51 protein-coding genes (2 of these 51 running past the window's edge) are annotated in these 52,157 nt (G+C 43.1%); 12 read left to right on the top strand and 39 right to left on the bottom strand.

The features are described 5' to 3' along the window. Window positions 1-1,046: the 3' portion of an endonuclease/exonuclease/phosphatase family protein gene (locus FXV78_RS07050; protein WP_004844799.1), read on the top strand. The gene continues 46 nt to the left of window position 1, outside the view; 1,046 of the gene's 1,092 nt are visible here — the last part of the coding sequence; its start codon lies off the left edge, out of view; its stop codon occupies window positions 1,044-1,046. Window positions 1,047-1,091: 45 nt separating this feature from the next. Here FXV78_RS07050 and FXV78_RS07045 read toward each other — a convergent pair whose 3' ends face one another. The 9 genes from FXV78_RS07045 to FXV78_RS07000 form a co-directional block, all read right to left on the bottom strand. Next, the gene (locus FXV78_RS07045) at window positions 1,092-2,315 is read right to left on the bottom strand and encodes an NAD(P)-dependent oxidoreductase (RefSeq protein WP_004844800.1); all 1,224 of its coding nucleotides are present in this window, start codon (window positions 2,313-2,315) and stop codon (window positions 1,092-1,094) included. Between the two features lie 148 nt (window positions 2,316-2,463). Continuing rightward, window positions 2,464-3,582 (bottom strand): carboxynorspermidine decarboxylase, encoded by a 1,119-nt coding sequence (nspC, locus tag FXV78_RS07040; protein WP_004844802.1) that lies wholly within the window; start codon window positions 3,580-3,582, stop codon window positions 2,464-2,466. Between the two features lie 16 nt (window positions 3,583-3,598). Further along, the gene (locus tag FXV78_RS07035) at window positions 3,599-4,801 is read right to left on the bottom strand and encodes a saccharopine dehydrogenase family protein (protein ID WP_009245674.1); all 1,203 of its coding nucleotides are present in this window, start codon (window positions 4,799-4,801) and stop codon (window positions 3,599-3,601) included. A gap of 34 nt (window positions 4,802-4,835) precedes the next feature. Beyond that, the gene (speB, locus tag FXV78_RS07030) at window positions 4,836-5,693 is read right to left on the bottom strand and encodes an agmatinase (RefSeq protein WP_004844804.1); all 858 of its coding nucleotides are present in this window, start codon (window positions 5,691-5,693) and stop codon (window positions 4,836-4,838) included. Then, the gene (speE, locus tag FXV78_RS07025) at window positions 5,683-6,534 is read right to left on the bottom strand and encodes a polyamine aminopropyltransferase (protein WP_004844805.1); all 852 of its coding nucleotides are present in this window, start codon (window positions 6,532-6,534) and stop codon (window positions 5,683-5,685) included. Before speE ends, speB begins: the two co-directional genes overlap by 11 nt. A 14-nt stretch (window positions 6,535-6,548) precedes the next feature. Next, entirely contained in the window at window positions 6,549-7,997 is a 1,449-nt protein-coding gene (locus FXV78_RS07020; protein ID WP_004844806.1) for an aminotransferase class I/II-fold pyridoxal phosphate-dependent enzyme, read from the bottom strand. 580 nt (window positions 7,998-8,577) lie between these two features. Then, complete coding sequence (locus FXV78_RS07015; protein ID WP_004844807.1) at window positions 8,578-8,919, bottom strand: hypothetical protein; 342 nt, start codon at window positions 8,917-8,919, stop codon at window positions 8,578-8,580. A 362-nt stretch (window positions 8,920-9,281) separates the two neighbouring features. After that, window positions 9,282-9,506 (bottom strand): DUF1700 domain-containing protein, encoded by a 225-nt coding sequence (locus FXV78_RS07005; protein WP_004844809.1) that lies wholly within the window; start codon window positions 9,504-9,506, stop codon window positions 9,282-9,284. Next, on the bottom strand, window positions 9,503-9,817 hold the full coding sequence (locus tag FXV78_RS07000; protein WP_004844810.1) for a PadR family transcriptional regulator: 315 nt from the start codon (window positions 9,815-9,817) through the stop codon (window positions 9,503-9,505). Before FXV78_RS07000 ends, FXV78_RS07005 begins: the two co-directional genes overlap by 4 nt. Window positions 9,818-10,120: 303 nt before the next feature. Here FXV78_RS07000 and FXV78_RS06995 point away from each other — a divergent pair, with 303 nt between their 5' ends. Beyond that, window positions 10,121-10,456, top strand: coding sequence for a hypothetical protein (locus FXV78_RS06995; RefSeq protein ID WP_004844812.1), 336 nt, complete (start codon window positions 10,121-10,123; stop codon window positions 10,454-10,456). 195 nt (window positions 10,457-10,651) lie between these two features. Here the strand turns inward: FXV78_RS06995 and FXV78_RS06990 are convergent, their stop codons facing one another. The 5 genes from FXV78_RS06990 to FXV78_RS06970 form a co-directional block, all read right to left on the bottom strand. Further along, entirely contained in the window at window positions 10,652-12,025 is a 1,374-nt protein-coding gene (locus FXV78_RS06990; RefSeq protein WP_004844813.1) for an NAD(P)/FAD-dependent oxidoreductase, read from the bottom strand. An 87-nt stretch (window positions 12,026-12,112) separates the two neighbouring features. Then, window positions 12,113-13,771, bottom strand: a complete 1,659-nt coding sequence (locus tag FXV78_RS06985) for an amino acid ABC transporter ATP-binding/permease protein (protein ID WP_004844814.1) — start codon at window positions 13,769-13,771, stop codon at window positions 12,113-12,115. After that, the gene (locus FXV78_RS06980) at window positions 13,768-15,501 is read right to left on the bottom strand and encodes an ABC transporter ATP-binding protein/permease (RefSeq protein WP_004844815.1); all 1,734 of its coding nucleotides are present in this window, start codon (window positions 15,499-15,501) and stop codon (window positions 13,768-13,770) included. Before FXV78_RS06980 ends, FXV78_RS06985 begins: the two co-directional genes overlap by 4 nt. Then, window positions 15,494-15,871, bottom strand: a complete 378-nt coding sequence (locus tag FXV78_RS06975; protein ID WP_004844816.1) for a nitrous oxide-stimulated promoter family protein — start codon at window positions 15,869-15,871, stop codon at window positions 15,494-15,496. Before FXV78_RS06975 ends, FXV78_RS06980 begins: the two co-directional genes overlap by 8 nt. After that, window positions 15,872-16,258, bottom strand: a complete 387-nt coding sequence (locus tag FXV78_RS06970; RefSeq protein WP_009245678.1) for a YbaN family protein — start codon at window positions 16,256-16,258, stop codon at window positions 15,872-15,874. Window positions 16,259-16,473: 215 nt separating this feature from the next. Here FXV78_RS06970 and FXV78_RS06965 point away from each other — a divergent pair, with 215 nt between their 5' ends. Continuing rightward, on the top strand, window positions 16,474-17,394 hold the full coding sequence (locus tag FXV78_RS06965; RefSeq protein ID WP_004844818.1) for a CPBP family intramembrane glutamic endopeptidase: 921 nt from the start codon (window positions 16,474-16,476) through the stop codon (window positions 17,392-17,394). Here the strand turns inward: FXV78_RS06965 and recQ are convergent. Both recQ and FXV78_RS06955 read right to left on the bottom strand, forming a co-directional pair. Beyond that, window positions 17,381-19,642 (bottom strand): DNA helicase RecQ, encoded by a 2,262-nt coding sequence (gene recQ, locus FXV78_RS06960; protein ID WP_039960217.1) that lies wholly within the window; start codon window positions 19,640-19,642, stop codon window positions 17,381-17,383. The genes FXV78_RS06965 and recQ overlap by 14 nt on opposite strands. A 19-nt stretch (window positions 19,643-19,661) precedes the next feature. Next, window positions 19,662-20,330 (bottom strand): YkgJ family cysteine cluster protein, encoded by a 669-nt coding sequence (locus FXV78_RS06955; RefSeq protein ID WP_004844820.1) that lies wholly within the window; start codon window positions 20,328-20,330, stop codon window positions 19,662-19,664. 180 nt (window positions 20,331-20,510) lie between these two features. Here FXV78_RS06955 and FXV78_RS06950 point away from each other — a divergent pair, with 180 nt between their 5' ends. From FXV78_RS06950 to FXV78_RS06935, 4 genes are all read left to right on the top strand, one after another. Continuing rightward, the gene (locus FXV78_RS06950) at window positions 20,511-22,640 is read left to right on the top strand and encodes a hypothetical protein (RefSeq protein ID WP_004844822.1); all 2,130 of its coding nucleotides are present in this window, start codon (window positions 20,511-20,513) and stop codon (window positions 22,638-22,640) included. A gap of 61 nt (window positions 22,641-22,701) precedes the next feature. Then, window positions 22,702-23,076 (top strand): DUF2500 domain-containing protein, encoded by a 375-nt coding sequence (locus FXV78_RS06945; protein WP_004844823.1) that lies wholly within the window; start codon window positions 22,702-22,704, stop codon window positions 23,074-23,076. Between the two features lie 86 nt (window positions 23,077-23,162). Further along, window positions 23,163-24,074, top strand: coding sequence for a helix-turn-helix transcriptional regulator (locus tag FXV78_RS06940; protein WP_004844824.1), 912 nt, complete (start codon window positions 23,163-23,165; stop codon window positions 24,072-24,074). Window positions 24,075-24,150: 76 nt separating this feature from the next. Further along, the gene (locus tag FXV78_RS06935; RefSeq protein WP_004844825.1) at window positions 24,151-25,749 is read left to right on the top strand and encodes an ABC transporter ATP-binding protein; all 1,599 of its coding nucleotides are present in this window, start codon (window positions 24,151-24,153) and stop codon (window positions 25,747-25,749) included. A gap of 419 nt (window positions 25,750-26,168) precedes the next feature. Here FXV78_RS06935 and FXV78_RS06925 read toward each other — a convergent pair whose 3' ends face one another. The 8 genes from FXV78_RS06925 to FXV78_RS06890 all read right to left on the bottom strand — a co-directional run bounded on the left by FXV78_RS06925 (window position 26,169) and on the right by FXV78_RS06890 (window position 33,241). Beyond that, complete coding sequence (locus FXV78_RS06925) at window positions 26,169-26,393, bottom strand: hypothetical protein (protein ID WP_009245685.1); 225 nt, start codon at window positions 26,391-26,393, stop codon at window positions 26,169-26,171. 144 nt (window positions 26,394-26,537) lie between these two features. Further along, the gene (locus tag FXV78_RS06920) at window positions 26,538-27,263 is read right to left on the bottom strand and encodes a PD-(D/E)XK nuclease family transposase (RefSeq protein ID WP_004842722.1); all 726 of its coding nucleotides are present in this window, start codon (window positions 27,261-27,263) and stop codon (window positions 26,538-26,540) included. A 289-nt stretch (window positions 27,264-27,552) separates the two neighbouring features. After that, the gene (locus FXV78_RS06915; RefSeq protein WP_004842724.1) at window positions 27,553-28,485 is read right to left on the bottom strand and encodes a D-ribose ABC transporter substrate-binding protein; all 933 of its coding nucleotides are present in this window, start codon (window positions 28,483-28,485) and stop codon (window positions 27,553-27,555) included. Window positions 28,486-28,501: 16 nt separating this feature from the next. After that, complete coding sequence (locus tag FXV78_RS06910) at window positions 28,502-29,443, bottom strand: ABC transporter permease (protein WP_319016651.1); 942 nt, start codon at window positions 29,441-29,443, stop codon at window positions 28,502-28,504. Further along, window positions 29,430-30,920 (bottom strand): sugar ABC transporter ATP-binding protein, encoded by a 1,491-nt coding sequence (locus FXV78_RS06905; RefSeq protein WP_039959652.1) that lies wholly within the window; start codon window positions 30,918-30,920, stop codon window positions 29,430-29,432. The genes FXV78_RS06910 and FXV78_RS06905 overlap by 14 nt, the downstream gene beginning before the upstream one ends. Window positions 30,921-30,936: 16 nt before the next feature. After that, window positions 30,937-31,350, bottom strand: coding sequence for a D-ribose pyranase (rbsD, locus tag FXV78_RS06900; protein WP_004842727.1), 414 nt, complete (start codon window positions 31,348-31,350; stop codon window positions 30,937-30,939). After that, window positions 31,347-32,249 (bottom strand): ribokinase, encoded by a 903-nt coding sequence (gene rbsK, locus FXV78_RS06895; RefSeq protein ID WP_004842729.1) that lies wholly within the window; start codon window positions 32,247-32,249, stop codon window positions 31,347-31,349. Before rbsK ends, rbsD begins: the two co-directional genes overlap by 4 nt. Further along, window positions 32,246-33,241, bottom strand: coding sequence for a LacI family DNA-binding transcriptional regulator (locus FXV78_RS06890; RefSeq protein WP_024853571.1), 996 nt, complete (start codon window positions 33,239-33,241; stop codon window positions 32,246-32,248). The genes rbsK and FXV78_RS06890 overlap by 4 nt, the downstream gene beginning before the upstream one ends. A 267-nt stretch (window positions 33,242-33,508) precedes the next feature. On the opposite strand from FXV78_RS06890, the gene FXV78_RS06885 reads away from it, so the two are divergent. From FXV78_RS06885 to FXV78_RS06870, 4 genes are all read left to right on the top strand, one after another. Beyond that, complete coding sequence (locus FXV78_RS06885; RefSeq protein WP_004842733.1) at window positions 33,509-33,907, top strand: RrF2 family transcriptional regulator; 399 nt, start codon at window positions 33,509-33,511, stop codon at window positions 33,905-33,907. A 62-nt stretch (window positions 33,908-33,969) separates the two neighbouring features. Then, window positions 33,970-35,853 (top strand): anaerobic carbon-monoxide dehydrogenase catalytic subunit, encoded by a 1,884-nt coding sequence (cooS, locus tag FXV78_RS06880; RefSeq protein WP_039959655.1) that lies wholly within the window; start codon window positions 33,970-33,972, stop codon window positions 35,851-35,853. Between the two features lie 11 nt (window positions 35,854-35,864). After that, entirely contained in the window at window positions 35,865-36,317 is a 453-nt protein-coding gene (locus FXV78_RS06875; RefSeq protein WP_172624245.1) for a 4Fe-4S dicluster domain-containing protein, read from the top strand. Further along, window positions 36,314-37,543, top strand: a complete 1,230-nt coding sequence (locus tag FXV78_RS06870; RefSeq protein ID WP_004842737.1) for an NAD(P)/FAD-dependent oxidoreductase — start codon at window positions 36,314-36,316, stop codon at window positions 37,541-37,543. Before FXV78_RS06875 ends, FXV78_RS06870 begins: the two co-directional genes overlap by 4 nt. 70 nt (window positions 37,544-37,613) lie before the next feature. Here FXV78_RS06870 and FXV78_RS06865 read toward each other — a convergent pair whose 3' ends face one another. The 15 genes from FXV78_RS06865 to FXV78_RS06795 all read right to left on the bottom strand — a co-directional run bounded on the left by FXV78_RS06865 (window position 37,614) and on the right by FXV78_RS06795 (window position 51,784). Continuing rightward, window positions 37,614-37,970 carry a cation:dicarboxylate symporter family transporter gene (locus FXV78_RS06865; RefSeq protein ID WP_004842740.1) on the bottom strand — a complete coding sequence of 119 codons (357 nt, stop codon included), beginning with the start codon at window positions 37,968-37,970 and terminating at the stop codon, window positions 37,614-37,616. A gap of 51 nt (window positions 37,971-38,021) precedes the next feature. Further along, window positions 38,022-39,326, bottom strand: coding sequence for an O-acetylhomoserine aminocarboxypropyltransferase/cysteine synthase family protein (locus FXV78_RS06860; protein ID WP_004842741.1), 1,305 nt, complete (start codon window positions 39,324-39,326; stop codon window positions 38,022-38,024). A 109-nt stretch (window positions 39,327-39,435) separates the two neighbouring features. Continuing rightward, a complete protein-coding gene (pdxT, locus tag FXV78_RS06855; RefSeq protein WP_004842743.1) occupies window positions 39,436-40,032 on the bottom strand; it encodes a pyridoxal 5'-phosphate synthase glutaminase subunit PdxT in 597 nt (198 codons plus the stop codon). Window position 40,033: 1 nt separating this feature from the next. Continuing rightward, a complete protein-coding gene (gene pdxS, locus FXV78_RS06850; protein ID WP_004842745.1) occupies window positions 40,034-40,909 on the bottom strand; it encodes a pyridoxal 5'-phosphate synthase lyase subunit PdxS in 876 nt (291 codons plus the stop codon). 125 nt (window positions 40,910-41,034) lie between these two features. Beyond that, window positions 41,035-41,907, bottom strand: coding sequence for an Rpn family recombination-promoting nuclease/putative transposase (locus tag FXV78_RS06845; RefSeq protein ID WP_004842746.1), 873 nt, complete (start codon window positions 41,905-41,907; stop codon window positions 41,035-41,037). Window positions 41,908-42,493: 586 nt separating this feature from the next. Then, on the bottom strand, window positions 42,494-42,910 hold the full coding sequence (gene atpC, locus FXV78_RS06840) for an ATP synthase F1 subunit epsilon (RefSeq protein WP_004842748.1): 417 nt from the start codon (window positions 42,908-42,910) through the stop codon (window positions 42,494-42,496). 11 nt (window positions 42,911-42,921) lie between these two features. Further along, window positions 42,922-44,316 carry a F0F1 ATP synthase subunit beta gene (atpD, locus tag FXV78_RS06835; RefSeq protein ID WP_004842750.1) on the bottom strand — a complete coding sequence of 465 codons (1,395 nt, stop codon included), beginning with the start codon at window positions 44,314-44,316 and terminating at the stop codon, window positions 42,922-42,924. Window positions 44,317-44,325: 9 nt separating this feature from the next. Next, on the bottom strand, window positions 44,326-45,219 hold the full coding sequence (gene atpG / locus FXV78_RS06830) for an ATP synthase F1 subunit gamma (RefSeq protein ID WP_004842751.1): 894 nt from the start codon (window positions 45,217-45,219) through the stop codon (window positions 44,326-44,328). 1 nt (window position 45,220) lies between these two features. After that, window positions 45,221-46,729: a F0F1 ATP synthase subunit alpha gene (gene atpA / locus FXV78_RS06825; RefSeq protein ID WP_009245699.1), complete on the bottom strand. Its 1,509-nt coding sequence runs from the start codon at window positions 46,727-46,729 to the stop codon at window positions 45,221-45,223. 5 nt (window positions 46,730-46,734) lie between these two features. Beyond that, window positions 46,735-47,271, bottom strand: coding sequence for an ATP synthase F1 subunit delta (gene atpH / locus FXV78_RS06820; RefSeq protein WP_009245700.1), 537 nt, complete (start codon window positions 47,269-47,271; stop codon window positions 46,735-46,737). Further along, complete coding sequence (gene atpF, locus FXV78_RS06815) at window positions 47,249-47,746, bottom strand: F0F1 ATP synthase subunit B (RefSeq protein ID WP_009245701.1); 498 nt, start codon at window positions 47,744-47,746, stop codon at window positions 47,249-47,251. The genes atpH and atpF overlap by 23 nt, the downstream gene beginning before the upstream one ends. A 35-nt stretch (window positions 47,747-47,781) precedes the next feature. Further along, window positions 47,782-48,006 (bottom strand): ATP synthase F0 subunit C, encoded by a 225-nt coding sequence (atpE, locus tag FXV78_RS06810; protein WP_004842758.1) that lies wholly within the window; start codon window positions 48,004-48,006, stop codon window positions 47,782-47,784. 47 nt (window positions 48,007-48,053) lie between these two features. After that, entirely contained in the window at window positions 48,054-48,710 is a 657-nt protein-coding gene (locus FXV78_RS06805; protein ID WP_004842759.1) for a F0F1 ATP synthase subunit A, read from the bottom strand. 532 nt (window positions 48,711-49,242) lie between these two features. Continuing rightward, on the bottom strand, window positions 49,243-50,142 hold the full coding sequence (locus FXV78_RS06800) for a DUF2238 domain-containing protein (protein WP_004842765.1): 900 nt from the start codon (window positions 50,140-50,142) through the stop codon (window positions 49,243-49,245). Between the two features lie 142 nt (window positions 50,143-50,284). Continuing rightward, window positions 50,285-51,784, bottom strand: coding sequence for an ATP-binding protein (locus FXV78_RS06795; RefSeq protein WP_004842767.1), 1,500 nt, complete (start codon window positions 51,782-51,784; stop codon window positions 50,285-50,287). A gap of 330 nt (window positions 51,785-52,114) precedes the next feature. Between FXV78_RS06795 and FXV78_RS06790 the strand changes: the two genes are divergently transcribed. Then, window positions 52,115-52,157, top strand: the beginning of a protein-coding gene (locus FXV78_RS06790; protein WP_004842770.1) for a M48 family metallopeptidase. 506 nt of this gene lie beyond the right edge of the window; 43 of the gene's 549 nt are visible here — the first part of the coding sequence; it begins with the start codon at window positions 52,115-52,117; its stop codon lies off the right edge, out of view.

Below are 52,157 nucleotides of genomic sequence, written 5' to 3'. Positions count from 1 at the left end.
TCGGAACTCTGATACTGATCGTAGTCGGCTATGTTGTTTATGTATTTTCCAGTTACTATCGTCTGGAAGACAAGCAAAAACTGACGATCACCGGAAAATCTACAGAAAAGGCAAAAACCAAAAAAAGTTACCGCATCACATCTGGAAATATCGGTTTCGGCGCATACAGTGACGACTATTCTTTCTTTATGGACGGTGGAAAAGAAAGCCGTGCCCGTTCCAAAGATGCCGTCATTGAAAACGTCAGCAGCTATGCAGAAGCTGTAGCTCAATTAAACCCGGATTTTATGCTGTTCCAGGAAGTGGATATTGACGGAACAAGAAGTTATCATGTGGATGAACGCAAATTATTGCTTTCACAGACACTTTCAACCGATAACACCTCACGAAACTACACATTTGCTCAGAACTATGACAGCCCTTATCTGTTCTATCCGATTCTGGAACCACACGGAAAGAACAAATCCGGTATGCTTACAGTTTCTAACATGAAGATCACGGAATCCATCAGACGCTCTTTACCGATCGAAGATGGATTTATGAAACTGCTGGATCTGGATCGCTGTTATAGCGTCAACCGGATTCCGACAGAAAACGGAAAGGAACTTGTCCTGTACAATCTGCATCTTTCCGCTTATACATCTGATCCGAGCACCGCGGACAATCAGCTGCGGATGCTGTTTGAGGATATGAAAGAAGAATATGACGCTGGAAATTATATTGTTGCGGGCGGTGATTTCAACAAAGATCTGCTTGGAAATTCTGCTGAGATTTTTGGTCACAAGGAATTAGAAGACAACTGGGCAAAGCCGATATCCGAAGAACTGATTCCTGATTTCATGCAGTTGATCGCACCGTTTGATGAGAAAAATCCGGTACCATCCTGCCGAAATGCAGATCAGCCTTACAGCGAATCTGATTTTGTTGTAACAGTAGATGGTTTTCTGGTATCTGATAATGTGACTGTAGAAGATGCACTGGTTCTGGATACCGGTTTTAAATGGAGTGATCATAATCCGGTTTATATGGATTTTATTTTAGAGTAAAAAAAGTACAGGCTGATGTTTTGCAAAGAACACCAGCCTGTATTTCTATTCATAATGTGTTTTTACATACTCATCCATCGCATCTGCGATCATTTTCGAATACTTCACCGCCTCTACCACGGTCTTTGCACCGGTCACTACATCTCCGGATGCGAAAATCCCCGGCATGGTGGTCTCTCCATTTGCATCTGTCTTGAGCAATCCCCGATCATCTACCTGCAGCTCTTTATCCCGGTTCACGATCCGATCCTGCGGTCCCTGAGAAATCGAAATAATGATACTGTCAGCCGGAACAAGCCTGGCAGTCTCTTCTTTTTTCACCAGTTTTCCATCTTCGGTCCATTCCACATCACAGATAATGGCTCCTTCATCCCGGATTTCAATGGCCGTCTGCAGATATTCGAACTCTACTCCGTCCAGTTTTGCATACTCCACCTCTTTTGGGGATGCCGCCGGAATTTCTGTGATGGAATAGACGGTTACATGCCGGGAGCCTTTACGAATTGCCGTTCTTGCCACATCCATTGCCGCATTCCCCGCACCGATGACAAGTACCCGTTCTCCCAGATCATAGACATCCGGATTGTTCAGATAATTGATTCCGTAGTGCACATTTCCAAATGTTTCTCCCGGTATATGCAGCTGATACGGTCTCCAGGTTCCTGTTCCGATAAATACGGCATGATATCCGTCTCTTAAAAGATCTTCCACACCTGTGGAACCACCCAGCGCAAAATTGGGCCTAAATAAGATACCCAGCTCTTTCATTTTTACATAATAGCGGTCTAAAATGGACTTTGGCAGACGAAATTCAGGAATTCCATAACGCATGATTCCTCCGATCTTCTCTTTTACCTCAAAAATCGTCACTTTATATCCTCTGCACGCCATCAAAATAGCGATTGTGATTCCTGCCGGACCCGCGCCGACAACTGCGATCCGTTTGCCGTTTTTCGGAAGCTGCTCCAGCTTCATCCGGTCAAAGCAGGTATCTGAAATATAATTTTCAATCGAAGAAATATGCACCGGTTCTCCTTTTATGCCTTTCACACAATGCCCTTCACACTGTTTTTCGTGGTCACAGACCAGAGAACAGATGACAGACAGCGGATTGTTGGCAAACACCATTTCTGCCGCCTCCGGCATCTCTCCTTGCAGCAGCATCTGGATCATCACAGGAATCGGGGTATGGATCGGACACCCTTCCTGACATCTCGGTTTTTTACAGTTTAAACATCTTTTTGCTTCATCAATGACATGCAGTCCCATTGTTATTACAACTCCTTATTTTACGATCTGTTATCCGGATAGATGATTTGTATTTTTATGCACAATAACAATTTATCACACAAAAAAAGAAAGTCAACAATCGTTATTTTGTTGACTTTCCTGTTATTTTATTCACTTATTGAAGATCTTATAATCTGCATTTAAAATCTTCATATCCGAACGATTTCACGATCTCACATTCTCCACTTTCGCGTTCCCACACAATATCCGGAAGACGCATTCCATTGAATGTATTATTTTTTACAGTCGTATAGATCGCCATATCTCCAAATGTGAGTCTGTCTCCTACTTTCAGCGGCTGATCAAAAGAATAACTTCCGATCACATCTCCTGCCAGACAGGTCGGACCGCCAAGCAGATACGTATATTCTTTTTCCTTCGCCTCTCCAGAATCAAACAGAGGCGGGCGATACGGCATCTCGATCACATCCGGCATATGACACGCTGCAGAGACATCCAGTACCGCAATATCATTATGTACAATATCTTCCACTGTTGTGATCAAATGGCCCGCATTTAACGCCACCGCTTCTCCCGGTTCCAGATAGACCTGTACATTGTAGGTGTCCTGAATCCTGCGCACACAGGAGATCAGAAGCTCTCTGTCATAATCCGCTCTTGTAATATGATGACCGCCGCCAAAATTCACCCATTTTAACTGTTTCATCCACTTGCCGAACTTTTCTTCCACTGCTTTCAACGTGATTTCCAGAGCATCTGCATTCTGCTCACAGAGTGTGTGAAAATGCAGTCCCTCTACGTAAGATGGCAGTGTTTCCGGAAATTCGGATACCAGAATCCCAAGACGGGAGCCCGGTGCACAAGGATCATAAATCGCATGCTCTCCCTGCGTGGAACATTCCGGATTTACACGGATCCCCACACTTTTTCCGGCTTTTGCAGCACGTTCTCCGAAACACTCAAGCTGTGAAAACGAATTAAACACGAGATGTTCGCAGCTTTCCAGCACCTCTTCAAATTCATCTTCCCGATATGCCGGAGAAAAAATATGATTTTCTTTGCCCATACATTCTTTCCCGAGCTTTGCTTCATACAAGCCGCTGGCAGTCGTTCCATCCAGATACTCTCCGATGAGAGGATAACAGGAATACATAGAAAATGCTTTCTGTGCCAGCAGGATCTTACATCCGCTCTGCTGTCGGATTTCCTGTAAAATCTGCAGATTCTTTTTCATTTCTGACTCCATGATGACATAGCATGGAGTCCTTAATTCTTCTCTTTTCATTTCTGATGTCCGTTTCTTAATCTACCATCTGAGGGTTTTCTACCACTTTCCATGGAAGTCCAAACTCATTGAGGGCATCCATAAACGGATCCGGATCAAACTCTTCGATATTGTAAACACCGTCTTTGTCCCATGTCTTTGTCATGAGCATCATAGCACCGATCATTGCCGGAACGCCTGTAGTATAGGCAACGGCCTGTGATCCCACTTCTTTATAGCACTCTTCATGATCGCATACATTGTAAATATAGATCGTCTTCTCTTTTCCGTCTTTCTTTCCTGTAAAAATACATCCAATATTTGTCTTTCCTTTTGTTCTCGGTCCAAGAGATGCCGGATCCGGAAGAACAGCTTTCAAAAACTGAAGCGGTACGATTTCTTTTCCTTCGTACATAATCGGCTCAATGGATGTCATTCCTACATTTTCCAGACATTTCAGATGTGTCAGATAGCTCTGTCCAAATGTCATAAAGAAACGGATTCTTTTGATTCCCGGAATATTCAGTGCCAGAGATTCGATTTCTTCATGGTGCAAAAGATACATATCTTTCATTCCCACTTCCGGAAAATCGTATTCTCTCTTGATCTCCATCGGCTCTGTCTCTACCCAGTGTCCGTCTTCCCAGTAAGAACCTTTTGCAGAAACCTCGCGGATGTTGATCTCCGGATTGAAGTTCGTTGCAAACGGATAGCCGTGATCTCCTCCATTGCAGTCCAGAATATCGATATAATTAATCTCGTCAAAATAATGTTTCAGCGCATATGCAGAAAATACTCCTGTTACTCCGGGATCAAATCCACTTCCCAACAACGCTGTAATTCCTGCTTTTTCAAATTTCTCACGGTATGCCCACTGCCATTTATATTCGAATTTTGCAGTATCTTCCGGCTCATAATTTGCAGTGTCTACATAATCCACTCCTGTCGCAAGGCAGGCATCCATAATTGTAAGATCCTGATATGGAAGTGCCAGATTCAGTACTACGTCCGGTTTTTCCCTTTCGATCAGTGCAATCAGTTCTTCTGGGTTATCTGCATCCACCTGTGCAGTTGTAATCGTTCCGTTGTAGGAAGCCTGCAGTTTTTCTTTCAATGCCTCACATTTTGAAACCGTACGGCTGGCAATACAGATCGCATCAAACACTTTACTGTTCTGACAACATTTGTGTACAGCTACACTTGCAACTCCGCCACATCCAACAATCAATACTTTTCCCATTTTTTTATCTCCTTCTTTCTTGTTTTTTCTTCTATTAAACTTGCAGTGCAAGTAAAAATTCTCTGATAATCTTTCCGGCTACTGCTGTGGAAACTCCACTTGGATCATAAACCGGGCTCAGTTCATTCACATCACATCCGACCACGTTGACTCCCTGTGCTGTCTGGATCACAGCATTCATCAGTTCCACAAATGTGACACCGCCCGCCTCCGGAGTTCCTGTTCCCGGAAATACAGACGGATCCAGCACATCCAGATCAAGTGTGATGTATACCGGTTTTCCCTGCAGTTTCTCAATTACTTCTGCCAGTCCGTCAAGATTGAACTTATGCATCTTCACATGCCCTTCTCTTGCCCAGCGAAACTCTTCTCTGTCACCGGATCGGATTCCAAACTGATAGATCCTGTCATCTCCCAAAAGCTCCCAACATCTTCTCAGTACACAGGCATGAGAATATTGAACGCCCAGATAATCTTCTCTTAAATCTGCATGTGCATCAAAGTGGATGATATGCAGATCCGGATATTTCTCTGCTGCTGCACGGACACTTCCCAGTGTCACCAGATGCTCTCCGCCGATCATAAACGGGATTTTCCCGCTGCTTAAAATAATCTCGGTACAATCCTGAATCTCAGCCAGCACTTTTTCCGTATCTCCGATCGGCAGCTCCAGATCTCCACTGTCAAAAATCTTATAATCTGTCAGATCTTTTCCCTGATACGGACTGTAAGTTTCCAGTCCATAAGACTCATTGCGAATTGCCTGACTTCCAAATCTTGCCCCCGGACGGTAGGAAGTCGTGGAATCAAAAGGTGCACCGAACAACACGATCTCTGATTCATTATACTCCGCATCACATCCGATGAACGTCATTACATTTTTATTCAACATCTTTTACAAGCTCCTCCACATACGCCGGTAATGCAAAGACTCCGTGGTGCACTCTCGGCAGATAATATTTTGTATGAATCCCCCGCAGATTCCAGGAAACTCCATCCAGGTCATTGAGCGGATGGTATTTCTTAGACGCAAATCCGAACAGCCAGTGTCCTGACGGATAGGACGGAATATGGGCCTGATAAATCTTACTGATCGGGAAGGATTCTATAATTCTCTTGTGCATTCTCTGACACTGAAATGCCTCTTCTGTATAAAACGGACTTTCATGCTGGTTGATCATGATCCCGTCTTCATGCAGGGCATTGTAACAATTGCCGTAAAATTCCTTTGTAAACAATCCCTCCGCAGGACCAAACGGATTTGGAGAATCAATCAGGATCAGATCATACACATTGGATCTAGAACGCACAAACCGCAGTCCATCTTCATTATAGATTGTCACGCGATCGTCATCCAGGCTGCTTGCAATCTGCGGAAAATATTTCCGACAGACTTCAACCAGAAGAGGATCTACTTCTACGACGTCTATCTTCTGAATGGTATTATATTTTGCAAGCTCCCGCACACATCCGCCGTCACCTCCGCCGATGACCAGCACATTCTCTACCTTCGGATGTACTGCCATAGGAACATGCGCCATCATCTCATGGTAGATAAATTCATCTTTTTCTGTCAGCATCAGATCTCCGTCCGCTACGAGAATCTTACCAAATTCTTTTGATTCGAGAACATCGATTCGCTGAAACTCGCTCTGCGCACTGAACAGCTGCTTGTCCACACGGATGGACAGTTTCACATTGTCCGTGTGTTCATCTGAAAACCACATTTCCATCACTTTTATCCCCCTTATATCAGAACATTTAAATATTCGATTGCCGCATCTTCAGGTCCCGTCATGGAACACCCCTTTTCTTTGGCATAGAGAATATACTCGATTACATCTTTTGTGATCTTCTCTCCCGGTGCCAGAATCGGAATTCCAGGCGGATAACACATTACGAACTCACTGCAGATTCTGCCTTCTGACTCCCGGATCGGCACTGCCTCTTTTTCCGCATAGAAAGAATCCTGCGGACTCATGATGACCTCTGGTTCAATATATTCCTGGCTGAGCATACCCGTCTTGTCTTTCTGATATCTGCGCTTTACTTCTGCCAGTGCACTTACCAGACGCTCAATCTCCTGGATCCGGTCTCCGATAGACAGATATGCCAGAATATTCCCGATATCTCCAAATTCGATCTGAATATCATACTCATCCCGCAGAATATCATAGACCTCGATTCCCGCAAGACCAATTTCCAGCGTATGGATGGACAGCTTCGTTGTATCAAAATCATAAATACTGTCTCCATTGATCAGCTCTTTTGAAAATGCATAATATCCTCCGATCCGATTGATCTCTTCTCTTGCATAATCCGCCAGCGCCGCCACTCTTGCAAAAGATTCCTTGCCGCGCAACACCAGATTTCTTCTGGAAATATCCAGACTGGACAGTAAAAGATAGGAACCGCTGGTGGTCTGCGTCAGGTTGATGATCTGTCTCACATAACCCGCATGCATAGACGGACCTACAAGCAAAAAGGAACTCTGTGTGAGACTTCCGCCTGATTTGTGCATACTCACAGATGCCATATCTGCCCCTGCCTCCATTGCTGAAACCGGAAGATTCTCTCCAAAATAAAAATGTGTTCCATGGGCTTCATCTACCAGAACCTTCATGCCGTGAGCGTGTGCTTTTTTTACGATAGAACGTAAATCAGAACAAATTCCGTAATACGTCGGATTGTTCACAAATACAGCTACCGCATCCGGATGCTTCTGAATCGCCAGTTCTACCTGAGACACTTTCATACCAAGTGAAATTCCCAGACTGTGCTCCACATCCGGATTGACATAGATCGGAATCGCTCCGCATAACACCAATGCGTTGATCACACTGCGGTGTACATTTCTCGGTAATATGATCTTATCCCCCTTCTTACAGCAGGAAAGTACCATTGCCTGCACCGAGGATGTCGTTCCCCCTACCATCAGAAATGCATGACTTGCATGAAATGCCTCTGCTGCCAGCTGTTCTGCATCTTTGATAACAGAAACCGGATGACACAGATTGTCCAGCGGTTTCATGGAATTGACATCAATACTGACACAGCGTTCTCCCAGTAATTCCACCAGTTCTTTATTTCCTCTTCCGTGCTTATGTCCCGGAACATCAAACGGTACGATCCGCATCCGCCGGAACCGCTCTAATGCTTCATAGATCGGAGCATTCTCCTGTGATAAATTCTTCATCTTTCTTTCACCTCGCCCTTTTTTGTCAATTCCCCTTTACTTCTGAATGTTTGTGATATAAAAAAAGCGCAGAAAAACGTACGTTACATCTACATTCTTTCTTGCGCTTGCTATGCTTCTTTATATAATGCCAATCTCCTGCTTAAGTACAGGAGCTTTGTCTTTTCTTCTAAGTATAAGCACTACAGATATAAAGGTTTTCGAGTCTATATAGCAAATATTTTACTTTTAATACTCTTATTGACCGTTTCACAAGTTGATGTGCTGTTTACGCACCGGTTATAAAGTAACCAACTTATAAAATTTAAGCTTTTAACTTAATCAATAATGCAGCTTCTGCTGCGTTAAATATTTGCATGGAACTCTCAATATCCGTTCGTTCTCCATACGAATCTATTATACGTGCATAGGTTTCGAATTGCAAGAACTTTTTCCTGAGATTTCTTTCAATCAGATGAGCGCCTGTTACTGTTCACACCAATCCCCGCCTATCCATGCGCAATCGTCGTGCTTGCGCACAAACTAAATGAAGGAGATGCATTTAACATCTCCTCTTCTCTGTGATAAAACAATCTCTCTTTTATAAGTTTCCCCGCATACGATAGGTTCTTTGACTCTGTATCGTATGATGTTCTCTGCACTTCCCGCTTCGAATCTCGTGTTTTTCATGATGCTTTCCAAGCCCATTTTGAAGCAGTGTCTTATTCTCTGACTTCAGCACTTCCTGCGGATATTCTCTTGCATCATCAACTGCAAACCAAAAGCGCATCCTCTGTGCTGCAAACCAGCTCGACAACCGCGGGGTATTTAATTTTTCCTCTGCTGAATGTTCATTGTTATAAATCTGATACTCTGAACATACCCAGACAAATATCACTGTCGTAATTGCCAAAATACATGTTCCAATCAATGCTTCCGTCATAACCGTACACTCCTTCCTCTTACTTTATAGTATAATTGTAGCTCTTTTTAATTCAAAATTCAATGTTTTCAGATATATTTATCTTTTAAATTTTATTTTTCTCGCTTTACAAACAAAATAACTAATTGTAATTATAACCATCATTACTGTTATTACAATCAAAATATCGGGACGTACCCAAAATGTAATCTTTCCCGCAAGAAATACACTTGTCGGACCGTCCGATCCTCCTGTAATACTGACCGTCTCATTGGCGATCTCTGTATGGATTTCGGCAAATTCCGACTTTATACGATATTCCTGATACATCAGATATCCGGACAGAGTTCCCGATAAAAGGGTCAAAATAATTAAAACAGAACCTATCCAGCCAATTTTGAACTCTCTTTTAACTGCATTTTCCCGCAAAATTTCTTCTGCGATTTTTTTGTCTCTCCCTGATGCGCAACCGCCTCTTCTTCCGAAACTCCGTTTTCGATCATATCCGAAATTATTTCTTCATAATATGCAAGATACTTCTCCCGTTCATCCTTTTTTAATTTTCTCAGACTGTATCGAAGATTCTTGATAAACTGTTCCTTCTTCATTTCTCATCCTCCTCTGCAATATAATCCAATATTTTTAACAACTGTGCTCTGTCTTTGTCAAAATTTTTCAGATACTGTCTTCCCTCTTCTGTTAGATGAAAATATTTCCGCAATCGATTATTGTACTGTGTGGTATAGGATTTTACTTTTCCACCCATCTCCAATCTTCGCAAAATAGGATACAAAGTGGATTCTGAAATTTCAATCAGATCAGAAACATCTTTTATAATCTGGTATCCGTAGGAATCTTCCTTTCTCAATACTGCTAAAACACATAATTCCAACAATCCTTTTCTTAACTGTGCATCCATAAAACACCTCCCTATACATGATACTATATATTGCATAGTATATAATGTCAATGCCCCGATTTTGATTAACCTCTACATTAACAAAGTACCTTCCTTTTTGATGCAAATCACCTTGACTTCATCGAAGCATTTGCTATAATTTGCTTATAGAATTCCTCTGCTGATGGGGGAAATAACTATGGGAAAACGAACATTATCTGTAAAGAATCTGATGAAACTTCTCTGGAAGATGGAAGATGCATTATTTATCTCAGTACCCGCGGGGAGAATGCAGAGGAAGTTCCAAAAGAACTGGTAATATTTTTGAAATTTGTAAAGGCAGACCTGAAAGAAAGTCAGGAAGATTTCCACGATATCTATGTTAAGCAGTTGCAGAATTCTATCCGACATATTAAGGAAAGCCGTGAAATGGAGGAACGTTTCATGATTTTAGAAGAGATGTTGAGAGATGAGCGTGCGGCCGGACGCAGAGAAGAGCGTCAATCTATATTACGCAGTTTTTTAGAAGATTTTGGATCTATACCACCAGAACTTGAAAAGAAACTCTTTGAGGAATCAGATGCAACTGTTCTGAAAAACTGGTTAAAAATTGCAGCTACATCAAAAAGTATCGAAGAATTTATACAAAAAATCCAGTAATTCTTTACTGGACTGTCAAGTTATCTTATGCTTTTGGGTATTATAGCGGGACATCCCCCATATTCAAAAGCATGTCACAACGCAATCTATGCCTGATCAGGCAGTACTTATCAAAAAAGATGCAGAGGAATTCTATTGTTTTTTAACAACAAAGTGTACAAGCACTCTTTTCGGAATGCCCGTACACTTTTCTTTTTACAACCCTTTTGTAATCTCTCTCGCTACATACACACCACTCGCTGATGCATGGGACAGAGAATGTGTCACTCCACTTCCGTCACCGATCACGTACAGACCTTTGTACATGGTCTCCAGATGTTCATCCAGTTCTACTTCCATATTATAGAACTTGACTTCCACACCGTAAAGCAAAGTATCATCATTGGCTGTACCCGGAGCGATCTTATCCAGTGCGTAGATCATCTCGATAATTCCATCCAGGATTCGTTTCGGAAGCACAAGGCTTAAGTCTCCCGGCTCTGCCGCAAGTGTCGGTCTGACAAATCCATCCTCAATTCTGTCATGGGTGCTTCGTCTTCCACGGATCAGGTCACCGAATCTCTGCACGATCACACCGCCGCCCAGCATATTGGACAGTCTGGCAATACTCTCTCCGTATCCGTTGCTGTCTTTAAACGGCTCTGAGAAATGCTTTGCCACAAGCAGTGCAAAGTTTGTATTTTCTGTCTGCTTTTCTGTATCTTCGTAGCTGTGTCCGTTTACAGTTACGATTCCGTTTGTATTTTCATTTACTACGATTCCGTATGGATTCATGCAGAATGTACGGACTTTATCCTCAAATTTTTCTGTACGGTATACAATCTTGCTTTCATACAGTTCATCTGTCAAATGGGAGAACACTGCTGCCGGCAGTTCTACGCGGACACCAAGATCTACACGGTTGGATTTTGTCGGGATCTTCATGTCGCGACAGACTTCTTCCATCCATTTACTTCCGCTTCTTCCTACTGAAACAATACACTTCTCGCATTCATCACGGTCTTCTCCATGTGTCACGATATAGCCGTTTTCTGTCTTCTCCAGCTTGTCCACATAGTAATTGAAACGGAATTCTACTTTATCTTTTAATTCTGCGTACAGATTTTCCAGGACTACATAGTTGATATCTGTTCCCAGATGACGGACAGATGCTTCCAACAACTTTAATTTATTCTGCAGACACAGCTTTTTGAACTTGCTTCCTGCAGTGGAATACATCTTGGTTCCTTTTCCACCGTATTCCACATTGATCTCATCCACATAGCGCATCAGATCAATGGCAGTGTCTTTTCCGATATACTCGTACAATGTTCCGCCAAAATCGTTTGTAATATTATATTTTCCATCCGAAAAAGCTCCGGCGCCTCCAAATCCATTCATGATGGCACAGGTCTTGCAGTTGATACAGCTTTTTACCTTCACTCCGTCAATCGGACATTTTCTTTTCTCCAGAGGATTTCCCGCTTCCAGAACCGCAATTTTCAGCTGCGGTGCATCTTTCACCAGCTCATATGCCGCAAAGATTCCTCCCGGACCTGCTCCAATAATGATCACGTCATACTGACTCATATGTTTCTCCTTTCGTTACGGTCATTTTACTCTCACTGTTTCTATTATAGCCAACCATCACGAAAAAAGAAACTGTTTTCCGGATTCTTATGAAATCCTTCCGTTTTCCATCTGATATACCTTTTCCGCCACAGCCATGGTCGATTCTCTGTGGGATACTAAAATAACAGTCTTGTCTTTCCCCATTTTTTTCAGAGATCTTAAGATAATACTTTCATTCAGAGAATCCAGATTGCTGGTCGGCTCATCCAGAAGCAAAAGCGGTGCATCGTGCAGAAATGCTCTTGCCACGCCGATCCTCTGTTTTTCTCCTCCGGAAAGGGTATCTCCCAACTCTCCGACCAGCGTATCGTATCCATTTGGAAGGCTTTCTATAAATTCATGCAGAGATGCTTTTTTTGCTGCCTCTACGATTTCTTCTCTGGAAGCCCCCGGCTTTGCGATCGCAATGTTGTTGGCGATTGAATCGTGGAACAGACACGTCTCCTGTGTCACATAGCTTTCCATATCACGCAGCTCGTTTGTATTGATACCGGACAGTTTTCTGTCTCCCATTCGGATCACTCCGCTGTGTACATCATAAAAACGCATCAGCAGCTTTAACAGCGTTGATTTTCCGGAACCGCTTCTTCCATGGATTCCAATCCGGCTGCCTTTCGAAATCGAGATCGAATAGTCTTTTAAAATCTGTTCTTCTTCATAAGCAAAATCAATGTTTTCACAATTGATATCTGCAAATTCTGCGGTTGCCTGACCGGATACTTCTTCAATCTGCGGTTCTTCTTCCAAAAGGGATAACACACGCTCTCCACTTGCCAGTGTCTGCATCAGATTGTTTGACAGACTGGACAGAGCAACAACCGGTCCAAAAGAGCTCATCATCAGGATCGTACAGAGCAGTACTGCGTCAAATCCGATCTCCCCCTGCTGATGCAGCCATGTTGTAAGGAACAGCATTCCAAAAGAGAAAATCAGGATCAGGACATTTGTTCCTCCCCTTTGTGTTCCTTCCAGTTTCTTCATTTCTTTCTGTTTCGCATCCAGTTCCACACTTTTGCGTTCCATCTGCTCTTCCCGTTTTTCTCCGCATCCATACTGGATCGTCTCATCCAGACCGCGAAGACTGTTCAGAACGAAGCTGTTCAGATCCCCGAAACGGGTACGAAATTCCATTCCTTTTTCTGAACCTCGTCTGGAATTCCACATGGGCATCAGAACTCCAATTGCAAGATATCCCACAAGGGCGAACAGACCGATCAGCACATGATATCGGAGAAAGAAAATTTCCATGATCAGGGATGTCAGGAATGCGATTGCGATCGGCGAAATCGTATGCGCATAAAATACTTCCAGAAGCTCAATATCTGTTGTGATGATCGAGATCAGGTTTCCTTTGTCTCTTCCGTCCAGTTTTGCAGGACAGAGCTCTCTCAAAACCGCAAATACTTTGTGACGGATCAGTGCCAGCAGCTTAAACGCAATATAATGATTGCATGCCTGCTCTCCATAGTGCAGAATTCCACGCAGTACTGCGATCACTGCAAGGCAGACAAACAATGTCGTCAGAGAAGCTCCCTGCCATATTCCCATAATCTGCAGGATTCCAACTCCTGCCAGTACGGTGAGAAAGATCGCACAAAGATATCCTGTAACACCTAGCAGAATCGCCGCTGCCATAACGTGCATCAGGGGACGGATCAGTCCGATCAGTTTTCCCATAATCTGTATTCCACTTCTTCGCTTCATGCTCTTCCCTCCCTTACCTGACACAATTCCTGCTGTTTCTGATACATATTTGCATAGCTTCCTGCTTTTTTCATAAGTTCTCCATGTGTGCCGCTCTCTGTAATCTGACCGTTTTCCAACATATAAATCTGATCAGATGCCACCACATTTGCAAGCCGGTGAGAGATGAACAGAATCGTTTTCGTCTTTGCCAGCTCCCGGATCACTTCCATGATCTGATCCTCACTTTCCACATCAATATTGGATGCCGCCTCATCAAAAATATACATCGGCGTATCATGAAGAAGTGCTCTGGCGATGGCAAGACGCTGTCTTTGTCCGCCGGAAAAATTACTTCCCTGTTCTTCCAGCATCGTATTCAATCCATTTTGTGCCTGCAAAAACTCATACAGATTTACCTGCCTGAGCGCTGCTTCCATCTGTTCTCTCGACACAGATGGATCCGCCATTTTCAGGTTTTCTTCTACCGTTCCCTTGAACAGATAACTGTTATGTCTCACCAAGGTGATCTTATCCATCAGACTGGACTCTTTAATCTCCTGAATCGGTACATTATTGATCTGGATCTGTCCCGAAAATGTACGATTCTTCCCTGTCAAAAGTGCCGCAATGGTACTTTTTCCACAACCGGACAGACCCACCAGAGAGACAAATTTTCCGGATGGTATGGTCAGCGAAATATCCCGTAATACCTTTCGCTCCGGCTCATAGGAAAATTCCACATGCTGCAGTGTGACGTCCATCTGTTCGCCCTCAATCTCGTGCTCTCCCCGTTTTGGCTCTTCCATATCCAGAATCTTAAAAATCTTGTCACTTGCCGACATTCCGTTCATGGCAATGTGGAAGAAAGAACCCAGCAAACGCAGTGGAATGAAAAATTCAGATGCAAGCAGAATAATCGTAAACGCCCCTGCGAGTGATACATTTCCTGCCAGATACTCTTTGACAGTCACAATCATTCCAATTGCTGCTCCGCCATATGCTACAATATCCATCACACTGACAGAATTAAGCTGCATAGTGAGCACTTTCATCGTGATCTTACGAAACCGCTCTGATTCGTCGTCCATTTCTTTGGCTTTTTGCTCATCTGCCTGATAAATCTTTAAGGTTGTGAGTCCTTGCAGGTTCTCTAAGAAACTGTCACCAAGTTCTGTATAGATTCCCCAGTATTTGCTCAGCAGTTTCTTTGCGAATTTCTGTACTGCCACGATCGACATCGGAATCAGCGGTACACATACAAGAAGCACAATACATGCCTTGATGCTGATCGGTGACAATACCGCAAACAATGTGATCGGTGCAAGCAGACTGTAGAACAGCTGCGGAAGATATCTCCCATAATAAATCTCCAGCTGCTCGACTCCTTCCGCAGACACCTGAACCACCTCGGAAGTAGATACCTTTTCTTTATAGGCCGCTCCCAAACGCAGCAGCTTCTCATAAATCTGCTTTCTTAAAACCGTCTTTACATCCGCACTTGCCCGATAAGAGGCATATGCAGCTCCTTTTTCGCACAGAAAACGCGCACAGATTGCCAGGATCACAATTCCTGCCGTTTGCAGCATCACCTGCTGATCCAATGTTTTTTCAAACAGCTGCTGGATCATATTTCCTGCCGCAAACACTGCTGCGATCTGAAACAGCAGTGCGATCCACTGCCAGAAAATATTAGCTCCGATATATTTTCCCGAGCCCTTCAACAGCTTGAGTAGTCTCGTCTTAATCATATGTTTCTTTCCTTCCCATTCTCTTTTTTTCTTTTGCAGAAGTGATCACGTGCCGGATTGCCATGATTGGATGATAAAATAACATTCTCGGTCCGGCAAACCGCATCACATTTCGAATTTCTTCTCTCATCTGCGGCTTGTAACAATGTACCCTGCAGTTACTGCAGAATGTCTTTGTCTCCATAAACGGACATTTATCCACACGCATTGCGGCATAGTCTCTGAGTTTTTCACACTCCTCGCACAGTCCATGATGTTTTTCCACAGTTTTATGTTTTTTCCGGCAATAAAGGTGGATCATCAGATCCACGATCTGCTTTTCTTTTTCCCGTTTGTTCTGCACTTGCTGACTCTTTTTTATATCTTTCATTTAAGCCGCCTCAATTCTGATCGTCTTGATTTTTGTAAAGAAATATACATATTTAAAAAGGATCAGCAGAAGAATAAAAATACGCCCCGGCAGATTGCTCATCATAAAAAATGCACACATCAGCATTGCGGATGCCGGAAGCAGAATACACAGCTTTGTCTTTAATGTCATGGCACGCTCCTTTACAAAGCTGTCCAGATGATTTTTGTAAAGCTTCGTCCCCATAAACCACTTGTGAAATCTTTCCGATCCTCTTGCAAAACAAAAAGATGCCACCAGCAAGAATGGAGTTGTCGGCAAAATCGGCAGGATCACTCCCACTGCTCCGATTCCAAGACATAAAAACGCTGCTGCCAGCCATAACATTTTCAATGGGTTTTTTCTCATACGCTCTCCTTTTTTCACTTCTACCAAAAGTTTTTATCATCTATTTTTCAATAGTCTCAACTAACAAAGTGATGCTACCATAATTGATAATTATTTTCAAGTAAATTTTTACAGGAAATCAGAAGAACTTTCTGTGAATTTGCTGTTCAAAAGAAAAATCCATGATATGATAAGGAACAAATGTAGAAAATAATTTGATTTGACAAGGTGATTTTATGGATAAATTTGAAAAACGATGGATTCGACGTGAATTTAATAAAACAAACGGTATGATTTTTCTTTACAAGATCTTATTTGGCCAACTCACTTTTTTGATCATGATGGCGATGTACCGGCTGTTTCCGGTTGACGAACATTTTAATGACGGAGCTGTCTGGTATCTGATCTCCGGCTTTCTCTGTCTCGGGATCTTTGTCATATGGCGCAGACCTTCCTTTTTCCGTACGCAGATTTTTCCGGTACATTCTCATATGAGCCCGGGAAAATTTCTCAGCTTTTTCGGGATTTTTATGATCGCACAGAACGCTTCTTCCGTTCTTTATGTACTTATGGAAATGGGAGCACAGCACTTCGGTTTTACATTTGCGCGTTCTCTGGAAGCTGCTACGGGAGGCTCTGTTACGATCTCTATGCTTCTCTACTCCGGATTTGCTGCTCCGCTGATCGAGGAATTCATTTTCCGCGGTGCTGTTTTAAAGACATTGGAGCCTTTCGGCAAGTGGTTCGCACTTTTGGCCTCCTCACTTGCCTTTGCTCTCATGCACGGAAATTTTGCACAGATTCCTTTTGCAATGGCTGCCGGACTGATCCTTGGATATATCGCTATGGAATACTCGATCTGGTACAGTCTCCTTTTGCATATTTCCAACAATCTGATCCTGGGAGATGTTCTGCCCCGTATTGCAGGCATAATGCCTGGCAACAGCGGAAATATCCTGTACAATGTGATCACCAATCTGCTCGTCATCCTTGGAATTGTGCTCCTGCTTCGAAAATACCGCTCCATTCCCCGCATCTGCAGCAGCGAGTCTCACAATACGGGGAAACTGTTATTTTTATATTTTACTTCCGTTTTTGGAATTTTATTTACACTGTCCTGTATCTGGAGCGGATTTGCCGGAATCAGTCCGCTGTAGTGTTTCTTTTTAATAACTCTACCACATACTGCTGAGCTTTTTCCCCGTATAAAAAGACATCGTACAGATTTCCGTTCTGACTTTCCCTCTCTTCTGCCCGGATGCCCAGCGCTTCTCCTTTTTCTGTCAGAAAGGTTCTGCTGTATCCGTTCCAGAACTTCTGCTCCAGATACCCTTCTGCCAGAAGTTCCTCAATAATGGATTTGATCGTCAGACGCTTCATCGTCTTTTCATCCCGCAGTGCATTGATAGATGCCACGAATTCGCTGATTGTCGTCTCCGTGACAAAAGCGATCTGCTGTTCCATTTCCTCTGTCAGATGAAATGCCTCTTTTCTTCCTTTTTTTGCCCGCTCTGTCAGCGGAATCTCTGAAGCACCATAGTTCGTTTCCTCGGCTCCGTATGCCGCCTTATCTCCATTCGTAATATCACGAATGCAGTATAAAAACGCCTCCCCATACTGTTCCAGTTTTCTGGCGCCCATCCCGTTAGCTGTCAGCATTTCTTCTTTTGTGAGAGGGATTTTCACGCACATATCATGAAGCGTCTTATCAGATGCCACCATATACGGCGGAATGGATTTTTCTTTTGCCAGTTCGCTGCGCAGCTTTCGGAGTTCTTCAAACAGATGCTGCGCTTTTTCACTCAGGTCTCCCAGTCCTTTCACACCTCGCCTTGCAGATGTTTTCTGTACTTCCGCTTTTCTGTATGCGATCACAAACGGATCCGTCCCTTGAAGCAATTCTTCTGATGTATCTGTGAGCTTCAGTAATGCGTATTTATCTTTTGTCTGGCACAGATAGCCTCGCTCCAGCATCGCCTGAATGATCTCTTTGATGCGTTCCTGTCCGATTTTGCTTTGTTTTCCATAACAAAGATTGTCGTTCATCCGGTAATTTCGGATTTTTGCAGTATTTTCGCCGAGCAGCGTGCCTGCTATCATGTTCACCCCGAATCTCTGCCCGGACTCACGGACGCATTCAATCACATCTGCTGCCGCTTCTGTTGCATCCATCTCTTCCAGTTCCTCCAGACAGTTGGAGCAGTTTCCACAGAGCTCTTTTGCCTGTTCCCCAAAATAACCGAGAATATAATTTCGCAGGCATCCCGTAGTCGTACAGTAGGTTGTCATCTTCTGAAGCCGCTCCCGATCCTGCACCTGGATATTCTGCATCTCTTCCGCTGTGTATTCTCCATAGTTTTCCTTGCTTTCCAGCAGAAACTGATTGATAACGACGTCCTGAGGCGAATAGTAAATGATGCATTCTGACGGCTCCGAATCCCGTCCGGCTCTTCCCGCTTCCTGATAATAATTTTCCAGACTTTGGGGCATATTGTAATGCAGGACATACCGGACATTGGACTTATCAATCCCCATTCCAAACGCATTGGTTGCGATCATCACCTGGATCCGATCGTAAATAAAATCCTCCTGACTGCTCTTTCTTGCCTCATTGCCCATTCCCGCGTGATATCTGCCCACTGAAAATCCCGCACTTTCCAGAAACAGGTAAAGTTCATCCACATTCTTTCTTGTGGCACAGTAAATAATTCCGCTTTCATCCGAATGTTTTTCCAGATACTCCCGGATTCTTTCTTTTTTCTCTTTTGTTCTCTGCACCTCAAAATACAAATTTTCCCGGTCAAATCCTGTCACTGCCACATAAGGATTCTGCAGCTTCAGTACTTCCCGGATGTCTGTCTGTACACGCTTTGTTGCCGTGGCAGTAAAGGCTGTCACGATCGGACGGACAGGAAGCTGGCGGATAAATGAAACAATCCGCACATAACTCGGTCTGAAATCCTGTCCCCACTGAGAAATACAGTGTGCCTCGTCAATCGTCACCATAGAGATTTCGGCATGACAGGCAAAGTCGAGAAACCTTGGAGTCTCCAGACGCTCCGGCGCCACATAGACGATTTTGTATCGTCCCGCTTTTGCAAATTCCAAAGCCTTTGCAACCTGGTTTTCTGTCAGAGAGCTGTTGATATATGCGGCATGAATCCCGGCTTCATTCAACGCCTTCACCTGATCCATCATCAAAGAGATCAAAGGGGAGATCACGATCGTAATTCCCCGCATCATCAATGCCGGAACCTGATAGCATAATGATTTTCCGGCTCCGGTAGGCATAATGGCAAGCGCATCTCTTCCCGCCAAAATCTGATCGATGATCTCCTCCTGGCCCGGACGAAATGAATCGTATCCAAAATATGTTTTTAAAATCTGTAGTTTTTCCCCTTCCACTGTCAGACCTCCTCTCTTTCTAAATTCCAAGCGTCTTTCGCACTTGTTCTCTTCTCTGATAAAACTCCTGATAAAATGACCCGTCATCCTCTGCTTCGTATGGAGTCTGATAAAACAATCGCAGAATATACGTCGTAAGGATCTGGATATTCTCTTTTTCCAGCTCTCCTATTGACTCTTCGCAAGTCAGAAGAAATTGGTGCCAGTCTGAAATGTACTGCTCATAAGCTTTCAGGTTGGTAATTCCGAGCCATTTTTTCACTTTCACCTTTCTGCGGTTCTCTTTTTTGCATTCTTTTGTCAGAAGAAAATATCGAAATCCCTCTTCTTCATACAGCCTTCCCAGCGGAAACAGTCGGCAGATTCCCGACCGAAACGCATGAATCCCACATCTTTCGTTCTCATCCAGAAACGGACAGGCATCCGTCTTAGGATCCATTTTTAAATTTGGAAGGATCATACCATCTACTACATTTAACTCGATCTCCTGATTCAGAAGCCCGGCAAAATCCTTTCCGGTTGCCTGTTTCAAATGAAACAGATCGATGGGATCCAGAATAATAGATTTCCCCATTCCGCGACAACACGCCGAACACCCCTGACACTCATAACAATCTGCCTTTACCATATCATTTGAAGTATATAATTTTCCATCTGAAATCTCATTTAAATCTACATTACGCCTCATACAAGCTCCTTTATCATCTAAAATATTTCTAACCAGTTTATTTTAACACGCTTTTTATGGACTGGACAACAGCAACTATTTCTCCGTCATTTTTGCCAATTTTATATCCATTTCTCCACTTTTTTATTGCAATATGATACAATACAAAAACAAACAACCTAACAAAGGAGGGCACACTATATGAATCACCTGAATTCTATTTATCAGCGTCTGCAGTCTAATTATAGCGATTGTGATATCACATACGCTCCCGGGCTTTTGACTGTAAAGTGCAAAAACGGTGAAATCCGGGCAGACGGTTTTCGTACCTGCTTTCTCGAAGATGGAAAGACCGTACAGGAGCTTTTGGAAAAAAACGATGACAATCTCTATGAAGAAATGGAACGATTTATCCTTTATCTGCAGGAAGGCGGAGCAGATGCCGCACAATCGGATGAATTAAAAATGCTGAAAAACCCTGCTTATCACAATGCATTTACACGTTCCGGCAAAATTGCCGGTCGTATTTTATTGATCGCAGGCGGTGCAGAACTTCTGCTTTTGGCGTTTTGTTTCCGTCAGGATCAACTGCTTTTCTTTTTACTGCCATTGCTGATCTGGCCGATTTTTTCACTGGCTCTGATTGCCTTTGTGCGCAAAAAGATCCTCGCCCGGATCTGGATCTGTCCGAATTGTGGCTCCCGGCTTCCTTTGACCTGTTCTCCTTTTTCAGTTATCATTGAATACGTAGCTTCCTGCCCTGCTTGCGGAGCAAATCTGGAGACAGAGTCACTTCCATCGGAAATTCCGGAGACAGACGATGAGGATGGAAAAATATCCGATACAGCAGATCAGTCCATGACGTTCTCCCCGAATCCAGAAGGAGTGGTCAAACCACCTCGTAAATGGCCGGCACTCCTTTCCGGTATTGTGATCATTTTGTACAGTCTCCTGGGACTGTTTATGACACTGTTTTATATGGGGGATGCCCCTTCTGTCGGGATTGCACTGGGAATTGTGATGCATGTGAGCATTCTTCTGTCCGGTATCGCCTTGCTGGTTTGTCGTGCTCCAAAACTGCCGGAACATTCCCGTCCTGTCATTTGTATCCAGGAGCGGCTTTTCGTTTCTGTTTTAGCGTTTATTGTCTGGCCACTGGCACTTTTTCTTTTGTTGATTGCTTTCGGATACTGCGTCCAGCCTCCTCTGGATGTTCCATTTGGTCTGATTATGTTTCTGATTGGACTGGGACTTCTCATCTGCGGGATCTGGATGCTGCTGGCCGGAAAAAACCGCAGATTGTACGTTTTTGAAAACGGAAGTCTGACTTATATGACAAGCTGGGGACGCAAACGTGAACTTCTTCCCGGACAGCGATTTTCCATCCGCTTCGGAGCCAATGACTCCATTCAGTTTTTAAATGCGGACAAAAAGAAAATTTTCGCGATCGAACGTAATATGCGCGGCGTAGACAAACTGGCGGACTGGGTCGAATCCAGAGAGATTCCGCTTGAGATAACAAAGTTAAAAGAACAACAGATTCAGCAGGAAGAAGGAATCGAACCTGTCATTCAATGGCGGGAAGAATATACAACCAGACTTCACAGCCACCTAAAAGAAATCCGACTTGGGAAATGGCTGGTACTGGCACTCTTCTGGGCCGGCAGTATCATTCCGCTTTTCTTTTTCATCGCAGGAGCCTTGAAGTTCAGCCAGACCATCTACCTGATGGCAGCTTCTCCCCTTCCATTGATTGTATATTATCTGGCGTTTGCGCCTGTCCTGACACTAAACGGAAAGCAAAAAGGCGCCACTGCAGAATGGCAGTCTCACCATATCCGCATTTCTCTCCCTCTGGTTTTGCTTCCTGCATTGTGGCTGATGTCAGTATTTCACTACGGTCTGGAGCAAGTACTGATTATGGAAGAAAAATGGTACACACTGGCATTCTGGTTTGGACTTGGCGCAATCTTTATCATCGCCTTTGTTCTTCGCACTCCAAAACGTCTGCGTGGAGAAGGGCTTTTCATGATCGGTCTGTCACTCCTGTTGGTGGCAGAACCGATGATGTATGCCGGTAATTTTGCCCTGTGTGGAGAGGAAACCCACTATCCGGCAAAAGTACTGGAACGAAATATAGAACAAGACGATGACGATGATTCTCTGGAATATTCTTTGACTGTGCAGTTGGATGACGGAACAGCTTTTGAATTTCCTGTTACCGAAGAATTGTATGAAATGGAAGAGTCCGGAACAGAATTTGTTGTATGTCAGAGAGAAAATCCATTGGGTGTGCGGATGCTGGATCTGCACTTGCCGCCTGAAAAATAGTCACAGATATTTTTATAAATGAACTGAGAAATCAAAATTACAATAAGTGAGGAGAAAAAATATGTTCAATATAATAGAATTGTTATTTCCTGTGATCTTCATACTAATCTTTATAATGATTATATTCACTTTGGCAAAGGGGATTTCTACTTGGCATAAAAACAATAATTCTCCCCGTTTAACTGTATCAGCAAGAATCGTTGCAAAACGCCAGAATACCACGTATCACAATCAGCCAAACGCTGGAGATACCTCAGGAGCTCATGGATATCATACAACATCCAGTACTACTTATTATGTCACTTTTCAAGTGGAAAGCGGTGACAGAATAGAGATGTCTGTATCCGGCTCAGAGTACGGAAAGCTTACAGAGGGCGATGAAGGAAAATTGACATTTCAAGGAACAAGATATTTACAATTCAATATGGAAAATTGAACAACAAATACATCATTGAACAGAGAATATTTCAATGATACAATTCTATCCATTAGAATAAATTATTAGGAGCAATACAGAAACTTATGGAAAAAAATACATTAGGTGAAATAATCCATCATTTACGCAAAAAAGCGGGACTAACACAAGAAGCATTGGCGGATGGTATTTGCTCCCCTGTTTCTATCTCAAGGATAGAAAACGGAAAACAAATGCCATCGGGAAAAGTTTTAGAACAACTCCTTGCACGCCTTGGCACAAGCACTTATCAGCTCTGCAATATTTATTATGAAAACGAGTGTCAGTCATCCTTACGCCAAACTTTAGATGAAATCAGTAAACAAGTATCCGCAGGTGAGTTTATTCAGGCAAAAAAGACATTACAGCAGCTTTCTACTGAAAAAATGGACATCGCTAATCTCCAGTACACCAAAATGATTCATGTGGCAATTCGTATGCATGATGGTGCTGCAGACGAGCAAATGGAAGATGAATTAACAAACGCACTCCATCTGACAAAACCCGATATCGACTTCAATGATTTTCGCAGGGAGTTGTTTTCCCCTACGGAGGCTAATATTCTTGTCATGCTAACGGCAGCAAAATATATGGCGGGTAAAAATTTAGAAGCGATTCGTATTGGTGAGGAAATCCTGTTTGCCTTGGAACGCAGCCATAGTCGTCTTTCTGACTATAAGGTCCTTCAGATCAATTTAGCGCATAATCTAAGCCAAATTCTGCAAGATGAGGGACGGTATCAAGAAGCGCTTCTCTATGCAAAAAAAGCAGAGAATCTCAGCATTTGTGGAACAGAACAGTTTCTCCTTCCGGAAATTGAATTTAGTATTGCACAAATTCTTAACAATATGAAAAAAAGGCAGGAAAGTCGTATGCGTATGGAAGCGCTGATTCCCTATATGCGCCTGATTGGAAAAAAAGAAATGGCAGATTTAGTTCAAGAATATTTAGAGAAAAACTTAACAAATGATGTAAATTAAAACTATACATGGCTCGATATGGAAATGCCGCATTCTTCCCTTTACAATTTACTTGTCGAAGGGAGATATCAAGATTATGAAAAAAATAAAATGGGAACACATCCTGCTGTTTTTCTTAGAATTACTAGTAAATATGGCAACTGTAGGTGTCGCAATTCTATTAAACGCCTTAATTGATGCTGCACAAATTTCCATTACCAGCCAAGACGCTCACCATTTACAAAAAGTGTTGTTTATTAGTATTCTCTATGCTGTATGTTTAGGTGTACTGATCTTTTTGTCAAATCGATACAAAGCCTGCTATATCAGAAAACGTTTACTTGAGATGCGTACTGTATTAGCAGATGGTACTTTGCAATCAAGTATTGCTAACTATGAAGAAACGGGTAATGCGTCATATGTTACGGCATTCAACCAAAATTTTTCTATCATTGAGGAAAAAGTGTTGCAAAACCGTATTTCCATCTTAGACTCTGTCATTTGTATCGTGTTTGCTGTTCTCGTGCTTTTATACATGAATCCACTTATTTCTGTTATCTCCATTGCAGCCATGGCAATCCCAAGCTTATTGCCAAGTCTTTTTACCAAGGTACTTGGCACAGCACAGGAAACAGTCATGAAATCAACAACATCCTACAATGAAACAGTAGCTGATCTTCTAACTGGTTATGAAGTGATAAAAACTTACCATGCAGAGGATGAGATGTTTCATAAATTTTCTAAGACAGCAAAACGATTAGATAGCAACAAAGAACATTTTTCATCCTTGATGGCAAGTGTATATGGTTTAACTACACTTTCATCTGTCGCTGTCCAATTTTTTATCATGGGGTTGGCTGGATTTTTTGCAGTTAAGGGATATATCACCATTGGCAGTATTGTCGCAGTCACTCAGCTTACCGGACAAGTGATTTCTCCTGCCTTCGAGCTTTCTGCAAAGATTAGCGAACTAAAGTCTGCCAGACCTGTATTGGATACTTTGCATACTCTTTCTCATCCTGAAATCCATGAGAAAAAAACAGGACACAAACTCAAAAAACATATTTCACTACGAAATGTAAGTTTCAAGTACGATGACAGAACTATCTTAAAAAATGTATCTGCCACTTTTGAAAAAGGAAAGAAATACGCGATTCTCGGAAAAAGTGGAAGTGGGAAAAGCACACTGTTAAAACTCATTGCAGGATATTATCCAGAATTCGAAGGAAAGATTTGTACAGATGAAATCGCAGCTCTTCCAGACAGACTGGCTATGATTCATCAAAAAACTTTTTTATTCAATGATAGTGTTCGCAATAACCTTACTCTGTGGAAATCATACACAGAGCACGAAATCACAGAAGCTGTTAAGAAAGCAGGACTAAAGGTGTTTATTGAAAATTTGCCACAAGGACTCGATACAATAATCGAGGAAAACGGAAACAATTTCTCAGGAGGAGAATGTCAACGTCTTGCTATCGCCAGAGCTTTGTTAAGTGGAAAGGATATACTGCTAATGGACGAAGCAACATCGTCATTGGATGAACAAACCGCAAATGCTGTAGAAAACAGTATTTTATCATTGGAAAATATCACATGTATCAGCGTCACTCACAGACTCTCTCCGGAAACCATGCAAAAATATTCAGCAGTCCTGACAATGGACAAAGGAGAATTGCACGAATATGTTCTATGATATTATGCAAATAACTATTATTTCTATTGCTGCGCTTATTGCCATAATTTACTTAAGTATTTGCCAAAAACAACATGCGGAACTATATAATAAGGTATTTGAAGCAAGATTCACACATGACATTTCTGCAGAATCAGTAGAAAAGTATCGAAGAAATTACGTTTTAACAGAAATCATGTAAATTGTAACCTATTGCCTTACAGAATTGATGCAGATGTGCTATATTGAAGATGCAAAAAGAACAACCGCCCATAAGGGGTTGACCAATTAAAGAATGTACATAGAAAATGCCACCCAAACTCGCCAAAGTATCATATCATTCTGAGGGTGGTTTTTCTATGGCTTAAATCATCAGTGACATTAGTGCCAAATATGTATCCTGTAATGCTTTGTATTTACGAAGCAATTAGCATTCCTTATTATTTACATTGTTCTTCTAACTGTTTCTTAAGCTGCTCAAGTTCGCTTTCTTTTTGTTGCAAAAGAACTTCCTGAGATGCAAGCAACTCACTTTTTTGCTTAATAGTGTTTTGCTGTTCCTGAATAGTACTCTGTTGTTCATCGATCGTATCCTGCATTTGATCGATCATATACTGTACGGTATTCTTATCCAATATTTGTAATTCTTTTGAAAACAATCCCATAACTTTCTCCACATTCCTGCAAAGCTCATAAATCTCCCGGTACATAGGAATAAACTTCGGATATTGTTTGATTAGCTGGACGATTATTTCCGGATTATCCTCGCTGAGAAATGTGAGCCACGCATCTAAATCGTTTTTGATACCTTATCGAACAAAGTCCGCCCGCCGCAGGCATGTATTACGGGATACCCGGATGGGTATACCTTTATTGTGACGGGTTTCCCGATAGATGTCAAGTGGGATGAAAACGAATTCCTGCAGAAGCTCCATATGAAGTCCTGTATCTGACTTTTGACAAAAATGGTGGACATAATCCTGCTTGTGCCGTTTCATCTCTCCGGAACTTTTTTCTATAAAAACAATGGTATACACGCTTTTTATATCCCGATAGCTGAATTTCTTTTTCCGTTCATTTTTGGCACGTTTGTATTGCCGGAGTAAAAGATCAGCCAAATAGCATGCGCTGCGTTGTCCGGGAAAGGAATATCCTATTTTTTGCACTTCAATGTTTGCAATGCTTCCATCTTCCAGTTGAACAACAATATCCATAATAAGCAAAGCATTTTCTTCTGCAATTCGGGAAGAATCGTTTGGAAGTACGTGTAAAATACGAATATGCCGTTGTAATATCAGTGACAGTAATTCTTCCAGACGTGAAGGTGCAGTATCCGGATTTAAAATTTCTTTGAAAAAAGAATCGTAAAGTATTTTGACACCCTGCATTCCTGTGCAAAATTGCAGAAATTCTTCTTGTTGGGATTCGTCCCACGAATCAAACAGAAATTTTAATTCAGGGGTAGTTTGAATTTTTTTACAAAGCTCCTCTCGGGTTTGAATCATTGGAAAATATTGTTTTAATCCATTGCTCATAAGCGGTTCCTCCTGATGGTTTGTGAATTAGATTGAAAATTTGATGATTTCATCTGGATTTGTTTTTTGAAAATAAAGAAGAGAACATGGAAATAAAAAGAAATATCCGTTCTCCTGAAATGTTATGAATAAAGTCTAACACGAGGAATATGAAGTGTCCAATAAAAATTTCATAAATAGAATAACACTTCCATTCCTCACTGCTATTTTGCAGATTTTTGTGCAAGATTCCCCATAAAAAATCGCCTTTTACTTTCCTCAAGCAAAAGACGATTTTTACGATTTTCTTTTATTTCACACTCTCTTTTGTAATCAGCTCCACTTCCACCGGGATGGTTTTTTCCACTGTTTCACCCTGCAAAATCTGAATCGCGGTCTCAACTGCTGTCTCTCCCATCAGATTCGGTTTCTGTGCCACAGTTGCTGCCATTTTTCCTGCTTTGACTGCTGCGACTGCATCGTCTGTCGCATCAAAACCAACCACCAGGATTTTCTTGTTTCCAACTGCTTCCACTGCTCCAAGTGCCATCTCATCGTTATGTGCAAATACACCCTGAATTGCGGAATTTGCCTGCAGCATATTTTCCATAACACTCATTCCCTCAGAACGATTGAAGTTCGCGGTCTGTTTGGAAACAACATTCAGCTTTTTATCTGCCACCAAATGGAATCCTTTTCCTCGCTCGATCGTTGCACTGGCTCCGGAAACGCCCTCCAGTTCTGCTACTTTTGCATTTTCTCCAAGAAGTGATACCATATATTCTGTTGCCATTTTCGCACCTTCCACATTGTCAGAAGCAATGGCACAGTCTACGTCTACTCCGTTTACACCGCGGTCTACTGAGATCACTTTAATTCCTCTTGAAACCGCATCCTTCACTGCCGGTGCAACTGCATCGGAATCCACCGGATTTACGATCAGGACACTGATATTTTTTGAAATCAGATCTTCGATATCGCTGGTCTGTTTTGCCGCGTCATCCCCGGCGTCTACCACGATCAGTTTTTCCCCTTCTGTTTTTGCCTTTTCTTTTGCACCTTCACTTAATGTGACAAAGAATGGGTTATTTAATGTAGAGACAGAAAATCCGATACTTCCATTTCCTGCCGCTTCTCCGGATACGTTTTCTGTTTCTCCGTCAATCGTAATCGCATTACAGCCGGTCACACCAAACACCATAACTGCCGCAGCCAGTACACTTACAAATCTCTTCATTCTCATACCGTATTCTCCTCTCTTATCGTCTTCTGTCAGACAATACCGCGATCAAAATTACAATTCCTTTTACCACATCCTGATAATAGGAAGATACACCCAGAATATTCAGTCCATTGTTCAGTACTGCAATGATCAGAACGCCGATAAACGTTCCCCAGATCTTTCCACGTCCGCCATTCATACTCGTTCCGCCAAGTGCTACGGCTGCGATCGCATCCAGCTCATAGCCCTCGCCCAGTGTCGGCTGTGCAGAACCAAGACGGGATAATAAAATCAACCCGGAAAGTGCAGCCATACATCCGGAAATCGCATAAGCTGCCAGTTTTGTGCAGTCAATATTGACTCCTGCCAGATTGGCTGCTTTTGCATTGCTTCCTGTCGCATAAATATGACGTCCGAAAGTTGTTTTCTGCAGTACGAATAAGAAGATCACAAAAATCAGTAAAAACAAGATGACCGGAATCGGAATGTGATAAAAGTTTCCTTTTCCTACCACTTTCAGTGTAAAGCTGTCTCCCAGGTTGGAGATCGGTTTTCCATCCATATAGATCATCGTCAGTCCACGGAACACGGTCATTGTAATCAACGTTGCAATAAAGGGCTGTAATCTGCCTTTTGTTACAAGAAATCCACTGATACATCCAAATCCGGTTCCGATCACCAGCGCCAGGATCATTGCCAGTCCCACCGGCATTCCGCCTGAAATAAATCCTGCACACAATGCCGTCGTCAGAGCAAGTACCGAACCTACAGACAGGTCAATCCCGCCTGTCAGAATGACACAAGTCATACCAAATGCGATGAGCCCGTTAATAGAAGACTGTCGAAGCAGTGATAAGAAGTTCCCCACTGTCCGGAATTCCGGACTGATCGCTCCGATCACAACAATTAACAATACAAGCGCGATCAGCGCTCCCAGATCTTGTATATAATTTGCCGCTTTTTTCTTATTCATTGAGATTTCCTCCTGTCGCCAGAATCATAATATTTTCCTGATTTGCCTCTTCTTTGCTTAAAAATCCTCTCACCAGACCTTCTCTTACTACCATTACCCGGTCAGACATTCCGAGCACTTCCGGCAGTTCGGAAGATACCATAATGATCGCCACTCCCTTTGCGGCAAGATCATTGATAATACTGTAGATTTCCTTTTTTGCCCCAATATCCACACCGCGGGTTGGTTCATCCAGAATCAGCACTTTCGGATTCGTGTACATCCATTTTGCAAATACAACCTTCTGCTGGTTTCCACCGCTTAAGTTATTACATTCATGCTGCGGTCCAAAACACCGGATATGTAACTCCTCGATCCCCTTTTTGACCAGCTCTTTTTCTTTCTCTCTCTGGATCACCCCGTGTCTGGAAATACGCTTCAGATTTGCGAGAGAAATATTTTTCATAATGCTCTCTTCCAGCATCAGCCCTTCTACTTTCCGGTCTTCTGTGATAAATCCGATTCCGTTTTTCATTGCCTGTTTCGGCGTTTTGTTCTCGATCTGTTTTCCATTCAGAAAAATCTCTCCCGTCACATGCGGCATATTTCCGAAGATTGCCTGCATAATCTCCGTTCTTCCGGCTCCCATCAGCCCGGATACTCCCAGCACTTCCCCTGCATGCACTTCAAAAGAAACCTTTTCAAATACGCCCGGACAGGTCAGATTTTTTACTTCCAGAACACGATTACCGATGCTTACGTTCCGCTGCGGATACCGCTCTCCAATCTCTCTTCCGATCATCATTTTGACTACATCATTCATGTCTGTCTCAGAAATCTTCTTTGTGTCGATATAAGTTCCATCCCTCAGGATCGTAATCCGGTCGCACAGTTCAAAAATCTCTTCCATCCGGTGCGAGATATACACAATGGAGACACCCCTTTCACGCAGCGCGTTTGCAGCCTCAAACAGTACTCTCGTCTCACTCTGTGTCAGTGCTGCCGTCGGCTCATCCATGATGATCACCTTTGCATTTACCATCAGCGCCTTTGCAATCTCAACCATCTGCTGCTGTCCTACGGAAAGCTCTTCCATCCGCTGTCCCGGATCGATCTCTACTCCAAGGCGTTTCAAGATTTTTTCTACTTCCCGGCGCATTGCTTTTTTGTCACATACACCGCACTTCTTTTTGATTTCTTTGCCGAGAAACATATTTTCTTCTACTGTCAGATCAAATAACACGTTCAGTTCCTGATGGATAAATACAATCCCTGCTTTTTCTGCTTCTCTGGCATTTTTGTAGCAGACTTCCTGTCCGTCCACGATCACCTGCCCCACATCTTTTGTATAAACACCTGTCAAAATCTTCATCAACGTCGATTTTCCCGCACCGTTTTCTCCCATCAGTGCATGAATTTCTCCGGTACTGAGTACAAATCCGGCATTGTTCAACACGGCATTGTTCCCAAAAGACTTGTTGATCCCTCTCATTTCAATTTCCATAAGCTGTTCTCCTCTCTTAGAAAATACAACCCGACTGTAAAATAATATTTGCATAAGGCGTTGTCTCTCCGGTTCGAATAACTGCCTTGCATGTTTTTGTCATTTTTTTCAGATCGCTGTGCAAAACAAATTGTATCTCTGGTTTGAAACCCGTTTCATGCTTTGCAAAAAATTGTTCGATCTGACGGAGTATCTCCGGATTCTGAAGTTTCATCTCCTCTGCCAGTATGATCTTCTCTACTTTCATATCTGCCCCTACTTCTTCCAACACATCCATAAAAGACGGCTGTCCGAATTTTACGGCCAGATCGATCCGTTCTGTCTCATCCGGGATCGGCAGTCCACAGTCTCCGATACAGATTGTGTCCGTATGTCCCATATAAGACAACACTCTGGAAATATCACTGTTTAAAATCCCCTGTCGTTTCATGCTCTTCCTCCCAGTTTTTCCAATTCTTCTTCGACTTCCTGTGCCATCGGCATTCCGCTCTGTGCCCCGAATTTTTCTGTGGATAAGCTGGCTGCCACATTCGCATACCGAAGTGCTGTCTCCATATCCGCTCCTTTTGCTCTCTGCAGGGCAAATGCACCGTTTAACGTATCTCCTGCCCCGGTCGTATCTGCCACATTCGCTTTTCTCGCCGGTACACTCAAGATTTCTCCATTCTTCAAACAAGTAATCACACCTCTGGAGCCCTGTGTGATGATCAGTTTTTCCGGATACTCTCTTAACAAGTCCTCTGTAGAATACTCCTCTCCAAAAATCAGGACCGCTTCATGTTCATTTGGTGTTACATACGTCACTTTTTCGATCACTTCCAACGGAACGTTTGACGCCGGAGCCGGATTTAACACTACCGGAATCTGATTGTCATAACAGAAATCTACAACATAATACACCGTATCCAGCGGAATCTCCTGCTGCAGCACAACCATATCAAAAGTCTTCAGCTCCTCTTTGATCCTGTCAATATAATCTCTGTCCACTTTCCCGTTTGCTCCCGGAACCACGATGATCGTATTGTCATTTTCTCCGACTGTGATCATAGCAATCCCTGTCGGAACTCCCTCTAAAACCTTGATATGTCCCGTCTCTACACCGACTTTCTTGAAATTCTCCAATAACCGGGTACCATTTGCGTCATCTCCAACACATCCGAACATCTCCACTTTTGCTCCGAGCTTTGCCATAGCAACCGCCTGATTCGCACCTTTCCCTCCCGGAATATAATGAAGGCTGTCTCCTCGAAGTGTCTCCCCTTTTAGCGGAATCCGCTCTGCGGTCACCGTCATATCCATGTTAATGCTTCCTACTACTGCCAGTTTCATTCTGCTTCTCCTTTCTTTTTCGTCGTCTGACGCCTGATCAGCTCAACATCAAATATATTTTCTTTCTGATACGAAATCTCTTCTCCATGATGGATGATCATCTGTACTGCCAGTTTTCCCATTTCTTCAATGGGCTGGGAAATGGTCGTCAGCTCCGGTGTCATTCTCCTGCTGAACTCAATATTGTCAAATCCGACCAGCTGTACATCTTCCGGGACTCTTCGCCCGTTCTGATGAAGCACCTTATAGACTGCCATTGCCGCCATGTCATTGCTCGCCAGGATTCCATCGGTATCCGGGTATCTGCGAATCAGTTCTTCTGCTGCCGCAAGTCCGGCATCGTAATCATAATCACAGTCGATCCAGACAGCTTTTCTTCCATACTTTCTGCACACATCCTCATATCCCTGATAACGCTGCTGCCCGCTGGAAAACTTCATCGGTCCCCGCAGGCACACAATATGCTGACAGCCGCATTCAATCAGATGCTCTGCCGCAAGTTTTCCGCCTTTGTAATGATCTGATTCGATAAATGCGATTTCCCGTCCCTCAGAAAGCTTTCTGTCCATCACGACAACCGGAAGTCCGCATTCTGCAATCTTCTTTCCGGTCCGATCGCTGTTGGTCATGATCACAATTCCATCTGCCTGCATCTGTACAAGCATCTGAATGTTCATCCGTTCTTTCTTCGGATTATTTGCTGAATTGCATAACAGCATCTTATATCCGTTTTGAAAGGCTTCCTCCTCCACTGCTTTGGCGATTTCACTGAAAAATGGATTTTCAATATTCGGAACGATCATTCCAATAATCTTTGATGATTTCTTAAACAATGCCCGCGCCAGTTCATTTGGTTTGAACCCCGTTTCTTGAATAGCCTCAAGAACTCTTTGCTTCTTCTCCTCATCCACATTCGCTGTTCCATTCATCACTCTCGATACAGTAGCAGGTGAAACTCCTGCGATCTTTGCAACTTCTCTGATACTTGCCATCTTATGTCCTCTTTCTTTTGCTGCTGTGAAACTTTTTGAAACCCGTTTCATATCTTGATTTTATTATAGGCATAACTCCTGACATCTGTCAATCTCCTTTGTAGACTTTGGTGGTATTGTATAGATATCTCTCTTTTCTTTTATTCCTATCGCCCAAAAACTCTGCCTTTTTTATGCATAATCCCTATTTTATTTTTCCGCTTCCATTATACTTGACTGTTTCAGTCCAATATTGTAAGATGAGACAAAACGTCAGGGAGGTCAGATATGTTATTTACCAAAGAATGTGATTATGCAATCCGCATCATGCGTGCATTATCTTCCGGAGAGTTAATCAGTGTCTCACGGATCTGCGAGATGGAGCATCTGCCCTCTGCCATGACTTACAAGATTACCAGAAAGCTGGAAAAGTCCGGATTTTTAAAAAGCTGTCGGGGTACCAACGGGGGATATGCGCTCAACTTAAAGCTTGCAGAGATTTCTCTCTATGATCTCTGCGCTGCCATAGATCCGGATATCCTTCTTTTAGAATGTATGAAAGAGGGTTATCCTTGTTCTATGAACAGTCCGAAAAATCCATGTCTGGTACATCACGAATTCTGCCGGCTGCAGAATATGCTGGTGCAGGAAATGAAACAAAAATCTCTTGCCGAATTATTTCGGTAAGTGTTTTTTTGCCTTAATCTTTACTATTTTAGTACAGTTTTATCAAAGGAGGATTTTACAAAATGAATCAATGTTATGGATGCAATACATGCAAAAGCGCAGACAAGCCTCTAGAAGGCTTTATCCGCTCGCTTCCGATGGAAACTTCCCATCACCGCGTGGAAGGACAGAGCACAAAATGTGGATTTGGACTGCAGGGAGTCTGTTGTCGTCTCTGCTCCAACGGTCCTTGCCGCATCACTCCAAATGCGCCGAGAGGAATCTGCGGTGCCGATGCCGATACGATCGTAACCCGCAATTTCTTAAGAGCAGTGGCTTCCGGCAGCGGATGCTATATCCATATCGTTGAGAATACTGCCCTCAATCTGAAGAAAACCGCCCAGATCAAAGGAGAATTAAAGGGTCTGAAATCTCTGGAGCATCTGGCGGAGATGTTTGGAATTACAGACGAAGATGTCTATGTAAAAGCAGAAAAAGTGGCAGATGCCGTACTTGCCGATCTGTACAAACCGGAATATGTTTCTGCAGAACTGATTGAGAAAATCGCATATGCACCACGTATTAAACGCTGGAAAGAACTGGGAATCATGCCGGGCGGTGCAAAAGCAGAGGTATTCAAAGGTGTTGTAAAATGTTCCACCAATCTGAACTCCGACCCTGTGGATATGCTTACCGACTGTCTGAAGCTTGGTATTTCCACCGGAGTGTACGGGCTGACCTTAACCAATCTGCTCAACGATGTTTTGCTCGGACAGCCGGAGCTTCGCCTGGCCCCGGTAGGACTGCGTGTGATCGATCCGGATTACATCAACATTATGATTACCGGACATCAGCACACGATTTTCGTAGATCTTCAGGAACGCCTGATTTCAGAAGAAGCAAAGACAAAAGCGCAGGCTGTTGGTGCAAAGGGATTCAAACTGGTAGGATGTACCTGCGTAGGACAGGACTTACAGCTCAGAGGCGCACACTATACCGAAATATTTGACGGTCATGCAGGAAACAACTATACAAGTGAAGCAATCCTGGCAACCGGAGCGATCGATGCAGTTCTTTCAGAATTTAACTGTACTCTTCCGGGAATCGAGCCAATCTGTGAAGAATTGAAGATCCGACAGATCTGTCTGGATGATGTTGCAAAGAAAGCGAATGCGGAACTGATGCCGTTTGAATTTGAAAACCGCGAAGAACAAAGCAGCATTATTATTGATAAAATCATCGAATCCTACAAGGAACGACGGGGAAGTGTTGCGTTACACCTCATGGAAGAACATGGAAATGACCATACATTAACGGGTGTCAGTGAAGGTTCTTTAAAATCCTTCCTGGGCGGAAAGTGGACGCCGCTAATCGAACTGCTGGCATCCGGAGAGATCAAAGGTCTTGCCGGTGTGGTGGGATGCTCCAACCTGACTGCAGGCGGACATGATGTCTTGAGCGTGGAACTGACAAAAGAACTGATCTCTCGCGACATCCTCGTCCTTACTGCCGGATGTTCTTCAGGCGGAATCGAAAACTGCGGACTCATGACTCCGGAAGCTGCCAAATATGCCGGTCCAAAGCTGCGCGCTGTCTGTGAAAAACTGAACATTCCGCCGGTTTTGAATTTTGGTCCTTGTCTTGCGATCGGCCGTCTGGAAATCGTTGCAACAGAAATCGCCGCAGAGCTTGGCGTAGATCTTCCACAGCTTCCACTGGTACTTTCTGCCGCACAGTGGCTGGAAGAGCAGGCACTGGCTGACGGATGCTTCGGACTTGCACTGGGACTTCCGCTGCACCTTGGACTTCCTCCGTTCGTAACGGGAAGCAAAACTGCAGTCAAAGTACTCACAGAAGATATGAAAGAACTGACCGGAGGACAGGTCATCATCAACGGAGATGCGAAAGAATCTGCTGATATCCTGGAGCAGATTATTCTGGAAAAACGCCAGGGCTTACATATATAGGAGGTGCCGCTATGAGACGAATTATGATCGATGCCTCAAAGTGCGATGGATGCAAAAACTGCACCATCGCCTGTATGCAGGCGCACCGGGAAACACCGGGAACTGTTTATGATCTGGATCTGACGGACATCCGCAATGAATCCAGAAACCACATCGAAAAGCTGCCGGACGGAACCTATCGCCCTATTTTTTGCAGACACTGCGATCAGCCGGAATGCGTGATGTCCTGTATGAGCGGTGCTCTGACAAAGGATCCGAAAACGGGAATCGTATCTTATGATGAAACGAAATGTGGCTCCTGTTTTATGTGCGTTATGAACTGCCCGTTCGGCGTCCTCAAAGCAGATACTGCCACCCGTACCAAAGTCGTAAAGTGCGACTTCTGCCTGCAGGACGGTGCAGAACCCAACTGCGTAAAAGCCTGTCCAAAACAGGCAATCTATGTTGAGGAGGTGTCATTATGATGCATGTTATTATCGGAGTGGGGGCTGCCGGGATCACCGCAGCAAAAACCATTCGCAGCCAGCAGCCGGATGCCTCTATTACCATGATTTCCACAGATGAGCATGTACACTCCCGCTGCATGCTTCACCGTTATTTGAGCCATGAACGTCAGGAAGATACCTTGTCCTTTGTAGAACCTGACTTTTTTGAAACCAATAAAATCGAATGGATCAAGGGTGTTTCTGTAAAAACAGTGGATGTAAAAAACCAGCAGGTTCTGCTTGATAATGACACATCCTGCCACTATGACAAACTCCTGATCACAACCGGTGCAAACAGCTTCATCCCGCCTGTTGGACAGTTCCGTGAGGCAAACAATGTATTCGGACTGCGGCATCTTTCGGATGCTCAGGCGATCCGCCCGCTGGCCGATCAGGCAGAACAGATTCTGATCGTTGGTTCCGGTCTGGTTGGAATGGACGCTGCCTATGCATTTCTCGAGCAGGGTAAAGAGGTTACTGTTGTGGAAATGGCAGATCGTATTCTTCCGATCCAGTTAAATGAAACTGCCGGAACTGCCTATCGGAAATTATTTGAAGAACACGGATGCCGTTTTCTTCTTGGAAAAAAGGCTTCTGAAACGCATATGAACAGCAATGGTTCAATCGACTATGTCCTTCTGGATGATGGCACCCGGGTAGACTGTGATCTGGTCATTGTTGCTGCCGGTGTTCGTCCCGCAGTTGAATGCGTACTGGATACTCCGATCGAAGTAGATCGTTTTATTAAAGTGTCTGACACCATGGAAACCAGCTTTAAAGATATTTACGCTGCCGGAGATGTAACCGGATTATCTGGAATCTGGCCAAATGCCATGAAACAGGGACAGGTCGCTGCTCTCAATATGTGCGGAATCGAAACTGTCTACGATGATCGTTATGCTATGAAAAATACGATGAATTTCTATGGTCTGGTCACACTTTCTCTCGGACGCGGTATCGAAGAAGAGGGAGATGTAGTCCTGGAACAGGAAGATTCCCACAATTATAAACGTGCAATTTTACGAGATGGAAAATTAGACAGTATTTTATTACAGGGAAGTATTGATTATTCCGGAATTTATCAATATCTGATCAAACATAAGATCGACCTTTCCGGTATGGAAAAAGATGTTTTTCATCTGTCTTTCGCTGATTTTTACGGAGTGAAAGAAAACGGCGGATATTGTTATCAGGATCAGGCATAAAGTAAAAGCATTCCTGCATGGATCATTGCTTCTTGGCATATGATTTCCGGCAGGAATGCTTTTTATTTTATTATCTCGCAGATTCACCAACTGCAGCTGCTCCGCTCAATCCGTCTTCACTCTTTTTCTGGTCATAAACCTCTCTGTCTAAAAGCTGCTCGGATTTTGCCACAAGAACTGCTGCTGTTGCCGCACCTGTCACATTTGTTGCTGTACGCATCATATCGACAACGCTTGAGATCGGAACCAGAAGTACAATAATCTCTACCGGAAGTCCTGCTGCAGTAAACAGTGCTGTGGTTGTTACTGTGGAGGTTCCCGGAACTCCTACTGTTCCGATGGAAACGATCAGTGTCAATACGATCAGAAATGCATACTGGACTGGGACGTAAATGCTTTTTTCTTCCCAGATAGGACAGCAGTACAAACAGAACTACTGTAATCGCCACTGCCGCTATCGCTAAAACATCAATATCCATTATTTTACTCCTTTAAATGCCGCATCAAGATCTGCGATCAGATCTTCTACTTTTTCAATTCCGATTGAAAGCCGGATCGTGTTTGGTTTGATTCCCTGATCTAACAATTCTTCCTCCGTACACTGGCTGTGAGTGGTGGTTGCCGGATGAATCACCAGAGATTTCACGTCTGCTACATTTGCCAGCAGGGAAAAGATAGACAGCTGATCGATAAATGCCTGGGCCGTCTGCGCATCTCCCTTAATCTCAAAAGTAAAGATAGAGCCGCCTCCGTTCGGGAGATATCTCTTATATAATTCATGGGTTGACTCCGTTTCCAGTGACGGATGGTGTACAGCCTCTACCTGCGGATGATTCGCAAGATACTCCACGATCTTCAGCGCATTGCTCACATGCCGCTCAACACGCAGAGATAATGTCTCCAGCCCCTGCAGGAAGATAAAGGAATGGAACGGAGAAAGTGTTGCACCCGTATCACGCAGGATCACTGCACGGATATAGGTTACAAATGCCGCACTGCCTGCTGCATCTGAGAACGATACACCATGATAACTCGGGTTGGCTTCTGAAATCCACGGATATTTGCCGGATGCCTTCCAGTCAAACTTTCCACTGTCAACGATCACGCCTCCAATCGCTGTTCCATGACCGCCGATAAATTTCGTTGCGGAGTGAATCACCAAATCTGCACCATGTTCGATCGGCCGGATCAGATACGGTGTTGCAAATGTAGAATCTACTACCAACGGAATATTGTGTCTGTGCGCGATCTCTGCCACCTTCTCCAGATCGATCAGATTTGAATTCGGATTTCCAAGTGTCTCTACAAATATCGCTTTTGTATTTTCCTGAATGGCTGCCTCAAAAGATCCTTCTTTCTCAGGGTCCACAAACGTTGTTGTCACATCGTTTGTGAGCGGAAGAGTATGCGCCAGAAGATTGTATGTGCCGCCGTAGATGGTCTTGGATGCCACAATATGCTCTCCCGCCTTTGCAAGTGCCTGAAATGCATAGGCAATTGCTGCCGCACCGGATGCTACAGCCAGCGCTGCCACACCGCCTTCTAATGCTGCAATACGCTGTTCGAAAATATCCTGTGTCGGATTTGTCAGTCTTCCATATATATTTCCTGCATCACGGAGTCCGAAGCGGTCTGCCGCATGCTGTGAGTCGTGAAATACATAAGAGGTTGTTGCATAGATCGGGACTGCTCTTGCATCTGTAACCGGATCTGCCTGTTCCTGTCCAATGTGTAATTGTTTTGTCTCAAATCCCCAGTTTTTAGAATCTCTGATATCTGCCATTTCTATTTCCTCCTTCTTTGGAATCTGTTTCTTTCTTAATTCCTTGTAATCATATTAACATAGTAGGATTTATTTGTCCAATATAGATTGAGAATATCCTATTATAGATTTATTTTATAGCAGACTCATTGTTTTGTATGGCTGCTTTAACCGTATCCAGAAACATTTCATGTATTCTGTTGTCCTGATCTAATTCCGGATGAAATGCCAGCCCAAACTGTGTCCCGTATTTTACTGCCACGATCCGATCATCTACTGCCGCAAGAACTTCTACTCCTTTTCCAACTTTTTCAATATATGGAGCTCTTATAAATGTCATCGGTATTTTCCCGATTCCCTTCATTTCCTGTACTGTACGGAAACTTCCAAGCTGTCTGCCATAACCGTTTCTTTTCACCGCTGCCGGCAATGTTGCAAAATAAATATTCCGGTCATTTGTCAAATTTTCCGCCAGAAGGATCAGGCCGGCACAAGTTGCCAGCACCGGCAGTCCTTCTTCGATTTTCTGCTTCAATATCTGATATATGTCCAGCTCTTTCAGAAGTTTTCCCTGCACAGTACTCTCACCTCCGGGAAGGATCAATCCATCAAACGGTTTCATCAGGTCCTCTTTTTTGCGGAGTTCCATACATTCTATTCCCAGGTCTTCTATTTTCTTCCGATGTTCCGCAAATGCTCCCTGTACTGCAAGTACTGCGATCTTCATTCTATCTGCCCCTTTCCGCCATCAAAAGTTCTATCTCCTGTTCATTAATTCCTACCATTGCCTCTCCCAGATCCTCAGAAAGCTCTGCCAGCATCCTGTAGTCTTCAAAGTTTGTTACCGCTTTTACAATTGCTTCTGCCCGCTTTCTCGGATCTCCTGACTTAAAAATACCAGATCCCACAAATACGCCTTCTGCACCAAGCTGCATCATCAGCGCCGCATCCGCCGGAGTTGCGATGCCTCCCGCCGCGAAGTTTACAACAGGAATACGTCCGTTATGATGTACATATTCAACCAATTCATACGGCACATTTAGGGCCTTTGCTTCCTCAAACAGCTCATCCTCCCTCATGGAGACCAGTTTTGCAATTTCCCGCTTCATCATTCTCATATGTCTGACTGCCTGTATCACATCTCCTGTTCCCGGCTCTCCCTTTGTACGGATCATAGAAGCTCCTTCATTGATCCTTCTAAGCGCTTCTCCCAAATCTCTTGCACCACATACAAATGGTACCTGGAATTTGCGTTTATTAATATGATAAACATCATCTGCCGGAGAAAGTACTTCACTCTCATCGATATAATCAATTTCGATTGCCTCTAATATCTGTGCTTCAACAAAATGTCCGATCCTGCATTTTGCCATAACTGGAATGGATACTGCTTCCTGAATTTCCTTGATCATCTTCGGATCACTCATTCTGGATACTCCGCCCGCTGCACGGATATCAGCCGGAATCCTTTCCAGCGCCATCACTGCACATGCTCCCGCCTCCTCTGCAATCCTTGCCTGTTCCGGTGTTGTCACATCCATGATCACTCCGCCTTTTAACATCTGTGCTAACTGCTTGTTGAGCTCATATCTTTCTGCACTCATTTGCTGTACCTCCTCTTAATTGCTATCATTTTTATATGAATACTACATTAAGATTGGCTTTTCTTAAACATCCAGTTTTAACGTTTTTAACCATGCCAGTTTTAAAAACAAAAAAGCTACCGCTATTATTTCCAATATTTTTCTACTTCCTGCTCAGCCTCTTGGAAAGAAAGCTGGAACTTTTCCTGTACCTTTGCACACACGCATTCTTTTTCCATTCCCATTTCCTGTAATAATTCTACAGTTGCCTGTCTTCTGCCTTCCCTTCTGCCTTCTTTCAATCCAGTGTTTTTATAAACCGTAGAAAAGTACTGGTGATCTCGAATCGCACGCTCTCTTGCCTCATATTCCAGACGCTTCTCCTCATCCGCACTGATCCGGTTCAAATCCTCATACGCCTTCTTAATATATTCGCTTTTTTCCGCTGCCATTTCAAATTCCTCCTTGGTTTCTGCATTGATAAACTGAAGCCATTTCAGCAGCTCTGTCTCCGGATACTCATATTTTGCCAGTTTCGGGAGTTCCAATGTGTGGATCTCAACTTTATCACTGTACATCTTTCTCCCCTGATCTGACCAGAAGTGAAAACAGGAGTAATATTCTTCATCTTCAAACATGGTAAAATTCAAAATCCCGATATGAATACATTTTTCTAATTTCTGATAGTCTTCTCCTGGTTTTAATTGATCGGTAAACATCTTCCCCAGATAGAACAACGTGCGTTCTGCCCAGTATTCACTAGCTGTCACCTGAATTTCAATGTCAATCTGCTCCTTGTTATTTAACAAAACCCGTACATCCAAAATTCCCAACTTATCATCTTTATCCTTCTGGCGCAAATGGGACGGCAAAATCCTGCTCTCAACGATTTCTCCCAGATCAATTCCAAGTACCGCCGCCAGAAATGCGTTGCGCACCTCTTCATCTTCCATCAGCTCTTTAAAACAGAAATCTACTTTTGGCTTCATTAAAAATTGTGTTGTTTTTTCCTTCTTCATACATGCTCCTCCTTGGTTTCTGATGGAATTCAGAAGATTTCGATGAGCATGTAACTGTATTCTTAATTTTATTATATCTTTTGACACGATGTTTCACAATCGCAAATACAGACAAACTCCATCTATTCTCTTGTTACTATGCACGGTAACGTCTTATCCATCTTTTCTGTGCGTTTATTTGGAAATTATTTTTGAATGGCCTCTTATGCCATATTTGAAAACTGAAAGGGATTCCTTTCAAGATTGGTTTTATTATACTTGAAATTTTGTTGGGACACAATTAAATTTCCATGAATATGTTATAAATTTTTCCGTAAAAGTTACTGTTCACACCGGATGTTAAATATAGGTTCTGAACCGTCATGCTTGCATGTAAGGCAAAGAATCTATATTTAACATCTGGTGGAACCAGTCACCGCCCATACATAAGCAATCTAGCACGAAGTGCGGTACTGGAGTGCGCAAGCACGACGATTGCGCATGGATAGGTGGAGATTGGTGGGAACAGTAACTCCGTAAAAGTTACTATATGTGAAAAGAAACAAGGAAGCTGCACCTTTTGCGCAAACTTCCTTGTTTCTTTTCTCTATAAATTCCAGCGTTTTCCCTGAGATACTCGCAATCGGTTCATAGCTCTCGCCAGAGATGCCTGAGAATGATAATATTCCTGGATGCTCTGTTTCTGGCGGATTCGCTCCTCTGCACGCTCTTTCTGCTCCTGTGCATGACGGATATCAATCTCCTCCGGCTTTTCTGCTGTATCTACCAGCAGTGTCACACGGTTGTTGACTACCTCTGCAAATCCTCTTCCGAGTGCAACTTCTACCCAGTTTCCTTCTTCGATCTCCATACGGGCCATTCCGATCTTCACTGCAATCACCATATTTTCATGGTTCGGCAAGATTCCCTTTTCACCATCCGGCGCCGGAATTACAAGCTTTCTGCAGCGTCCTTCGTAAAAAACCCTGTCACTTGCGATGATTTTCAAACCAAATGTATCCATATGCCACGCTCCTATTCTGCCGCCTCAGCATTTGCCTTTGCAATGACATCGTCAATAGTTCCTACATTGAAAAATGCAGATTCCGGATATGCATCCATCTCCCCATCAATGATCATTTTAAATCCACGGATTGTCTCTTTTAACGGAACATATTTTCCAGGGATTCCTGTAAATGTCTCTGCTACAAAGAATGGCTGAGACAAAAATCTCTGGATTTTTCTCGCACGCATAACAGTTGCCTTATCTTCATCTGACAACTCTTCCATACCAAGAATTGCAATAATATCCTGCAGTTCTTTGTATTTCTGAAGAATTGCGATGACTTTATTTGCCACTTCGTAATGCTCTTCTCCGACTACATCTGCTTCCAGGATACGGGAGCTGGATTCCAGTGGATCTACCGCCGGATAGATACCCTGCTCTACAATCTTTCTGGAAAGCACGGTCGTTGCATCCAGATGCGCAAATGTTGTCGCCGGAGCCGGGTCAGTCAAATCGTCCGCCGGCACATAAACTGCCTGTACGGAAGTGACAGATCCGTTCTTTGTAGAAGCGATACGTTCCTGTAATTCACCCATTTCCGTTGCCAGTGTCGGCTGATATCCTACTGCAGACGGCATACGCCCAAGCAGTGCGGAAACCTCAGATCCGGCCTGTGTAAAACGGAAAATATTATCGATGAAAAGAAGTACGTTCTGATGCTGTTCATCACGGAAATATTCTGCCATTGTCAAACCAGTCTCAGCCACACGCATACGCGCTCCAGGCGGCTCATTCATCTGACCGAATACCAAAGCAGTCTTCTCCAGAACACCGGACTCTTTCATTTCAGACCAGAGGTCATTTCCCTCACGGGAACGCTCTCCGACTCCGGTAAAAATAGAGTATCCACCGTGCTCTGTCGCAATGTTTCGGATCAATTCCTGGATCAGCACCGTCTTACCGACTCCTGCACCACCGAACAATCCGATCTTACCGCCCTTTGCATATGGTGCAAGAAGGTCGATGACCTTGATTCCCGTCTCCAGGATCTCTACTACAGGACTCTGATCTTCAAATGTAGGCGGTTCTCTGTGGATTACCCATTTTTCTGCATCCTCGATCTGTTCTCCATTATCAATTGTTTCACCTAATACATTAAACAGTCTGCCCAGTGTCTTCTCACCGACAGGAACTTTGATTCCTGCTCCGGTGGCTGTTACTTCCATATCTTTATGCAGTCCTTCACTGGCAGCAAGCATCAGGCAGCGCACCTCATTGTTTCCAAGGTGCTGTGCAACCTCCATGATGCATTTCTTTCCGTTATTTTCAACTTCCAGAGCATCCTTGATATAAGGAAGATTGCCGTCTTCAAATACTACGTCAACGACAGGTCCCATAACCTGTACAATTCGTCCTTTATTCATATGCTATTCTCACTTCCTTTTCTGCTTCTGCGCCTTCGCACCGCTGCAAACTTCCGTAATTTCCTGGGTAATTGCAGCCTGTCTGGCTCTGTTATATACGATTGACAACTCCCGGATCAGGCTTTCAGCGCTGTCTGTAGCAGCCTTCATCGCCATCATACGGGCATTGTGTTCACTGGCATATGCCTCTACCAGACATCCGTAGACCATACCAATGACATAGTTCGGAACAATACTGTCCATCACGCTGTCTGCGGAAGGATACAGTTCAATTGCTTCCCGATACATATTCAGAGGCATTTTCATACTTCCGAAGTCTTTGGCCTCCAACGGAAGCAGTTTCAATTTTTCCGCATCTGTCTGTACCGAATTCTCCATGCGGGTGTATACAACATACACTTCATCCAGCTCCCCTGCCAGAAACTGATCGATCACCGACCAGCCAATATCTCTGGCACGGTGCATCGTCGGTTTCTGAACGGTATACTGGAAATTTGTGTCAATCTCTACATTATGTTTTGCAAAATAATGCCGTCCCAGCTCACCTACAACAAAGAGCTTGTGAATCCCCGGCTGTGCAAGGATCTCTTCTTCCAGCTTGATAATATTATGATTATAAGCTCCGGCAAGTCCCTTGTCTGCCGTAATTACGATCGAACCGATCCTTTTCTGCTCTGCCGGGATATCCTGGCGGGCATCAAAATAAGAATGCCGGATCTCTGGCACATGGCGCAGGATACGGGAAATCTCACCCTGAAGTCCATAAAAATACGGCTCTGTATCCGCCAGTTTTTTTCTGGCCTGCGTCATTTTTGAAGAGGAAATCATATACATCGCATTTGTGATCTTCATCGTATCTTTTACGCTGTTGATGCGGCTCTGTATTTCTCTGATATTTGCCATATTAACACCTGCTCTTCTTGAATTCCTTTGCGGTCTCCACGATCTTTTCGATCAGTTCTTCTGTCAGTACCTTTTTCTCTTCGATTTCCTGTCCGATTTCCGGATAATCTGAATCGAAATGACGAAGCAGGTCTGCCTGGAACTGTTTGATTTTTGCTTTTTCTATTCCAAGCATCACTTTATGTGTCGCCGCACACAGTGTGATGACCTTTTCATGCAGACTGAGCGGATGATAAAGCGGCTGCTTCAACAATTCCATCAAACCACTTCCATACTCCAGCTGTTCTTTTGTCGCAGCATCCAGATCGGAACTAAACTGCGTGAACACTTCCATCTCGCGGTACTGTGCCAGATCAATACGAATACTTCCGGATGCTTTTTTCATCGCTTTTGTCTGTGCGGCACCACCAACACGAGATACGGAAAGACCTACGTTTACGGCCGGTCTCATACCTGCTGCAAACAGATCGCTCTCCAGGAAGATCTGTCCGTCTGTAATGGAAATTACATTAGTCGGAATATATGCGGATACATCTCCTGCCTGCGTCTCAATGATTGGCAGTGCTGTAATAGAACCGCCTCCCAATTCATCACTCAGACGGCTGGAACGCTCCAACAGTCTGGAATGCAGATAGAATACATCTCCCGGATATGCCTCACGTCCCGGTGAACGACCGAGCAGCAGAGACAATGCACGATAGGCAACCGCATGTTTTGACAGATCATCATAGACGATCAGGACATCTTTTCCCTGATACATAAAATGCTCTGCCATTGCTGTTCCGGCATATGGTGCGATATACTGAAGCGGCGCACAGTCACTTGCTGTAGAAGATACCACAATCGTATAATCCAGTGCATCATTATTCTTCAATGTATTTACAACTTTTGCAACAGTAGAAGCCTTCTGTCCGATCGCCACATAAATACAGATTACATCTTTTCCCTTCTGATTCAGGATTGTATCCATCGCAATGGATGTTTTTCCTGTCTGACGGTCTCCGATGATCAGCTCTCTTTGCCCACGTCCGATCGGGAACATGGCATCGATGGAAAGGATTCCTGTTTCCATCGGTACGCTAACTGATTTTCTGTCAATAATTCCCGGCGCCTCCTGCTCGATCGGACGGTAATCATCTGCTTCGATCTCGCCTTTTCCATCAATCGGAGCTCCCAGTGCATTGACAACTCTTCCTACATATTTATTTCCAACCGGTACACCGGCCTTTTTTCCTGTACGAGTTACTTTTGTCCCTTCTTTGATATCTGTGTCCCGTCCAAAAAGAATGACTCCGATTTCATTTTTCTGAATATCCTGTACCATTCCTTTCAAACCCGTATCGAAGGTAACAATCTCTCCATACATTGCGTGATCAATCCCATAAATAGTCGCAATTCCGTCACCTACAGCAACGACTGTTCCCACTTCGCTGTCTTTGCTCACACTGTCAAAATTTTCTATCTCTTCTTTTAAAATAGAAATAATTTCATCTGAATTGATTGAACTCACCTTGTTCACCTCCAGGTTAATTTTTGTCCTAGTCTGTCCAGACGTCCTTTCAGACTCCAGTCATATTCATCGCTTCCTGTGCGCAGAACAAATCCGCCAAGCAGCGTACTGTCTGTCTGAATCTCAATCCTGGCCTTGCTCGCTTCATATTTTTTACAAAGGAACGCTTCCATATTTTTGAGCTGCTCGTCACTGGGCAGCTCTACACATGTCAATACGGCACTTAAGATCCGATCCTGCTCGTCACAATATCTGTCATATGCAGCAAATATCTCCGGAATCAGATCCATTCTCTCATATTTACATGCCACTTTCAGGAAATTTCTCATTTCCTGCGGAAATACCTTGTCGATCACACGTTCTTTCTTCTGTGCCGGAATTGTCGGATTCACAAACACATCATGAAGCTGCGGTACCTCCTCAAATATCTCTCTTGCTTTCTGTATGGCTTCCTTCGGAACATTCAGCTCATACAACACCTGTGCATACCGCATTGCTGCAGATGAACAGTACATCTGACTAGTTGTTGTCTGTGTCTTCATGAGCTTCACCTACTTCTTCCAGAAACTTATCATATATTTCCTGATTATTGCCTGTCTGTTCTGCCACGATCTTCGCTGCAGCTGTCATTGCAAGTCCTGCGATTTCAGACTGGAGTGCACTCATTGTCTGCTCTCGTTCTACACGGATATCCGCCTTGGCAGACTCGATGATACTGCCTGCCCTGGCATCCGCCTCCTCTACAATACGTTCATACTCTGATTTGGCGTCCTTACGTGCTTTCTCTACGATCCGCACAGATTCTTCTTTTGCCCCGCCAAGTGCCTGCGCATATTCTTCCTTCATCTTCATCGCATCTTCCTGTGCATTCTGGGCATTTTTCAATCCGTCTTCGATCAGCTGACGGCGCTTTTCCATAATGTCGGTCACAGGCTTGATCAAAAACTTCTTTAATAAGAAAGCCAGGACGATCAGGTTAATCATGGTATATAGAAAGTTCATATCAAATCTCAGCACTTCCCACACCCGCCTTTCCTGTTAATTCTATTTGCTTATTTTAAGAAGAATACGATCAGAATACCAATGATAAATCCATAAATTGCAGTTGCCTCTGCAAGTGCACAACCAAGGATCAGGTTCTTGCTGATCTTGCTTTCAGCCTCTGGCTGTCTTGCGATTGCATCCACTGCTTTTCCTGTTGCGATACCAATTCCCACTCCTGCTCCAATACCTGTTAATACTGCGATTCCTGCTCCAATTGCAATAAGTGCTCCCATAATTCTAATCTCCTTTTTATTCTTTTATTTGTTCAAAAATTCCGTTTCTATTCCTGTTCTTCTGTCATAAACAGTGCGGTCAGAAATACAAATACATATGCCTGAATCAGACCATCAAAAATATCGAAATAGAAATTCATCGGAAGTGGTATAATCAGCGGAACAAATGCTTTTAAAAGTTCCATTACCACAAATCCTGCCAGCATGTTACCAAACAGTCGCATACAGAGCGACAATGGGCGGATAAAAATTTCCAGAATCATAATCGGTGCAACCACCGGCACCGGTTTGGCAAAATGCTTGACCCAATGTTTCATACCGTTTTTATGTATTCCTGAATATTCGATCAGGCACATACTCATCACGGCAAGTGCTGCTGTTACATTCAGATCTTTTGTCGGCGGCTTAAAGCCAAGCAGACCAATCATGTTGGCGCACGCCAGATAAAGAAGAACTGTGATCAGATACGGTATATATCTTTTGTTCCCTTTACCGAGGATCCCTTCAAAGAAATCCGTTGCCCAGTCAATTGCAGCTTCCAATGCCAACTGAACTTTTCCCGGGTTTTCTACCTTCAGATTTCTCACCAGAATCAATGATAATCCAACCAGAACCGCCATAATGATCCATGTAACAACCACGGACTCCGAAATTCCGCCGAGAACCGGAAGTTCAAATACTGTTTTACAGTTCAGCTCTTCCATCAATTCTGTTGCTAAATTTTCCGTATCGCTCCCTCCCTTTCCTGTCTCTTTTTTTAATTACTGCCCTTTGGGGGTCTTCCCTTTTCTCTTCCAGGTGGAGGCCTCTTACGAGCATAAAAAAGGAAATTTCATGCTTTGAAATCTCCGTACTATAATCCCTTTTCAGACAGCGTGCCTAAAAAGTTATCTAAATCCTACTCCCAGCAAGTGAGTTTGTCAACAAAAAAAATTTAGGGTTTTCTTTTTCCGATCGCACTCTTTTTTTGTCGAAATTCCCAGTGTTTTAAAATACGTTTTTTTCTTTTTTTAGGAATATTTCAACCTTATTTTACTGACTTTTCGTCATTTTTATTTTATACCATTCCTTTTTCACTAATATACAGTAATTCATTTGCACTTTTTTCATCAAACTTCCATAATATTGTGAAATACCTGTCGTTCTGTTTGTGGAAATACTCTCTGAAACCATAAAAAAAGAGGACTTTCTGCACATAGAAGCACAATTCTGTGTACAAAAAGTCCCATTTCCACCTTATTCTCTCTTTTGAGACTGTATTTTCTCCTTATTTTCAGACTCTTCCAGAGATTGTTCCCTTGCAATTTTAAGGAAATCTCTCTCCGCTCTTTTTCTTCTCGGAATAAATCTGCCTGCAACGCCCTTTCCACGGCTTCTCACATAGAAAAATCCAATCACTGAAAAAACTGCTGCACCGATAAAATTCACAAACAAGTCTTCCATTGTGTCGATCAGTCCGATGTCCAGATATCCGCCCACCCCCAATGGCTGTCCATTGATCATCACTTCCCTGATCTGATCGATCGTCACCGGAATATTTCTTCCGTCCGGATTCAGCATGACCGATGTGATTGCAGAAAGAACCGTATCCTTCTGCATGTCATATCCGAGAAACTGATCCATCCCAAACTCAAAAAACTCCCATACAACTCCAATCGTCATAGAAAAACAAAATGCCACGATCGCTGTAAACACCGGTGACAGATTAAAGACGGTACGCTCACTCCGGTTCAGCAGATCCACCAGAGAAAATCCGATTGCCGCTGCCAGAAATCCATTCAGCGTATGCAGCACCGTATCCCAGAACGGAAACAGCAGATAAAATTCATTGATCTCACCTAATATCTCCGCTGCAAATATAAAAAACAATACGATGATCTCCAGCGTTGTAGGCAGCTCTATTTTAAACGTTACCTGCACAAAACTTGGAACAATCAGAAGCAAAAGTGTCAGAATGCATAAAAATACGTTTTCATAATTCTGATTTAAAACCTGGAGCACCAGCATCACGATCACAAGAATCCGCAAAATAAGATACACCATAAATGAGCTTTTATGTTCCCTGAGTTCCATTTTTATCGCTTCCGCCATATGGCGGAAATAGCCGTTTTGTTTTTTCTCTTTCTTTTCTTTCATTCCCCGCTCCCTTTCTGCTCTTCTGTATCATTTCAAACGATACTTCCATTTCCTTTACACTTAAGAATATTATAGAAAGATAACATCGGGATTGCAAGATTGTTCTGTTGGGGTGCCTTCCTTGAGAGACCTTCTCTTTTTTCTATAGTTCTATAAACTTATACTTCCCTGCACCCAGTCCTGTGACTTTTTTTATGACTTTCGCTGCCTTCATTGCATTCATAACATTTGTTGCTTTGGATTTTGAACATCCTAACCATTCCATAATATTTGCCTGTCCAAATGGTTTGTCTACTCCACTTTCCAGAAATACTCTGCCACTATTCTCAATAAATTTCTCCGTAATCTCTGCTTCCTTGAATAATGGCAAATACTTTTCAAAAGTGTTGCTTACTTTTTCATTAGCGTTGCTTACTTTTTCATTAGCGTTGCTTACTTTTTCATTAGCGTTGCTTACTTTTTCATTGGCGTTGCTTACTTTCCTAAACATTGTAACCTTAAATCCATTTCCAAACTCTTCAAATGTCGGTTCAGGTAAATCATACTCTCTACATCTGTTTATAATTCTCGGTATCCCTGTTCCCCATGCCTCTACTATATGCATATAATGAAACGCTTCTGCAATCGCTTCATTTCTGCAAGTAGATTTTCCTAACTTTGCAGTTTCAATATCCAATCCACCATAAAGCATCCCAGGTGATAACACCTCAACTCTGTCATCAAAAATGCTCACCTGAATACAAGACTTATCTACATAACTCCTGTGTACAACAGCATTGGCAATCATTTCTCTAATAGCAGATACTGGAAGTTCATAAGAATCATTTCTATATATCCCTTCGATTTCTGCCCCCATATTAATATGCCTTAAAACAAATTGATATGCTTTTTCCACCTGTTCGTAAATTGGCCCATCAAATTCTTTTTGATCAATAAAAACATCTCTGATTGTTCCCTTAAATAATGCACATTGAATTTTTGATGCTTTACTTTTGTTATCTGTCATCAGATCAAATGCATGTGTCGGATAGAGCGTTCTCCCTACCCTACAAAGAATTCCAAAATCTTCAAGCTTCTCTATAGTCATGTCCTTTGCTGCATTTTTTTCGTCTGTTTTACAGGATATAACTGCTATCTTTTTCATTGTTTCGCAAAGTTTCAATGCCTTTTCTTTGTCAAATTCTCTTCCTATTTCCTGTAGTGAATCATAGGAAATATTCTGGCCTTCCAACTCTAACTCTTTTAATTTTCTTGCGTCAGCAGGTCTGCTTGTTCCATTAATTCGAATAAAAGCTGTAGTCTCTTTTCCTTTTTTCGCAATATAATAAGGTCTGAACTTTCCAGGAACAATATCTATGACAAGTACCGTTTTTTCTTCTATTGTCTGGATTGAAATATCCGGTTCAATCTGTGGTGTACACGCATCTGAAACCATATTAGAAATGGAATCCGACAATTTAAATGGGCTTTGTTCACCAATTCCATAAACAGTCCCTGTTTCATCCTCAATTCCTACTATCACTTTCCCACCTGTGCTGTTAGAAAATGCAATAATATCTTTTAAAAATTTCTCATGATTACCTGGAATTTCTCTTTTAAATTCAATATTCTTTCCTTCGCCAAAATAGTTCTTATCAATCATGTTCTCACCTGCTTTCTACTATGATAAATTTAACCCTTTCAACAGTCATTTTCTGTATTATTTCCATCAGCAAAGATCTTATTTCAAAACATTGGATAAATACCGGCTGATTGGCCTGAATATTGAACCTTAGATTCTTCTGAACTTTTAAAACTCAAAAGTGCTGCAAGAATACAGCTTACGAATAAATTTATTATACACTCTTTTCCCAGAATAAAGCAATTCATATTTTCTACAAAAACAACAAAACCTTTTTATAAATTATATCTTGCACTTTCTTTTTGTTTTCTCTAAACTGAAACTAAAATAATTGTTACAAAGGAGAATTTCATGCAGCATCCCTTTCCTTATGAAGTCATATACAGTGACAGAA

The organism is Mediterraneibacter gnavus ATCC 29149 (assembly GCF_008121495.1).
Classification (GTDB): domain Bacteria; phylum Bacillota; class Clostridia; order Lachnospirales; family Lachnospiraceae; genus Mediterraneibacter; species Mediterraneibacter gnavus.
The sequence above is the reverse complement of the archived record's forward strand: the minus strand, read 5'-3'. Positions and strand labels throughout refer to the sequence as shown.

Bases quoted from the DNA above. Each gene is read 5' to 3' on its own strand.
- FXV78_RS07045 (WP_004844800.1), bottom strand. From the start codon at position 2,315: ATGGGACTGCATGTCATTGATGAAGCAAAAAGATGTTTAAACTGTAAA.
- nspC (WP_004844802.1), bottom strand. From the start codon at position 3,582: ATGAAAAGAGAAGAATTAAGGACTCCATGCTATGTCATCATGGAGTCA.
- FXV78_RS07035 (WP_009245674.1), bottom strand. From the start codon at position 4,801: ATGGGAAAAGTATTGATTGTTGGATGTGGCGGAGTTGCAAGTGTAGCT.
- speB (WP_004844804.1), bottom strand. From the start codon at position 5,693: ATGTTGAATAAAAATGTAATGACGTTCATCGGATGTGATGCGGAGTAT.
- speE (WP_004844805.1), bottom strand. From the start codon at position 6,534: ATGGAAATGTGGTTTTCAGATGAACACACGGACAATGTGAAACTGTCC.
- FXV78_RS07020 (WP_004844806.1), bottom strand. From the start codon at position 7,997: ATGAAGAATTTATCACAGGAGAATGCTCCGATCTATGAAGCATTAGAG.
- FXV78_RS07015 (WP_004844807.1), bottom strand. From the start codon at position 8,919: ATGACGGAAGCATTGATTGGAACATGTATTTTGGCAATTACGACAGTG.
- FXV78_RS07005 (WP_004844809.1), bottom strand. From the start codon at position 9,506: ATGAAGAAGGAACAGTTTATCAAGAATCTTCGATACAGTCTGAGAAAA.
- FXV78_RS07000 (WP_004844810.1), bottom strand. From the start codon at position 9,817: ATGGATGCACAGTTAAGAAAAGGATTGTTGGAATTATGTGTTTTAGCA.
- FXV78_RS06990 (WP_004844813.1), bottom strand. From the start codon at position 12,025: ATGAGTCAGTATGACGTGATCATTATTGGAGCAGGTCCGGGAGGAATC.
- FXV78_RS06985 (WP_004844814.1), bottom strand. From the start codon at position 13,771: ATGAAGCGAAGAAGTGGAATACAGATTATGGGAAAACTGATCGGACTG.
- FXV78_RS06980 (WP_004844815.1), bottom strand. From the start codon at position 15,501: ATGATTAAGACGAGACTACTCAAGCTGTTGAAGGGCTCGGGAAAATAT.
- FXV78_RS06975 (WP_004844816.1), bottom strand. From the start codon at position 15,871: ATGAAAGATATAAAAAAGAGTCAGCAAGTGCAGAACAAACGGGAAAAA.
- FXV78_RS06970 (WP_009245678.1), bottom strand. From the start codon at position 16,258: ATGAGAAAAAACCCATTGAAAATGTTATGGCTGGCAGCAGCGTTTTTA.
- FXV78_RS06965 (WP_004844818.1), top strand. From the start codon at position 16,474: ATGGATAAATTTGAAAAACGATGGATTCGACGTGAATTTAATAAAACA.
- FXV78_RS06955 (WP_004844820.1), bottom strand. From the start codon at position 20,330: ATGAGGCGTAATGTAGATTTAAATGAGATTTCAGATGGAAAATTATAT.
- FXV78_RS06950 (WP_004844822.1), top strand. From the start codon at position 20,511: ATGAATCACCTGAATTCTATTTATCAGCGTCTGCAGTCTAATTATAGC.
- FXV78_RS06945 (WP_004844823.1), top strand. From the start codon at position 22,702: ATGTTCAATATAATAGAATTGTTATTTCCTGTGATCTTCATACTAATC.
- FXV78_RS06940 (WP_004844824.1), top strand. From the start codon at position 23,163: ATGGAAAAAAATACATTAGGTGAAATAATCCATCATTTACGCAAAAAA.
- FXV78_RS06935 (WP_004844825.1), top strand. From the start codon at position 24,151: ATGAAAAAAATAAAATGGGAACACATCCTGCTGTTTTTCTTAGAATTA.
- FXV78_RS06925 (WP_009245685.1), bottom strand. From the start codon at position 26,393: ATGGGATTGTTTTCAAAAGAATTACAAATATTGGATAAGAATACCGTA.
- FXV78_RS06920 (WP_004842722.1), bottom strand. From the start codon at position 27,263: ATGAGCAATGGATTAAAACAATATTTTCCAATGATTCAAACCCGAGAG.
- FXV78_RS06915 (WP_004842724.1), bottom strand. From the start codon at position 28,485: ATGAGAATGAAGAGATTTGTAAGTGTACTGGCTGCGGCAGTTATGGTG.
- FXV78_RS06905 (WP_039959652.1), bottom strand. From the start codon at position 30,920: ATGGAAATTGAAATGAGAGGGATCAACAAGTCTTTTGGGAACAATGCC.
- rbsD (WP_004842727.1), bottom strand. From the start codon at position 31,350: ATGAAACGACAGGGGATTTTAAACAGTGATATTTCCAGAGTGTTGTCT.
- rbsK (WP_004842729.1), bottom strand. From the start codon at position 32,249: ATGAAACTGGCAGTAGTAGGAAGCATTAACATGGATATGACGGTGACC.
- FXV78_RS06890 (WP_024853571.1), bottom strand. From the start codon at position 33,241: ATGGCAAGTATCAGAGAAGTTGCAAAGATCGCAGGAGTTTCACCTGCT.
- FXV78_RS06885 (WP_004842733.1), top strand. From the start codon at position 33,509: ATGTTATTTACCAAAGAATGTGATTATGCAATCCGCATCATGCGTGCA.
- cooS (WP_039959655.1), top strand. From the start codon at position 33,970: ATGAATCAATGTTATGGATGCAATACATGCAAAAGCGCAGACAAGCCT.
- FXV78_RS06875 (WP_172624245.1), top strand. From the start codon at position 35,865: ATGAGACGAATTATGATCGATGCCTCAAAGTGCGATGGATGCAAAAAC.
- FXV78_RS06870 (WP_004842737.1), top strand. From the start codon at position 36,314: ATGATGCATGTTATTATCGGAGTGGGGGCTGCCGGGATCACCGCAGCA.
- FXV78_RS06860 (WP_004842741.1), bottom strand. From the start codon at position 39,326: ATGGCAGATATCAGAGATTCTAAAAACTGGGGATTTGAGACAAAACAA.
- pdxT (WP_004842743.1), bottom strand. From the start codon at position 40,032: ATGAAGATCGCAGTACTTGCAGTACAGGGAGCATTTGCGGAACATCGG.
- pdxS (WP_004842745.1), bottom strand. From the start codon at position 40,909: ATGAGTGCAGAAAGATATGAGCTCAACAAGCAGTTAGCACAGATGTTA.
- FXV78_RS06845 (WP_004842746.1), bottom strand. From the start codon at position 41,907: ATGAAGAAGGAAAAAACAACACAATTTTTAATGAAGCCAAAAGTAGAT.
- atpC (WP_004842748.1), bottom strand. From the start codon at position 42,910: ATGGATACATTTGGTTTGAAAATCATCGCAAGTGACAGGGTTTTTTAC.
- atpD (WP_004842750.1), bottom strand. From the start codon at position 44,316: ATGAATAAAGGACGAATTGTACAGGTTATGGGACCTGTCGTTGACGTA.
- atpG (WP_004842751.1), bottom strand. From the start codon at position 45,219: ATGGCAAATATCAGAGAAATACAGAGCCGCATCAACAGCGTAAAAGAT.
- atpH (WP_009245700.1), bottom strand. From the start codon at position 47,271: ATGAAGACACAGACAACAACTAGTCAGATGTACTGTTCATCTGCAGCA.
- atpE (WP_004842758.1), bottom strand. From the start codon at position 48,006: ATGGGAGCACTTATTGCAATTGGAGCAGGAATCGCAGTATTAACAGGT.
- FXV78_RS06805 (WP_004842759.1), bottom strand. From the start codon at position 48,710: ATGGAAGAGCTGAACTGTAAAACAGTATTTGAACTTCCGGTTCTCGGC.
- FXV78_RS06800 (WP_004842765.1), bottom strand. From the start codon at position 50,142: ATGAAAGAAAAGAAAGAGAAAAAACAAAACGGCTATTTCCGCCATATG.
- FXV78_RS06795 (WP_004842767.1), bottom strand. From the start codon at position 51,784: ATGATTGATAAGAACTATTTTGGCGAAGGAAAGAATATTGAATTTAAA.